The 55,668-nt window shown below is 66.6% G+C and carries 55 protein-coding genes and 2 tRNA genes (1 of these 57 only partly in view); 31 read left to right on the top strand and 26 right to left on the bottom strand.

Translation table 11 applies throughout. The features are described 5' to 3' along the window. Positions 1–539, bottom strand: partial view of a nucleoid occlusion factor SlmA gene (slmA, locus tag QPK29_RS26830; protein ID WP_056133876.1) — the 5' portion only. The gene continues 40 nt to the left of window position 1, outside the view; 539 of the gene's 579 nt are visible here — the first part of the coding sequence; it begins with the start codon at positions 537–539; its stop codon lies off the left edge, out of view. Positions 540–543: 4 nt separating this feature from the next. After that, positions 544–1,299 carry an HAD-IA family hydrolase gene (locus QPK29_RS26825; RefSeq protein ID WP_371770517.1) on the bottom strand — a complete coding sequence of 252 codons (756 nt, stop codon included), beginning with the start codon at positions 1,297–1,299 and terminating at the stop codon, positions 544–546. Positions 1,300–1,425: 126 nt separating this feature from the next. Between QPK29_RS26825 and QPK29_RS26820 the strand changes: the two genes are divergently transcribed. Continuing rightward, positions 1,426–2,310: a TraB/GumN family protein gene (locus QPK29_RS26820; RefSeq protein WP_371770487.1), complete on the top strand. Its 885-nt coding sequence runs from the start codon at positions 1,426–1,428 to the stop codon at positions 2,308–2,310. 305 nt (positions 2,311–2,615) lie between these two features. Here QPK29_RS26820 and QPK29_RS26815 read toward each other — a convergent pair. The 3 genes from QPK29_RS26815 to argB all read right to left on the bottom strand — a co-directional run bounded on the left by QPK29_RS26815 (position 2,616) and on the right by argB (position 3,889). Next, positions 2,616–2,692 (bottom strand) — tRNA-Asp (locus QPK29_RS26815). 155 nt (positions 2,693–2,847) lie between these two features. Further along, a tRNA-Thr gene (locus tag QPK29_RS26810) sits at positions 2,848–2,922 on the bottom strand. A 37-nt stretch (positions 2,923–2,959) separates the two neighbouring features. Continuing rightward, a complete protein-coding gene (gene argB / locus QPK29_RS26805; protein WP_156403982.1) occupies positions 2,960–3,889 on the bottom strand; it encodes an acetylglutamate kinase in 930 nt (309 codons plus the stop codon). A 136-nt stretch (positions 3,890–4,025) separates the two neighbouring features. Here argB and QPK29_RS26800 point away from each other — a divergent pair, with 136 nt between their 5' ends. Next, positions 4,026–4,220 (top strand): cysteine-rich CWC family protein, encoded by a 195-nt coding sequence (locus tag QPK29_RS26800; protein WP_082577624.1) that lies wholly within the window; start codon positions 4,026–4,028, stop codon positions 4,218–4,220. Positions 4,221–4,223: 3 nt separating this feature from the next. Here the strand turns inward: QPK29_RS26800 and QPK29_RS26795 are convergent, their stop codons facing one another. Continuing rightward, a complete protein-coding gene (locus QPK29_RS26795) occupies positions 4,224–5,342 on the bottom strand; it encodes an extracellular catalytic domain type 1 short-chain-length polyhydroxyalkanoate depolymerase (RefSeq protein WP_371770486.1) in 1,119 nt (372 codons plus the stop codon). Between the two features lie 269 nt (positions 5,343–5,611). Between QPK29_RS26795 and QPK29_RS26790 the strand changes: the two genes are divergently transcribed. Both QPK29_RS26790 and QPK29_RS26785 read left to right on the top strand, forming a co-directional pair. Next, positions 5,612–5,821 carry a DUF1289 domain-containing protein gene (locus QPK29_RS26790; protein WP_371770485.1) on the top strand — a complete coding sequence of 70 codons (210 nt, stop codon included), beginning with the start codon at positions 5,612–5,614 and terminating at the stop codon, positions 5,819–5,821. A gap of 93 nt (positions 5,822–5,914) precedes the next feature. Continuing rightward, the gene (locus QPK29_RS26785) at positions 5,915–6,877 is read left to right on the top strand and encodes an NAD(P)H-dependent flavin oxidoreductase (protein ID WP_371770484.1); all 963 of its coding nucleotides are present in this window, start codon (positions 5,915–5,917) and stop codon (positions 6,875–6,877) included. Between the two features lie 105 nt (positions 6,878–6,982). Here QPK29_RS26785 and QPK29_RS26780 read toward each other — a convergent pair whose 3' ends face one another. After that, positions 6,983–7,564, bottom strand: coding sequence for a hypoxanthine-guanine phosphoribosyltransferase (locus QPK29_RS26780; protein WP_056133895.1), 582 nt, complete (start codon positions 7,562–7,564; stop codon positions 6,983–6,985). Positions 7,565–7,722: 158 nt separating this feature from the next. On the opposite strand from QPK29_RS26780, the gene QPK29_RS26775 reads away from it, so the two are divergent. The 8 genes from QPK29_RS26775 to QPK29_RS26740 all read left to right on the top strand — a co-directional run bounded on the left by QPK29_RS26775 (position 7,723) and on the right by QPK29_RS26740 (position 13,740). Next, on the top strand, positions 7,723–9,540 hold the full coding sequence (locus tag QPK29_RS26775; RefSeq protein ID WP_371770483.1) for an aminopeptidase P family protein: 1,818 nt from the start codon (positions 7,723–7,725) through the stop codon (positions 9,538–9,540). Position 9,541: 1 nt separating this feature from the next. Continuing rightward, entirely contained in the window at positions 9,542–9,802 is a 261-nt protein-coding gene (locus QPK29_RS26770; protein WP_056133901.1) for a hypothetical protein, read from the top strand. Further along, on the top strand, positions 9,799–10,572 hold the full coding sequence (locus QPK29_RS26765) for an MgtC/SapB family protein (protein ID WP_371770482.1): 774 nt from the start codon (positions 9,799–9,801) through the stop codon (positions 10,570–10,572). Before QPK29_RS26770 ends, QPK29_RS26765 begins: the two co-directional genes overlap by 4 nt. A 15-nt stretch (positions 10,573–10,587) precedes the next feature. Further along, entirely contained in the window at positions 10,588–11,166 is a 579-nt protein-coding gene (locus QPK29_RS26760) for a DUF924 family protein (protein WP_056133904.1), read from the top strand. 23 nt (positions 11,167–11,189) lie between these two features. Further along, complete coding sequence (locus QPK29_RS26755; protein WP_371770481.1) at positions 11,190–12,020, top strand: Rossmann-like and DUF2520 domain-containing protein; 831 nt, start codon at positions 11,190–11,192, stop codon at positions 12,018–12,020. 149 nt (positions 12,021–12,169) lie between these two features. Beyond that, positions 12,170–12,787, top strand: a complete 618-nt coding sequence (locus QPK29_RS26750; RefSeq protein ID WP_371770480.1) for a PEP-CTERM sorting domain-containing protein — start codon at positions 12,170–12,172, stop codon at positions 12,785–12,787. 89 nt (positions 12,788–12,876) lie between these two features. Continuing rightward, entirely contained in the window at positions 12,877–13,254 is a 378-nt protein-coding gene (locus QPK29_RS26745; RefSeq protein ID WP_371770479.1) for an MAPEG family protein, read from the top strand. A 123-nt stretch (positions 13,255–13,377) separates the two neighbouring features. Next, positions 13,378–13,740 (top strand): hypothetical protein, encoded by a 363-nt coding sequence (locus tag QPK29_RS26740; protein ID WP_371770478.1) that lies wholly within the window; start codon positions 13,378–13,380, stop codon positions 13,738–13,740. On the opposite strand, the gene QPK29_RS26735 is transcribed toward QPK29_RS26740, so the two are convergent. Continuing rightward, complete coding sequence (locus QPK29_RS26735) at positions 13,741–14,319, bottom strand: molybdopterin-dependent oxidoreductase (RefSeq protein ID WP_371770477.1); 579 nt, start codon at positions 14,317–14,319, stop codon at positions 13,741–13,743. 71 nt (positions 14,320–14,390) lie between these two features. On the opposite strand from QPK29_RS26735, the gene QPK29_RS26730 reads away from it, so the two are divergent. Together QPK29_RS26730 and QPK29_RS26725 are read left to right on the top strand one after the other, a co-directional pair. After that, positions 14,391–14,966, top strand: a complete 576-nt coding sequence (locus QPK29_RS26730) for an alpha-ketoglutarate-dependent dioxygenase AlkB family protein (RefSeq protein ID WP_371770476.1) — start codon at positions 14,391–14,393, stop codon at positions 14,964–14,966. Positions 14,967–15,149: 183 nt separating this feature from the next. Further along, positions 15,150–15,725, top strand: a complete 576-nt coding sequence (locus QPK29_RS26725; protein WP_371770475.1) for a porin family protein — start codon at positions 15,150–15,152, stop codon at positions 15,723–15,725. A 59-nt stretch (positions 15,726–15,784) separates the two neighbouring features. On the opposite strand, the gene QPK29_RS26720 is transcribed toward QPK29_RS26725, so the two are convergent. Continuing rightward, positions 15,785–16,348 carry an REP-associated tyrosine transposase gene (locus tag QPK29_RS26720; protein ID WP_371770474.1) on the bottom strand — a complete coding sequence of 188 codons (564 nt, stop codon included), beginning with the start codon at positions 16,346–16,348 and terminating at the stop codon, positions 15,785–15,787. A 273-nt stretch (positions 16,349–16,621) separates the two neighbouring features. Between QPK29_RS26720 and mrtJ the strand changes: the two genes are divergently transcribed. Genes mrtJ through trxB form a run of 8 tightly spaced genes read left to right on the top strand, consistent with a single transcriptional unit; the run spans position 16,622 to position 24,602 of the window. Further along, a complete protein-coding gene (mrtJ, locus tag QPK29_RS26715; protein WP_056133929.1) occupies positions 16,622–16,972 on the top strand; it encodes a JDVT-CTERM system glutamic-type intramembrane protease MrtJ in 351 nt (116 codons plus the stop codon). A gap of 18 nt (positions 16,973–16,990) precedes the next feature. Beyond that, complete coding sequence (locus QPK29_RS26710) at positions 16,991–19,096, top strand: choice-of-anchor D domain-containing protein (RefSeq protein ID WP_371770473.1); 2,106 nt, start codon at positions 16,991–16,993, stop codon at positions 19,094–19,096. Then, positions 19,093–19,605 carry a TlpA family protein disulfide reductase gene (locus tag QPK29_RS26705; protein ID WP_056330291.1) on the top strand — a complete coding sequence of 171 codons (513 nt, stop codon included), beginning with the start codon at positions 19,093–19,095 and terminating at the stop codon, positions 19,603–19,605. The genes QPK29_RS26710 and QPK29_RS26705 overlap by 4 nt, the downstream gene beginning before the upstream one ends. Further along, a complete protein-coding gene (locus QPK29_RS26700) occupies positions 19,602–19,820 on the top strand; it encodes a DUF4266 domain-containing protein (protein ID WP_056133937.1) in 219 nt (72 codons plus the stop codon). Before QPK29_RS26705 ends, QPK29_RS26700 begins: the two co-directional genes overlap by 4 nt. 10 nt (positions 19,821–19,830) lie before the next feature. After that, complete coding sequence (locus QPK29_RS26695) at positions 19,831–20,976, top strand: DUF3570 domain-containing protein (protein WP_056330287.1); 1,146 nt, start codon at positions 19,831–19,833, stop codon at positions 20,974–20,976. Next, positions 20,970–21,884, top strand: coding sequence for an FAD:protein FMN transferase (locus QPK29_RS26690; protein ID WP_371770472.1), 915 nt, complete (start codon positions 20,970–20,972; stop codon positions 21,882–21,884). Before QPK29_RS26695 ends, QPK29_RS26690 begins: the two co-directional genes overlap by 7 nt. Next, on the top strand, positions 21,881–23,659 hold the full coding sequence (gene dsbD / locus QPK29_RS26685) for a protein-disulfide reductase DsbD (RefSeq protein ID WP_371770471.1): 1,779 nt from the start codon (positions 21,881–21,883) through the stop codon (positions 23,657–23,659). The genes QPK29_RS26690 and dsbD overlap by 4 nt, the downstream gene beginning before the upstream one ends. Positions 23,660–23,663: 4 nt before the next feature. Further along, positions 23,664–24,602, top strand: coding sequence for a thioredoxin-disulfide reductase (gene trxB, locus QPK29_RS26680; protein WP_056133948.1), 939 nt, complete (start codon positions 23,664–23,666; stop codon positions 24,600–24,602). 6 nt (positions 24,603–24,608) lie between these two features. On the opposite strand, the gene ettA is transcribed toward trxB, so the two are convergent. Together ettA and rarD are read right to left on the bottom strand one after the other, a co-directional pair. Beyond that, positions 24,609–26,276: an energy-dependent translational throttle protein EttA gene (gene ettA / locus QPK29_RS26675; RefSeq protein WP_056133951.1), complete on the bottom strand. Its 1,668-nt coding sequence runs from the start codon at positions 26,274–26,276 to the stop codon at positions 24,609–24,611. 117 nt (positions 26,277–26,393) lie between these two features. Beyond that, positions 26,394–27,278, bottom strand: coding sequence for an EamA family transporter RarD (rarD, locus tag QPK29_RS26670; RefSeq protein ID WP_160407035.1), 885 nt, complete (start codon positions 27,276–27,278; stop codon positions 26,394–26,396). Positions 27,279–27,495: 217 nt separating this feature from the next. On the opposite strand from rarD, the gene QPK29_RS26665 reads away from it, so the two are divergent. Next, positions 27,496–29,373: a potassium transporter Kup gene (locus QPK29_RS26665; protein ID WP_371770470.1), complete on the top strand. Its 1,878-nt coding sequence runs from the start codon at positions 27,496–27,498 to the stop codon at positions 29,371–29,373. A 100-nt stretch (positions 29,374–29,473) separates the two neighbouring features. After that, positions 29,474–29,953, top strand: a complete 480-nt coding sequence (locus QPK29_RS26660; RefSeq protein ID WP_056133960.1) for an FKBP-type peptidyl-prolyl cis-trans isomerase — start codon at positions 29,474–29,476, stop codon at positions 29,951–29,953. A 1-nt stretch (position 29,954) separates the two neighbouring features. On the opposite strand, the gene QPK29_RS26655 is transcribed toward QPK29_RS26660, so the two are convergent. Genes QPK29_RS26655 through QPK29_RS26645 form a run of 3 tightly spaced genes read right to left on the bottom strand, consistent with a single transcriptional unit; the run spans position 29,955 to position 34,375 of the window. After that, a complete protein-coding gene (locus QPK29_RS26655) occupies positions 29,955–32,360 on the bottom strand; it encodes an ABC transporter permease (protein ID WP_371770469.1) in 2,406 nt (801 codons plus the stop codon). A 10-nt stretch (positions 32,361–32,370) separates the two neighbouring features. Then, complete coding sequence (locus tag QPK29_RS26650) at positions 32,371–33,051, bottom strand: ABC transporter ATP-binding protein (protein ID WP_371764137.1); 681 nt, start codon at positions 33,049–33,051, stop codon at positions 32,371–32,373. 40 nt (positions 33,052–33,091) lie between these two features. Further along, the gene (locus QPK29_RS26645) at positions 33,092–34,375 is read right to left on the bottom strand and encodes an efflux RND transporter periplasmic adaptor subunit (protein ID WP_371770468.1); all 1,284 of its coding nucleotides are present in this window, start codon (positions 34,373–34,375) and stop codon (positions 33,092–33,094) included. Between the two features lie 160 nt (positions 34,376–34,535). On the opposite strand from QPK29_RS26645, the gene QPK29_RS26640 reads away from it, so the two are divergent. From QPK29_RS26640 to QPK29_RS26625, 4 genes are all read left to right on the top strand, one after another. After that, positions 34,536–35,870, top strand: coding sequence for a sigma-54-dependent transcriptional regulator (locus QPK29_RS26640; protein WP_371770467.1), 1,335 nt, complete (start codon positions 34,536–34,538; stop codon positions 35,868–35,870). Next, a complete protein-coding gene (locus QPK29_RS26635; protein ID WP_371770466.1) occupies positions 35,860–37,080 on the top strand; it encodes a sensor histidine kinase in 1,221 nt (406 codons plus the stop codon). Before QPK29_RS26640 ends, QPK29_RS26635 begins: the two co-directional genes overlap by 11 nt. 90 nt (positions 37,081–37,170) lie before the next feature. Further along, positions 37,171–39,318 (top strand): PEP-CTERM sorting domain-containing protein, encoded by a 2,148-nt coding sequence (locus QPK29_RS26630; protein ID WP_371770465.1) that lies wholly within the window; start codon positions 37,171–37,173, stop codon positions 39,316–39,318. Positions 39,319–39,354: 36 nt separating this feature from the next. Beyond that, positions 39,355–40,659 carry an MFS family transporter gene (locus QPK29_RS26625; protein WP_056133966.1) on the top strand — a complete coding sequence of 435 codons (1,305 nt, stop codon included), beginning with the start codon at positions 39,355–39,357 and terminating at the stop codon, positions 40,657–40,659. Here the strand turns inward: QPK29_RS26625 and QPK29_RS26620 are convergent. The 9 genes from QPK29_RS26620 to QPK29_RS26580 form a co-directional block, all read right to left on the bottom strand. Beyond that, a complete protein-coding gene (locus QPK29_RS26620) occupies positions 40,652–41,113 on the bottom strand; it encodes a GNAT family N-acetyltransferase (protein ID WP_371770464.1) in 462 nt (153 codons plus the stop codon). The two genes, QPK29_RS26625 and QPK29_RS26620, sit on opposite strands and share 8 nt — an antisense overlap. Before the next feature lie 13 nt (positions 41,114–41,126). Next, on the bottom strand, positions 41,127–42,137 hold the full coding sequence (locus QPK29_RS26615; RefSeq protein WP_371770463.1) for a histone deacetylase family protein: 1,011 nt from the start codon (positions 42,135–42,137) through the stop codon (positions 41,127–41,129). Between the two features lie 80 nt (positions 42,138–42,217). Next, positions 42,218–43,813 (bottom strand): glutamate--cysteine ligase, encoded by a 1,596-nt coding sequence (gene gshA / locus QPK29_RS26610; protein WP_371764145.1) that lies wholly within the window; start codon positions 43,811–43,813, stop codon positions 42,218–42,220. Between the two features lie 88 nt (positions 43,814–43,901). Beyond that, entirely contained in the window at positions 43,902–45,659 is a 1,758-nt protein-coding gene (locus tag QPK29_RS26605) for a DUF885 domain-containing protein (protein WP_371770462.1), read from the bottom strand. A 70-nt stretch (positions 45,660–45,729) separates the two neighbouring features. Beyond that, positions 45,730–46,557, bottom strand: a complete 828-nt coding sequence (prmC, locus tag QPK29_RS26600; RefSeq protein WP_371770461.1) for a peptide chain release factor N(5)-glutamine methyltransferase — start codon at positions 46,555–46,557, stop codon at positions 45,730–45,732. After that, positions 46,557–47,027 (bottom strand): disulfide bond formation protein B, encoded by a 471-nt coding sequence (locus QPK29_RS26595; protein WP_056133985.1) that lies wholly within the window; start codon positions 47,025–47,027, stop codon positions 46,557–46,559. The genes prmC and QPK29_RS26595 overlap by 1 nt, the downstream gene beginning before the upstream one ends. A 127-nt stretch (positions 47,028–47,154) precedes the next feature. After that, entirely contained in the window at positions 47,155–48,231 is a 1,077-nt protein-coding gene (gene prfA, locus QPK29_RS26590; RefSeq protein WP_056133989.1) for a peptide chain release factor 1, read from the bottom strand. A 75-nt stretch (positions 48,232–48,306) separates the two neighbouring features. Further along, positions 48,307–49,581, bottom strand: coding sequence for a glutamyl-tRNA reductase (hemA, locus tag QPK29_RS26585; RefSeq protein ID WP_371770460.1), 1,275 nt, complete (start codon positions 49,579–49,581; stop codon positions 48,307–48,309). Between the two features lie 53 nt (positions 49,582–49,634). Next, positions 49,635–50,324 carry a response regulator transcription factor gene (locus tag QPK29_RS26580; RefSeq protein ID WP_056133996.1) on the bottom strand — a complete coding sequence of 230 codons (690 nt, stop codon included), beginning with the start codon at positions 50,322–50,324 and terminating at the stop codon, positions 49,635–49,637. A gap of 210 nt (positions 50,325–50,534) precedes the next feature. On the opposite strand from QPK29_RS26580, the gene QPK29_RS26575 reads away from it, so the two are divergent. Next, positions 50,535–51,041, top strand: coding sequence for a DUF697 domain-containing protein (locus QPK29_RS26575; protein WP_056133999.1), 507 nt, complete (start codon positions 50,535–50,537; stop codon positions 51,039–51,041). A gap of 27 nt (positions 51,042–51,068) precedes the next feature. On the opposite strand, the gene minE is transcribed toward QPK29_RS26575, so the two are convergent. The 3 genes from minE to minC are packed head-to-tail and all read right to left on the bottom strand — an operon-like array spanning position 51,069 to position 52,973. Further along, positions 51,069–51,320: a cell division topological specificity factor MinE gene (minE, locus tag QPK29_RS26570; protein ID WP_036231293.1), complete on the bottom strand. Its 252-nt coding sequence runs from the start codon at positions 51,318–51,320 to the stop codon at positions 51,069–51,071. 1 nt (position 51,321) lies between these two features. Further along, positions 51,322–52,137 (bottom strand): septum site-determining protein MinD, encoded by an 816-nt coding sequence (gene minD, locus QPK29_RS26565; protein WP_056134002.1) that lies wholly within the window; start codon positions 52,135–52,137, stop codon positions 51,322–51,324. A 53-nt stretch (positions 52,138–52,190) separates the two neighbouring features. Next, positions 52,191–52,973, bottom strand: coding sequence for a septum site-determining protein MinC (minC, locus tag QPK29_RS26560; protein ID WP_056134005.1), 783 nt, complete (start codon positions 52,971–52,973; stop codon positions 52,191–52,193). A gap of 387 nt (positions 52,974–53,360) precedes the next feature. On the opposite strand from minC, the gene QPK29_RS26555 reads away from it, so the two are divergent. Beyond that, entirely contained in the window at positions 53,361–54,539 is a 1,179-nt protein-coding gene (locus QPK29_RS26555; protein ID WP_056134007.1) for an acetyl-CoA C-acetyltransferase, read from the top strand. Between the two features lie 78 nt (positions 54,540–54,617). Beyond that, positions 54,618–55,358, top strand: a complete 741-nt coding sequence (phbB, locus tag QPK29_RS26550) for an acetoacetyl-CoA reductase (RefSeq protein ID WP_056134010.1) — start codon at positions 54,618–54,620, stop codon at positions 55,356–55,358. Positions 55,359–55,668: the final 310 nt, after the last annotated feature.

Here is a 55,668-nt window from a genome sequence, read left to right as displayed (position 1 = left end):
TCGACAGGGTGCTGCTTGAAACCGCTCTTGGCGTAGCGGTGCCAGCGTCCCGTCACGTACGCGACGAGCATTCCGGCGCGCGCGGCCACGTCTTCCTCGCGGCCGTGGCCCTGCGTGCTGGCCACGCGCAGCGCCTGCTTGAACGCCAGCTCGACCTTGTCGTAGAACTGGTTCATGCGCAGGACCAGGCGGTCGTCCTCGCCGACGAGGGCATCGCCGATCAGCACGCGCGTCATGCCCGGATTGTTGGCGGAGAACGACAGCAGGATCTGCAGCATCGCATGCGCCTGCGCGACGCCGTTGTCCTCGCGTTCGGCGACCTGGTTGAACAGGGTGAACACGGTGCCCTCGATGAATTCGATCAGCCCCTCGAACATCTGCGCCTTGCTGGCGAAATGGCGATACAGGGCCGCTTCCGACACCGTCAGCCGGGCGGCCAGCGCCGCCGTCGTGATCTTCTCGCCCTTCGGGTGTTCGAGCATGGCCGCCAGGGCCTGGAGGATCTGCTGCTTGCGTTGGCCCGGCTTGGTGCTTGCCATGTTGTTAGAGGTTCTCCGTGATGTGTCGAGGTGCGAGCCGGCGCAGGTGCGCGGGCAGCCGAAGAACGGATTTTACTTTGACATCGACGTAACCGGGGCGTTTGACCATCTTCGGCAGGGGGGCTTTGCCGATCGGATCGCTGTAGCGCAGGTATTGCGTGACCCAGGCCGTGCGCAGGCCGAGCTGCTTGGCGCGCTTGAGGTTGATGAGCGTGTCCTCGACGAGGATGCAGCGCCGCGCCGACACGCCGTGGCGCCGCAGCAGGCGGCGCAGCATCAGCTTCGACGGCTTGGGATGCAGCTGGCCGTGCACGCGCATGTCCTCGATCGAGACGTGGTGGGCGAACTGGCGCTGCAGGCCGATGTGGCGCACGACACCCGTCGAATACGCGGTCGGCGCGTTCGTCAGCAGGATCTTGCGTCCCGGCAGGCGGCGCAGCAGGCGCTCCAGACCGCGCTCGTAGCGCACCAGCTCGTGCAGGGCGCCGATGTCGTGCGTCTGGCGCAGGAAGTCGGCCGCGTCGACGCGGTGGTGGCGGATCATGCCCAGCAGCGTCGCGCCGTAGCGTTTCCAGTAGCCGATGCGGGCCGCGTCGACGGCTTCCTGGCTCGCGGGCGTGACGCCATCGCCGAGCACGCGCGCGATGTATGTGTTCATGTTGGCGCTGATCGCCGGAAAGATCGCGTGCGATGCATCGTGCAGCGTGTTGTCGAGGTCGAACAGCCAGACAGGCGAGGGGAGCTTGGGCACAGTGGGAATGGAACGGACAAGGGAATCCAGATTATATCGGCATGACGCAGCGCGGTTCTTCCTCTGATCCAGATCGCATGCCCGGCTGTCGGGCCGATCCAGAATGGGTCGAGGATGACTTCCGCGAGGATGCGTATGCGCCGCTTCTTCCACCTGATTCTGGTATGCCTGCTGGCCACGCCGCTCGCCCATGCGACCGACCGCGGTGCGCTGTTCCGGCTCACGCTGGACGGTCACGTGATGCATCTGTTCGGCACCTTGCACGTCGGCCTGCCGGACTTCTATCCACTTGAAGACCGCCTCACGGGCGCGCTGGCCGAGGCGTCGACGCTGGCGCTCGAGATCGATCCCGACCAGCCGCGTGCCGACCTGCAGGACGCGCTGCGCACGTACGGCATGCTCGCGCCCGGCAATCCCGCCTACGACAGCCTGCCGCCCGAGCAGAAGCAGCGTCTCGACAGGCTGTTGCAGCAGGGGGGCCTCGACGCATCATCGATGTTGAGCTTCAAACCGGTGCTGCTGGCGACGATGCTGGCACTGGCCGAATACACTCGCCAGGGGTACCGGTCCGACCTGTCGAGCGATGCGTGGCTGGCCCGCCAGGCGCGCCGGCACCGTGTCCGGGTGCTGGCGCTGGAATCATTGGGCGGCCAATTGGCGCTGCTGGACCGCCTGCCGACGCCGGACCGCTGGCGATTTCTGGAAGAGATGATGGACACGATCGAATCCGGCGCCCAGCGCACGGAGGCCCGGGAAGTCGTGCGGGCGTGGCGTACGGCGGACCGGCAGGCGCTCGACCGGATGGCGGCGCGGTGCGAGATGGACCGGAGCGTGTCCGGCCGCTTCGTGACCCAGGTGCTGCTGAAGGAGAGAAACGTCGGCCTGGCCGAGCGCCTGCTGCAGTTGCTGCGTGACGAAGACCGGACCGTGGCCGCGATCGGCGTGCTGCATTTGCTGGGGACCGGGAGCGTGCCGGCGTTGCTTGAGCGGAGCGGGGTGACGATTGAACGGATCTACTGAGCCGTCATTTCCAGCATTGCCGGAAATGACTTTCCGCGCACGCGGGAATCCATATTGAAGCTGCTAAAGAGGCTCAGCATGGGTTCCCGCTTTCGCGGGAACGACGGATGCGAAACGAAAAAGGGTCCGACGAATCGGACCCTTTTTCTTAATTCTGGCGGAGCGGACGGGGCTCGCCCACGTTCCGCGGGCCGCGGTTTCGCTTGCAAGCGAAACCCTTCGAGCCCCAAACCGTGCCTCCCGCAGGGGAGGCACTATGATAGAACGAAAAAGGGTCCGACGAATCGGACCCTTTTTCTTAATTCTGGCGGAGCGGACGGGGCTCGAACCCGCGACCCCCGGCGTGACAGGCCGGTATTCTAACCAACTGAACTACCGCTCCAGCTTTTACTGCGCTCTCGCATCCTGACGCTTGTCATCGCGCCGCGAGTGTCCTGCATTCCTGCCGCGCAAACGCGCAGCGTGGACAAGATGCTTGTCTTATCCGTTACGTCAGGCATCGGGGATACCAAAACAGGCGGGAATCTGGACAAATCCTGGTGCCCTTGACGTGGATTGAACACGTGGCCTCTCCCTTACCAAGGGAGTGCTCTACCACTGAGCTACAAGGGCAGTGATTTTTGTGGCGCCATTAAGACGCCACAGAAATTCAGTGCGAGCGGATCATAGTGCCAAAAGCCTGTTCGGTCAAGACTTCCAGCAACAAAGAGTGCTCGATGCGGCCATCGATGATGTGCACGGTGTTCACGCCCGACTTCGCGGCGTCCAGCGCCGACGAGATTTTCGGCAGCATGCCGCCGGAAATCGTGCCGTCCGCGAACATCTCGTCGATCTCGCGTGCCGACAGGTCGGTCACCAGGTTGCCGCTCTTGTCCTGCACGCCCGCGATATTGGTCATCATGATCAGCTTTTCGGCTTTCAGGATTTCCGCGATCTTGCCGGCGACGACGTCGGCGTTGATGTTGTAGGCCTGGCCGTCCTGGCCGAAACCGATCGGCGAGATGATCGGGATGAAGGCGTCGTCCTGCAGCGCTTTCACGACGGCCGGATTGATCGCTTCGATTTCGCCGACAAAACCGATGTCGAGGAACTCGCCCGGCTTCTCCTTGTCCGGCATGGCCATCCGGCGTGCGCGGATCAGGCCGCCGTCCTTGCCGGTCAGGCCCACGGCCTGGCCGCCGTAGTGGTTGATCAGCATGACGATGTCCTGCTGGACTTCGCCGCCCAGCACCCACTCCACCACTTCCATGGTTTCTTCGTCGGTGATGCGCATGCCTTGCACGAAGGTGCCCTGCTTGCCGATTTTCTTCAGGGCGTTGTCGATCTGCGGACCGCCGCCGTGCACCACGACCGGGTTCATGCCGACCAGCTTCAGCAGGATGACGTCGCGCGCGAAGCCGTGTTTCAGGCGCTCGTCGGTCATCGCGTTGCCGCCGTATTTGATGACGATGGTCTTGCCGTGGAAATTACGGATGTAGGGGAGCGCTTCGGCCAGGATCTGCGCCTTGATCTGCGGCGAGACCGCAGTCAGGTCGTTGTTCTGGTCGGCGCCCGTCAGATTGGTCAGCGTTGCGTTCATTGGGGGTCCGGAAAAGAATTTGCGAGATTTTACAGGCAATAGCCTACCGCAGTGGCCATTATAGAAGTTCTATGTTGTATTTTCCGGCACCGGCCGTTAAGGTGCATTACATCTGGATACACGATGTCACCTTTGCATGAGCACTTGTTCACAATGCGGCGCCGAATTCGGTTGCGCGATGGCGGATGGTACCGATGGCGCACCGTGCTGGTGCACGAAGCTGCCGCCCGTGGTCCCGCTGCCGGTGCCCGGCACAGCGGCCGGATGCTGGTGTCCAGCCTGCCTCGAACAGCATATCGCGCAACAGACTGACAAGGCGCCGGGCACGTAAGCGTCAGCGCGCCGTCCGGAAGAACCGCATCATTTCGCGGCTCGCGTTCGGGCCTTTGCCATCCGTATAGCTGCCGCGCGTATCGCCGCCCGACCAGGCGTGGCCGGAACCGTGGATCTCCCAGTGTTCCGCGTGGATGCTGCCGTCGGGCCGGCGGTGCACGGTGCGCGTAAAGGCGTGGCCATCCGGCACGTTGCCGGGTTCGACGACGACGTCTTCCGACGGATGGCGCCGGCGCTGGTTGATCAGTTCGTGGCCGTTGGCCGGATGCACGGTCGTGTCGCGGTCGCCGTGGAACACGATGATCGGCAACGATTTACCCGGCTTGTGGCCGGTGCGGAAATCGCCTTTCATCGCGGCCATCGCCGATGGCAGGTCGTGCGCCGCCGCGAACGGCAGGCCGGAGTGGACACCGACGGCCGCGTACAGGTCCGGATACAGCGTGCCCATGATGGCGGCCATCGCGCCCCCCGCGGACAGGCCCGCGACGTAGACGTGTTTCGGATCGATCACGTAGCGCGCCATGATGTCCTGCGTGAGGCCGGCGATGATAGCCGGCTCGCCCTGGCCGCGCTGCTGGTCCGCGGCGCTGAACCAGTTCCAGCAGCGCGTCGCGTTGGCCTGCTGCGACTGGGCCGGATAGGCGACGAGGCAGCCGTATTCCTCGGCCAGCGCGTTCATGCCCGTGCCGAGCGCGAAGTCGTCGGGATGCTGCGAGCAGCCGTGCAGCATCACGAGCAGCGGCGCCGGCTGTCCGGCATACGTGCTCGGGATATACAGCTTGTAGTCGCGGGTGCCCGCGTCGTTCGTATAACTGGCGTCGATGAAATGGCCGGGCAGGCCGATCGCGGCCGCGCCCGTCGACAGCGGCGGCACATTGAACGGGTTGGCGCTCTGGCCCAGGCGCGACAGGTCGGCCAGCATGTCGGAAAAGGCGTCGTAGGTCGGATAATTCGAGGCCGGCGGCGTGACGGATTCCACGCTTTTGACCGCCGCGGTCTGCACGGCGGTGGCATTCTTGACGGATTCCCGGATGACGGTGCGGGCAACGGACGGGCCGCGGCGCATCAGAGATCGGGTCGCAGCGCGCATTTGCGCCAGGAACTTGTGATTCAGGGACATCGGCACTCCTTGTGGGGTGTGTCGGCAATGCGCCGGCGCGTGGCTGAGGCATCGATCGAGGGTTCAGTCTTGATGGCAAAGCTTGCGCGAACCTTACAGATGGGGTAAGCGCAACGCGCAACGGAAGAGTCCCAGTCTACGCGGGTGGGCTCGTCGGTCAAGCGCGATTCGTCCCGGTAGGTTAATCTGCGCACCATGTGTCCTATATCCCTGACCAGTCAGCGCTCCAAGTGGCGCGACACAATACCGAAATTTTCACAGGCCGCGGCATGAACGAGACACGTCTTCCGCCGGAACTACAGACGCCCGTGCCGTCCCCATGCATCAATGTGTGCAAGATGTCGCCGGTGACGGGCTTGTGCGAGGGCTGCCTGCGCACCATCGACGAGATCGTCGCGTGGAGCCGCGCCGACGACGACACCAAGCGCGCCGTGTGGGCGGAGATCCGCCGGCGCGAAGAACAGATTCCATTCGATTGATGCCGGCGCTGCAAATTTAGAGCCCGGGATCTAGCACGGTCGTGCTTTTCTAATCCATAATCGTCGGGTCCGATCAACTATCGCGAGAAACCCATGGCGCTGCCTCCCGTCCTGCAAAACCTGTCCCTCCCCGTCATCGCGTCGCCGATGTTCATCGCCAGCGGTCCCGCGCTGGTGGCCGCGCAGTGCAAGGCGGGCATCGTCGGATCCTTTCCGGCGCTGAACGCGCGTCCCGCCGAACTGCTCGACACGTGGCTGACGGACCTCCAGCGCGAGCTGGCGGATTACCAGGAACTGCACCCGGACAGGAAGGTGGGCCCGATCGCCGTCAACCAGATCGTGCACCAGTCGAACGACCGCCTGGAACACGACGTAGCCGTGTGCGTGAAGCACCAGGTGCCGATCATTATCTCGTCGCTGCGCGCGCCGCCGAAAGAGATGCTGGACGCCGTACACGCCTATGGCGGCATCGTCATGCACGACGTGGTCTCGATCCGCCACGCCGAAAAGGCGCTGGAGGCGGGCGTCGACGGCCTGATCCTCGTCGCGGCCGGCGCCGGCGGCCATGCGGGCGCGCTGTCGCCGTTCGCGCTGGTCGGCGAGGTGCGCAAATTCTTCGACGGCCCGATCGCGTTGTCGGGTTCCATCGCCACGGGCGACGCCATCCTCGCCGCGCAGGCGATGGGCGCCGACGTCGCCTACATCGGCTCGCGCTGGCTGGCCACGCGCGAAGCGAACGTCACCGACGCCTACCGCAGCGCGATCGTGGAATCGACGGCGGCCGACGTCGTCTACACGAATCTGTTCACGGGCGTGCACGGCAACTACCTGAAAAAATCGATCGTGGCGGCCGGGCTCGATCCGGACAACCTGCCGGTGTCGGACAAGAGCAAGATGAGTTTCGGTTCCGGCAGCGCCAAGGCGTGGCGCGATATCTGGGGCGCGGGGCAGGGCGTCGGGCTGATGGATGACGTGCCGACTGTCGCCGAGATGGTGGAGCGCCTGACGCAGCAGTATCAGGCGGCAAGGGAAAGGCTGGGCCTGAAGGCCTGGTGACATCGTCGTTCCCGCGAAAGCGGGAACCCATGCTGAGTCGATCCTGGACGCTCAATATGGATCCCCGCCTGCGCGGGGATGACGTTGGTGAGGATATGTTGGTGCTTAGCCCAGCACCTTGTCCGCGTCCCGGATCACCCACAACCCCGGCAAATTGCGCCAATACCCGTGCGCATCCATGCCGAAGCCGACGACGAACTGGTTCGGCACCGTCAGGCCGACGATGTCCGCCTGCACCGGTTTCACTTTACCGAGTTCCTTGTCCGCAAACACGGCCAGGATCACCTCGGCCGCGCCCATGTCCAGCAGGCGCTGCTTCACGTGGGCCAGCGTCTCGCCTTCGTCGAGGATGTCGTCGACGATGATGATCGTGCGGCCCGTGACGTCCTGGCGCGGGATGACTTTCCACACGACTTCGCCACCACGGTCCAGGTCGCCGTAACGGGTGACGTGGATGTAGTCGAATTCGAGCGGGAACGTGAGTTGCGGGAGCAGGTTGCCGGTGAACACCACCGCGCCGCCCATGACACCCAGCACCAGGGGAAATTCCCCCGTGTCGTCATTGTCGAAACGCTGGTTCAGCACCTCGGCGACGTTGCGTACGGCCGCCTGGACGGTGTCCGCGCTGACGATTTCCTCGGCATTGGCCAGCAGGGCGCGGGCGCGGGTGTAGTGAAAGTCTTGCATGATATTTCAGGGTCGGTTGCAGGATCGGATTGATCCCTGGGTGTGCGATTATCCGTCAGTTTGCGCTTGCGCGCGATTTCCGGCGGCGCGGCTCGGCGGTATGCTTCAGAGGGCGTATCATACCGGCTTGATAACCACATCGCGACAACCGAGCCACCATGCCAGCACCTGACTCCACCCGCGTGCGCGCCGAGCGCCTCGAGAAGCTGCGCGCCGCGATGGCGCGCCACCAGGTCGATGCTTTCATCGTACCGTCCGCCGATCCGCACCTGTCCGAATACCTGCCCGGCCGTTGGAAGGGCCGCGAATGGCTGTCCGGGTTCACCGGGTCCGTCGGCACGTTCATCGCCACGCAGGACTTCGCCGGCGTGTGGACGGACGGCCGCTACTACACGCAGGCCGAGAACGAACTGGCCGGCACGGACGTCCGGCTGATGAAGATCCCGTCCGGCGCGAGCCTGCTGCACATCGACTGGCTGGCCGACACCCTCGACGCAGGCCGGACGGTCGCCGTGGATGCGCGCGTGCTGGGCCTCGCCGTCGCGCGCCTGCTGGGCGATGCGCTGGCCGCCCGCGGCATTCAATTGCGCACGGACCTCGACCTGCTGGACGAGATCTGGGATGACCGCCCTGGCCTGCCGCCCGAGCCGGTCTACGAACATGTGGCGCCCTTCGCCGTGCTCGATCGCGCCGATAAGCTGCATGCGACGCGCAACGCGATGGCGAAGCTGGGCGCCGAACGTCACTTCATCTCCACGCTCGACGACATCGCCTACCTGTTCAACCTGCGCGGCGCCGACGTCAGCTTCAATCCCGTGTTCCTCGCGCACGCGCTCGTGGAAGCGATGGGTGCCACGTTGTTCGTCGCCGACGGCAAGATCGATGCGAGCCTGCGCGCGCGCCTGGAACAGGATGGCGTGCGCGTGGCGCCGTACGAGGGGGCGCAGCAGGCGCTGGCGGCGCTGCCGCCCGACAGCACGCTGCTGGTCGACTCGCGCCGCATCACGGCCGGCATGCGCGCCGCCGTGCCGGCGCACGTGCGCGTGGTGGAAGCCATCAACCCGACGACCCTGGCGAAATCGCGCAAGCTCGATACCGAGATGGACCACGTGCGCGACACGATGGAACAGGACGGCGCCGCCCTGTGCGAATTTTTCGCATGGCTCGAGCAGACGCTGGCCGATACGACCCGCACGCCGCTGAACGAAGTCCACATCGACGACCGGATCACGGCGGCCCGCGCGCGCCGTCCGCACTTCGTCAGCCCCAGCTTCGGCACCATCGCCGGCTTCAATGCGAACGGCGCGATCATGCACTACCGTGCGTCCGAAGAAAACTGCGCCGTGATCGAGGGCGACGGCCTGCTGCTGATCGACTCCGGCGGCCAGTACCTGGGCGGCACGACGGACATCACGCGCGTCGTCCCCGTCGGCACGCCCTCCAGCGCGCAAAAGCGCGACTTCACGCTCGTGCTGAAAGGGATGATCGCGCTGTCCGTCGCGCGCTTCCCGCGCGGGACGAAAGGGCCGATGCTGGATGCGCTGGCGCGCGCCCCGATCTGGGCCGCGGGCATCGATTACGGCCACGGCACCGGCCACGGCGTCGGCTACTTCCTCAACGTGCACGAGGGGCCGCAGGTGATCTCGCCGTCGGCGCCGCCGGAGCCGCATACGGCCATGGAACCGGGCATGATCACGTCGAACGAACCGGGCATCTACCGCCCCGGCCAGTGGGGCATCCGCATCGAGAACCTCGTGCTCACGCGCAGCGTCGCTGACGAGGGCTTCGGGGAATTCCTCGGCTTCGAAACGTTGACCCTGTGCCCCATCGACACGCGCTGCATCGACCTGTCGCTGATGCGCGGCGACGAGGTCGCGTGGCTCAACGACTACCACCGCAGCGTGCGCGCGCGCCTGCTGCCGCACGTGACCGGCGCCGCGCGCGACTGGCTCGAACTGCGTACCAAGGAGATCTGACATGGCAGGAGCACGTTCCACCCGCGCCAGTGCCGCCGTCGACCGGCTCAAGCGGCGCACCGGCGTGACGTCGTATTCGATGGCGCGCACCGGCGACGGCCTGTTCTTCCTGTCCGAAAAACCGGGCGCGCCGCCGCTGTGCGCGCCGCTCGAGCTCGACGAGTTCGTGGCGTTCGTCAACGGCCTCGGTCCGCAGGAGGTCAAGCGCGTCAGCAAGCACGACGTCGAATTCGAAAAACAGCTGGTCAGGAAAAAGCCTTGACGGCTCCCGCATCGAACGACCTGGCCCTGAGCCTGCCCGAGTTGGTCGGCGCGTACTGGTCGCAGGCCGAACTGGCCACGAACGCGCTGATCCTCCTGAACCTGGCGGGCGCGCTGCTGCTGGGCCTCATGGTCGGCTACGAGCGTTCGTACCACGGCCGCGCGGCCGGCATGCGCACGTATGGCCTCGTGTGCATGGCGTCGTGCGCGCTGACGATCGTCGCGGGGTATCCGAGCCACTGGTTCGGCGGGCACGGTTCGTCCGTGGCGCTGGTGGATCCGACGCGCGTGATCCAGGGCGTCGTGACGGGCATCGGCTTCCTCGGCGCCGGCGTCATCATGCGCTCGGGCTTCAACATCAGCGGGCTGACGACGGCGGCGTCGATCTGGTCGTCGTCCGTGATCGGCATCCTCGTGGGCCTCGGGTTCTACATGGCCGCGATGGGTCTCGCGTTCTTCTCCGCGATGATCATGATCTACCTGAACAAGGCCGTGGGCCTGCTGCCGTCGCGCCATGCGGTGGCCGTCACGCTGCACTTCAAGCCCGGCGTCTATCCGCAGGAAGAGACATTGCGCCGCGCGGCGCTGGAGCGCGGCTACGAGATCGCCGGCGGCTCGCTCACGATCTCTAGCGAGAAGGGCTGCCAGGAGTGGCATTTCGTCGCGCTGGAATTGGCCGGCAAGCCGGGCGCGCCGCTGTCGCTGCTGGCCAGCGAGCTGTGCACGTTCGAAGGCGTGGATGGCTTCCAGCTCTCGCACGCACGCAATTGATATGAAGGGACATGAATGACACCCCAGGACGTTCTCGATTTCTGGTTCGGCGCACCGGGCAGCCCTGAGGCTGGCAAACCGCGCCGCGAATGGTTCGTCAAGAAGGACGAATTCGATGCCGTCATCCGCGACCGCTTCGGCGCCGCCATCGAACAGGCGCTGGCCGGCGGGCTGCGCGAATGGGATGCGCAGGGACCGCAGGGCACCCTCGCGCGCATCCTCGTGCTCGACCAGTTCACCCGCAACGCCCACCGCAACACGCCCCTGTCCTTCGCCGGCGACGCGCTGGCGCTGGCGGCCGCGAAATCGCTCGTCGACAGCGGCGCCGACCGCGAGCTGCCCCCGCTGCAGCGCGCCTTCGCCTACATGCCGTTCGAGCACGCCGAGGACGCGTACATGCAGGAGCGCGCCGTCGAACTGTTCGGCGTGCTGGCGGCCGAACATCCGGGCTTCGACGAGATGCTCGATTACGCGCACCGCCACCGCGGCGTGATCGCGCGCTTCGGCCGCTTCCCGCACCGTAACGAGATCCTCGGGCGCGCGTCGACGCCGGAAGAAGTCGAATTCCTGCGCCAGCCGGGCTCCCGTTTCTGAGTCCCCGTTTCCGAGTCCCGTTCATGATGACGACCCTGAACATCGTCGGCGCCGGCCACGTGGGCCGCGCCCTCGGCCGCCTGTTTGTTACGCGCGGCGTGTTCACCGTGCAGGACGTCAAAACGCGCGGCCATGACAGCGCGCGCGACGCCGTCGCATTCATCGGCGCCGGTACGCCGGCCGATGCCGACGGCACCTTGCGGCCGGCCGACGTGTGGATGCTGGCCGTGGCGGACGATGCCATCGCCGGTGCCGCCGCCGCGCTGGCGCAATCCGCGCCGATGGCGGGCGCCGTCGTGTTTCATTGCAGCGGCGCCAAGGCGTCCACGGCGCTGGAGGCGTTGCGCCAGGCGGGGGCGCTCGTCGCCAGCGTGCATCCGGTGCGCAGCTTCGCCGATCCGGCCGCGGTCGCGGCGGCGTTCGACGGCACGTTCTGCGGCGTGGAAGGCGATGCCGCCGCGCTGGCGGTCCTGCTGCCCGCCTTCGAGGCGATCGGTGCGCGGCCCGTGCGGATCGACCCCGCCGCCAAGACCGTGTATCACGCGGCCGCCGTGTTCGCGTCGAACTACCTGGTGACCGTGATGGATGCCGCGCTGCGCGCCTACGAGGCCGCCGGCATCCCGGCCGACGTGGCGCGCGAGCTGGCGCGGCCGCTCGCGACCGAAACGCTGTCGAACGTGCTGCGGCTGGGGCCGGAAGCGGCGCTGTCCGGACCCATCGCACGCGGCGATGCGGCCACGGTGGCGCGCCAGCACGCGGCCGTCGCGGCCTGGGACGGTCCGACGGGAGCGCTGTACGACGCCCTCGCCACCGCGACGTGGAGCCTGGCGCGGCGCAAGCCTCGTAGTATGTGACGCCATGTCACGTATTTTGTCGATAAAATTTACAATTCGCGCTCGGGATGTTTCCCTGATCGCGTAATGCCTTGTATTTTCAAACGAAAAAATTTGGGCATTAATTTTGCGTCTCTTCTCGCGCTAAAACACGAGGGGAGGGTAAATCCATGTTTAACAAATTCTGGAAAGCCGGTGTAGCGAGCACGATGTTTGTGGTGAGCAGTCTGGCGGCGGCTGCGCCGATCACTTTTATCCCGCCAAACGACCCGACGGGGTACATCGGTTCGACGCATTCGAATGACGGGTGGTCCATGGGGCGCGGTATCGGCTTCAGGGTGACGACCCAGGAAACGATATCGAGCGTCGGCGTCTACGTGGACCTGGCCAATACGGAATTGCGTTGGGGTGTGTACACGATCGATTCGTTGGGCAACGATATCTCGAAGCTGGACACGCTCGCATCCGGCAGTTCGGTGGTCACCACCAACGGGCTCGCGTGGATCGACTTCAACGTTCCCGACGTCGTGATCAACGAATACTGGAATTACCTGATCGAGTTCTCGTTCGACGGTGACTCCAACCAGAATTTTTATTATTACAACCGTGACGAATCCTGGGATCAGGGGATCTACCGTTCACTGGACGGCGAAGCACTGGGACGTTTCGAAAGTTACTACAATGTGCCGGCGATCCGGGTCAATGGCGCCTACGTACCAGAGCCCGCATCGCTTGCATTGGTCGGTGCCGGTATGCTGGCGCTGGGTGTGCGCCGCCGCCGAAGCTGAAAACCTGGACCGGCGTGATTGCGCCGTTGTGCGTCATGCTGTAAAAAGCCTGTCTGCCCAAGCAGATGGGCTTTTTTGTTGGAGTAAACATGGTTTTGACCGCATGGGCCACGCTGGCCGCGCTGGGCGTGTATTTCTGGACCGGCGTCATGGCCGGCTGGGCCAGGAACAAGTACAACGTGCCGGCCCCGATGATGGACGGTCCGCTGCCGTTCCAGAGCGCGCAACGGGTGCAGGCGAACACGCTGGAACAACTGCCGCTGGTGCTAGCGCCGCTATGGCTGTGCGGCCACTATCTGGGCGACCGCTGGGCGGCCGCCGGCGGGCTGCTGTGGTGCGTCGGACGGATTCTGTATGCGCTGGGCTATTACCGCGATCCGGCCAAGCGCGAGATCGGCTTCATCGTCGGCATGCTGGCATGTGGTGCCCTCGTTGCGGGCAGCGTCATCGGCCTATTGGCCGCCTGAGCTGTTGCAGTAGAGCAAAATCTCGAAAACCATTCGTCGACAAAGTTCCCATACTGCAATAAGCTGTGTCTGATTTCAATTTATAGGATGACGGCGCCGCCGTCATGCGTGGAGGACGACAGCATGCTGTTCCTGAAAAGTACGAGTGTCACCAAGGCACCGGGCATTTATGAAGTCGACGTGGCAGCGAAGCCGCCGGGTAAGACGTTCGGCGTGTTCATGGCCACCGATCCGGACAATCCGCCGCGGGCCGTGCTGACGGCCCTGGCCGAACTCGGCTTCGAGAACATTTACCAACAGCCCTATGTCCACAAGGACAAGGGCAAAGTCCTCGACATGCATTTCCAGAAGAACGGCACCGACCTGTTCAACGGTTGGAAGACCGAAGAATGCGCGGTCAACCTGGCCGCGATCGACACCCTGTTCGGCAACGTCGGCATCAAGATCACGCCGCGCGTGATGAGCCTGGCCGAAGCCTACGCCTGATCAGGCTTTCACTTCGACGTGGTACAGCGCCCACGGGCAGGCGGCAAAGCGCTGCGGCAGCGGCAGTGCCGCCATCTCGGCCACCCGGTCGGCGTCGTACACGGCCCATAGCGGCCCAAGTCCTCCCAGCGGTATCGGATTGCCGTCGATATGCGTGGCGACGATGAAGCGCCGCGCACGCGCTTGCGCGACCGGCAGTTCCACGTTGTAGCCATCCACCGCGCGCAAGACCAGGACCGTCCTGTCGCCCACCGTTGCGCCGGCGCGCGCCAGCACGTCCGTCAGCAGCGGGCCGCGTAGCGTGTGCGGCTTGCCATCGTACTCCAGGGTCGGGTGGATCGTCACGGGCGGCAGGGCCAGCAGGCTGGCGTAATCGAACGCCCAGGCTTTCGCGAACGTGACCTGGTGCTTGTGCATCATCTGGTCCAGCGCCGGGTCGAGCGGCCCGCGGTTGCTGTGCGCAATGTCTCCGGTGACTGTCAGCAGGGTAGGACCGCGGCCGGACGGTTGCGCCGCGTGGCCGGCGATCGGAAGGGCGCCCGCGACCGCAGCGGCGCCGAGGAATTGGCGTTTGTTCATGAGAAGATATCAAGGTGAGTACGATCTTCTCATCATAGCAATATTGTCGAATGGATTTGTTTTCCACAAACATGGATTTAATCCCCATCCCGATCGAGGATGGCGAGTTGTCCATGCTGGCCCAACTTCCTATGCCGATCGGCAATGCCGAGATCCTGGCGCGCTTGCTTGCCGAGACACCATGGCGTGCCGACACTGTCGTCGTGTACGGCAAGCGCTATCTGCAACCCCGCCTGACGGCCTGGTATGGCGAAGCCAGCTATACCTATTCCGGCCTGACCCTGCACCCGCTGCCGCTGACGCCGCTGCTGGAAACACTGCGCGCCGCGGTCGAGCAGGCGACGGGACGGCGCTACAACAGCGTCCTGCTGAATCACTACCGCGACGGCGCGGACAGCATGGGCATGCACAGCGACGACGAGCCGGAACTGGGACCGCAGCCGGTCATCGCTTCGCTCAGCTACGGTGCCTCCCGCACGTTCACCCTGCGCCACAAGCGCACCAAACGTACCGTCAAGCTGGACCTGAGGGATGGCAGCCTGCTGTTGATGGCCGGGAACCTGCAGGCCAACTGGCAGCACGGCATCAACAAGACGGCCCAACTGGTTGGACCACGCATCAATCTAACTTTTCGTTACGTGAGCTAAATCGTTGTTATCTCTGCTCAATTTTCGTTAAAGCACTACTGAATTTAGGGTCATTAAGTTACATTCGATTACAAGTCTTACGAGTTCAGCACGGACTTCACCAAATCGCGGTGCTATCTTGACCACATCACGATTCACGATCGAATCGCGAACCAGTCAAACAACGCAAAGGGAATCCGTAACATGAAAAAGCTCATCGTTGCACTGATCGCCACCACTGCCGCCGTCGGCGCGGCCCAAGCCCAGACCACCCAGACCCAACCGCGCGCCTACGTCGGCGTCGGCATCGCCACGGCGGACCACGTGAATTCGTCGGTCGGCGGCCTGACGAATTTCGACAGCGACGGCTACAAGGCCTCGGGCAAGATCTTCGGCGGCTATGAATTCGACCAGAACTGGGGCGTCGAAGCCGGCTACACCGACTTCCGCAACTCCGATTTCAACTACACCGCCAACGGCGTCAACGGCGGTGGCCACACCAAGGGCAACAGCTACTATGTCGCCGGTAAGTACAACTATCCGGTCAACGAGCAGTTCTCCGTGTACGGCAAGCTGGGTGTGCAGCACAGCGAGCGCAAACTGGAAACCGCCGCGCTGAACCTGAAAAACACCGACACCGGTGCCTACGGCGCGGTCGGCGTGCAGTACAACCTGAACCAGCAGGTCGCTCTGACCGCCGAGTACGAGCGCTACGGCAAGAGCAAGGATTTCGGCGCCAAGGCCGACGTCTGGACCGTGGGCGCACGCTACAGCTTCTAAGCGTCCAGCTTCACCCCCAGGGTAGAAAGGCCTGCACATGCAGGCCTTTTTTTCGCCCGCTACGGACGCGCGATGTGCCCGGGCTGGCCTGCCGGCCGCATCCACGGCGGCAGCGCCAGCGGCAACGCGGGCGGCGTGAATCCGGCCGAAATAAAACGGTGCAGCGATGACCACGGCCATTCCGCCGGATGCTGGCAAAAGCCGTGGCGCATCGGGTTGCCGTGCACGTAGTCGACGAGGCTTGCGTATTCCTCGTCGTCGCCCACGCGGTAGTCGCGATAGTGACGTTCCCAGATGGCGCCGTCGCCCGTGCCGCTATCGCCCTTGCCCTTGGCGCCGCCCGGCAGGCAGGCTTTATGCAAGGCCTTGGAAAAGGCGATCTTGACGGCGCGCCAGCGCGACGCGCAGTCGTGGTCGCCCGGCGGCAGGGTCCAGATGGCGTGCGCGTGGTTCGGCAGCACGACCCAGGCATCGACGTGGAACGGTTTGCGGATGCGCGCCTGGCGCATCGCTTCGCCGAAAGCCGAGAAATGGTCCGTAAGTAAGGTGCTGTCCCGATCCAACAAGCGCACCGTAAAGAAAAAGGTCCCGCCCGGGACCCGGTTGTCGCGGTAATGTGTCATGAACGTAGTCTGCCAAGCGGCGCAGCCATGCCGTGTCGATCTGGCGCAAACGCGCACGAGTTGAAGAGTCTCAACCACAACGATTCTACCCACGATGTCTCTTTGATGACGATCCATTTCCGCGCATTAAACCGTGTGGCGGATGTGGCAAACATGGTGTTTTGACACCGCAGCAGTCGTCATTTGTTCATCCGATGAATTTTTTTTCAAACGGACTGAACCTTTTCACAACGACCGGTATTAACCGGACGATTTCCGCAGTAGCAACCTGATATGCCACCCATTGCCCTGCTGTCCCAGCACCTGGTCTGCACCGGTCAGCTCGTTGCGCCCGACGCCGCCGCGCTCGCGCGCCTGTTGTTGCTGGCGCCCGTGCTGGAGGAGTGGGTGGTGCGCGCCGGCTTGCAGGAGTGGCTGATCCGCCGGTCTGCGCCGGTCCCGGTGATCTTGTCGGCGGCCGCGTTCGCGCTGCTGCACGTGGGCGCCGGCTGGCACGCGGCGGCGCTCGTGCTGGCACCGGGACTGGCGCTGGCGCTGCTCTACCAGCGCAGCCGCGACTGGCGCTGGTGCGCGCTGGCGCACTGCGGGATGAATGCACTGGCCCTTGGTGGCTGTGCCCTTTGAACGAATCTGGGAGTCACTATGACCGGGCTGCAAAGAAGTGTTTATACCGTTCTCGCCGTGCTCGCGTTCGTCCCGGCCGCGCATGCGGCCGATGCACTGAACGGCAAGAACCTGTACCTGAACGGGCCGACCAGCGGCGGCACGTCCTGCGCGTCGTGCCACGGGCCGTCGCCCGCCGCCAACGTCAACGGCATCCTCGCCGCGGCGAACAACCCGAGCGTGATCAGCAGTGCCTTCAGCGCCAACAAGGGCGGTATGGGCACGCTGTTCAACGGCAAATTCACGACGGCGGAAATCGCGGACCTAGCCGCCTTCATCGGCAACCCGACCGTGACCGCCGCACCGGCGGCTGCCGTCAATCCGGCCTCGCTGAGCTTTGCGGCCAGCACCATCGGCCAGTCGGCATCGCCGCTCGCCACCACCTTGTCCAACACCGGCAACGCAGTGCTGAACGTGGGCACGTTGACCCTGTCCGGCGCGGCCGCGGGCGACTACGCCATCAGCGGCGGCACGTGCGCCAACGGCACGTCGCTGGCGGCAGGCGCCAACTGCACCGTGCAGGTCACCTTCAAACCCACCGCCTCCGGCGCACGCGGCGCATCGCTCGTCATCGCGCACAATGCGACGGGCGGCTCCAGCACCGTGGCCCTCTCCGGCACCGGCAACGCCGTCGCGCAGGCGACCGTCGCGTTGTCGGCCAATGCGATCGACTTCGGCGCCCTCGTCGCCGGCGTCGCGTCGCCCGCGAAGAGCATCACTGTCAACAATACGGGCCAGGCCGCGCTGACCTTCTCCAGTATCGCCGTCGGCGGCGCCAACGCGGGCGTGTTCACGCTGGGCGGCACGTGCGCGACCGGGACGGCCGTCCCGGCCGGCGGCAGCTGCACCGTGACCGTGACCGCGAATTCGTCGGCGAACGGCGCGTTCAGCGGCAACCTGTCGCTGGGTTCGAACGCGTCGAACGGCGTCGTGACCGTAGCATTGTCCGGCTCCGTCGCCGCGCCCGCACCGGCCGTCAAGGCCAGTCCGTCGGCCGTGGCGTTCGGCACGCAGACGATCGGGGCGGCGGCCGCGACGCAGACCGTCACCCTCGCCAACACGGGCAACGTGGCGCTCACCTTGAACGGCATCGCGGTCTCGGGCGCATCCACCGTCACCATCGCGAGCAAAACGTGCGGCACGACCCTGGATGTCGGCGCCAACTGCACCGTGACCCTGGCCTTCGCGCCGACGGCATCCGGCGCGGCCGCGGCCACCCTGGCCGTCACGTCGAACGCGGCGCCGCTGCAGGTGTCGATCAGCGGTACCGGTACCACGGCTCCGGCGGCGAAACCGGCGCTGTCGGAAGCGGGCCCCGTCGCCTTCGCGGATACGCAGGTCGGCAAGAGCGCCGCGACCCACACGATCACCCTGTCGAACGGCGGCACGGCCGCGCTGAAGGTCGCATCGCTCGTGCTGGATGGCGCGCAGGCGTCCGATTTCGAGTTGAAAGGTACCTGCGCGACGAACGTGTCCGTCGCCGCGTCGAGCAGCTGCACCATCGACGTCGGCTTCAAACCGACGGCCGCCGGCCAGCGCGCCGCAACCCTCGTCCTGATGACGGACGCGGGCAACCAGTTCACGGTCGAGATCAAAGGCACTGGCGTCGCCGTGCCCGTGCCGATGCTGACCGTGAACCCGCAATCCTTTGACTTCGGCGCGGCCGACGTCAACGGCACCTCGCCCACGCACCGCATCACGCTGACCAATACCGGCGCCAACGCGGCCACCGTGACGGCCGCCACGTTCACCGGCCCGTACGCGCTGCAGGCGGATACGGGCGCCTGCGCGGCCGTGCCGTTCACCCTGCAGCCGGGCGCGAGTTGCGACCTCGTCGTGCGCTTCACGCCGGTCGGTGCGGGCGATGCCGCCGGCAGCCTCGCATTGACGGCCGACGGCGGCGGCGCGTGGAACGTCGCGCTGACCGGCAAGGGCAACGTGCAGACCGTGCAGGCGCCGCAGAACGCCGGTGGCGGCGGCTGCTCCTCGATCAAGGACGGCAACGATCCGGTGCTGGCGCTGCTGGTCGTGCTGTCGTTCGGCGTGCTGGGATGGCGTCGTTTCGGCAAGAAGGAGGTGAAATGATGGGCGCCCGGACGACGCGCGTACTGCGCATGGCGGTCGTGCTGGCCGCCGCACTGGAGGCGTCGACCGCCTCCGCACTCGACAAGGGCGCCGCGGCGCCAACGTTCGATTTGCCGGGCAAGGATGGCACGGTGCAGCTGGCCAAGTACCAGGGCAAGCTCGTGTACGTGGATTTCTGGGCCTCGTGGTGCGGCCCGTGCCGCCAGTCCTTCCCGTGGATGAACGAGATGCAGGCGAAATATGGCGCGCGCGGGCTGCAGGTCGTCGGCGTGAACCTCGACGCGAAGACGGACGACGCGCACCGCTTCCTCGCCGAGACGCCGGCCCGATTCGCGATCGCGTTCGACCCGGCCGGCGCCACGCCGCGCGCCTACGGCATCAAGGGCATGCCGAGCAGTGTCCTGATCGGACCGGACGGCAAGGTCTTGTACGAGCACGCGGGTTTCAAGGAGGCCGACCGCGCGGAGCTCGAACAGGTGATCAAGAAGGCCCTGGGAGGTGCGCAATGAAGGCGCGCATTTTCTTCCTCTTGATCGTGCCGGCGCTGCTGGCGCAAGCCGGATGCGCCACCGTGCAGCCGTGGGAAAAAGGCAAGCTGGCCAAGCCGGAGATGACGTTCGGCGGCGACAAGCTCGAGACCCGTTACGCAGACCACATCACCACGAGCCGCGAAGCCGCATCCGGCGGCGCGGGCGTGGGTGGCGGCGGCTGCGGGTGCAACTGAGGAGACTCCATTGACGACATCCCGACAACCTCCCCAGGACCTGGCGGCGTCGCTGCTCGCGGCCGCGCTGTTGCTGCCCGGCGTGCAGGCGCTGGCCGACGAGCCGCCGCAGGGCGGCAGCATCAGCCTGCGCTATCTCGACTACGCCGACCGCCAGAGCGGCCTCGATCGCATCCGTGCGCACTCGCCGTCGATCGCGGTGACGGCGCCGGTTGCGAGCGACTGGTCCATCGAAGGCACGCTGACGGCCGACGACGTCTCCGGCGCCTCGCCGCGCTACCACACGGCCGTTTCCGGCGCGTCGCACATGCAGGACGAGCGCAAGGCCGGCGATATCGCCGTCACGCGCTACTTCCGGCGCGGTACGCTGACGGCCGGCGCCGCGTATTCGACGGAGCACGACTACGTGTCGCGCGCGCTGTCGCTGAACGGCACCGTGTCCAGCGAGGACAACAACACGACGTGGGCGTTCGGCATCGCGGGCAGTCGCGACCGCATCGATCCGGTGAACCACGTCGTCGTCGATGAACACAAGCGCACGCTCAGCATCCTCGCGGGCGTGACGCGCGTGCTGACGCCGAACGACATCGGCCAGCTGACGCTCACGCGCACGAACGGCGACGGCTATTTCAACGATCCATATAAACTGTTTGATAACCGGCCCCGTTCGCGCCGCCAGAACACCGTGCTGCTGCGCTGGAACCACTTCGTGGACAGCACGGGTGGCACGTCGCGCCTGTCCTACCGCTACTACAGCGACTCGTTCCGCATCCGGGCGCACACGCTGTCCGGAGAATACGTGCAGCCGCTCGGCGGCGGCTGGAGCATCGTGCCGGAACTGCGTTTGTACACGCAAAGCGCCGCCTACTTTTATTACGACCCCGTGTACGACGGCACCCTCGGCCCGCCGTTCCCGCCCGGCTTCGCGAGTGCGGAGCCGAACCGCCTGTCGTCGCCGGACCAGCGCCTGTCCGGCTTCGGCGCCGTCACGGCGGGGCTGAAGGTCCAGCGCGAGATCGGCAAGCTGTGGACGGTCGACGTCAAGGTCGAAGGCTACGAGCAGCGTGGCAACTGGCGTTTGTTCCACGACGGCAGTCCGGGCCTCGCGCCGCTGCACGCCCGCATTTTCCAGGTCGGATTGACGCGGCGATGGTAGACGCGGTGGTCCGCTTTCCGTTCGATGCGATGGCCAGCCGTTGTGAAGTGAGGCTGGCCGCCCCGGATGGGCATGCGGCGGAAGAACTGGCCCTCGCGGCTATCGCCGAAGTGCGGCGCATCGAGCGCACGTATTCGCGCTACCGCGCCGACAGCATCGTCAGCCGCATCAACGCCGCGGCGGGCCGCTACAGCATGGAATGTGATGCAGAGACGGCGCAGCTGCTCGACTACGCCGATCACCTGCACCGCGCCAGCGGCGGCCTGTTCGACATCACGTCCGGCGTGCTGCGCCGCGCCTGGGATTTTCGTCAGGCGCGCGTGCCGCACGCCCGCGAACTGGCGCCGCTGCTGGCGCTGGTGGACTGGCCGGCCGTGCAGCGCGAGGATGGCGCCGTCTTCCTGCCGCGCACCGGCATGGAGATCGACTTCGGCGGCTTCGGCAAGGAATACGCGGCCGACCGCGCCTGCGCGCTGCTGCAGGAACGGGGCGTGCGGCACGGCTACGTGAACCTCGGCGGCGACATGCGCTTCATCGGCCCGCAACCCGATGGGCGCCTGTGGAGCATCGGCATCCAGGATCCGCGCAAGGCCGATGGCACCGTCGCCAGTATCGCCGTGAGCCAGGGTGCGCTGACGACGAGCGGCGACTACGAACGGTTTTTCGACGTCGACGGCAAGCGCTATTGCCACGTATTGAACCCGCGCACCGGGATGCCCGTGTCGCATTGGCGCTCGGTGAGCGTGCTGGCGCCGCTGGCCGTCCTGGGCGGCAGCGTGTCGACCATCGCCATGCTGAAAGAGGACGGCGGCCTGTCCTTCCTCGCCGCCAGCGGGCTCGCGTACTTCGCCATCGACGGCACGGGACAAGCGCATCACCACAGCATTTCAGGAGATTACGCATCATGAAGCAGATTTTTCGATGGATGGCCGCGCTGGTCCTGCTGGCCAGTACGCTGGGCCGGTCGGCGCTTGCCGCCGACGACTTCCTGCCGCCCGAACAGGCGTTCAAGCCGAGCGCGGAACTGCGCGCGGGCGACATCGTTCATGTCACCTGGGCCATCGCGCCCGGCTACCACCTGTATCGCGACCGGCTCGTGTTCACGGCGCCGCAGGTCGGCCAGCCCGCGTTGCCGGACGGCGTGCGCAAGTTCGACAGCAATTTCAACAAGGAGATGGAGACGTATGCGGGGCAGCTCGCGGCCGACCTGCCGGTGAAAGCCGACGCGAAGTCACCGTTCGTGCTGCGCGTGGGCTACCAGGGCTGCGCGGATGCGGGCCTGTGCTATCCCCCCGCCGAAGTCGCGTTCGCGGTGGACCCGGCGGCGCCGGGTGCATTGAAGCCTGCCGCAGCCGACGCCGTGAGCGCTCCGCCGCCCGCGCAAGAAGACGACAGCTCGCTGGCCCAGCGCACGCTGCAATCGGGCAGCGCCTGGCGCATCGGCCTCGCGTTCCTCGCGTTCGGCCTGCTGCTGTCGTTCACGCCGTGCGTGCTGCCGATGGTGCCGATCCTGTCGTCGATCATCGTCGGCGAGGGCAACGTCTCGCGCAGTAAAGGTTTTATCCTCGCGCTGGCCTACAGCCTGGGCATGGCGCTCGTCTACACGGCGCTCGGCGTCGCGGCGGGCCTGGCCGGCGAGGGCCTCGCCGGCGCGCTGCAGAAGCCGTGGGTGCTGCTGACGTTCGGCGCGCTGCTCGTGCTGCTGGCGCTGTCGATGTTCGACGTCTACCAGCTGCAGCTTCCCAGCAGCCTGCAAAGCCGCTTGAGCACGACGAGCGGCAGCATGAGCGGCGGGCGCTTCGCCGGCGTGTTCGTGATGGGCGCCTTGTCCGCATTGATCGTGGGGCCGTGCGTGGCCGGTCCGCTGGCGGGTGCGCTGCTGTACATCAGCCAGACGAAAAACGTGTGGACGGGCGGCTGGGCGCTATTCTCGATGGCGGCCGGGATGAGCGTGCCGCTGCTGCTGACGGGCGTCTCGGCGGGCAGCCTGCTGCCGCGCGCCGGCGCATGGATGAACCACGTCAAGCGCGTGTTCGGCCTGCTGCTGCTCGCGGTCGCGATCTGGATGGTGACGCCGGTGTTCCCGGTCACCGTCGCGATGCTGCTGTGGGGTGCGTTCGCCGTGCTGTGCGCCGTGTTCCTGCGCGTGTTCGAACCCATCGCCGCCGGTGCGGGACTGGGCCGCTATGCCGGCAAGACGCTGGGCCTCGTGCTGCTGACGGGCGGCCTGTTCGAACTGGTGGGCGCCGCCAGCGCCGGCCAGGACGTGCTGCAGCCGCTGGCGCATTTGCGCGGCGCGCAGGTCGCCGCCGCGGCGGAGGGCAAGGAACAGAAGTTCGAGCGCATCCGCACGCTGGCCGAACTGGATCAGGTGCTCGCGTCGTCCCCCACGCCCGTGATGCTGGATTTTTATGCCGACTGGTGCGTGTCGTGCAAGGAGATGGAGCGTTTTACGTTCTCCGAACCGAAGGTGGAAGCGCGGATGAAGCAGGTGCGCCTGCTCCAGGTCGACGTCACCGCCAACAACGACGAAGACCGCGCGCTGATGAAGAAATTCGGCCTGTTCGGGCCACCCGGCATCATCCTGTTCAAGCAGGGCAAGGAAGTGCCGGAGGGTCGCGTCATCGGGTTCATGCCGCCCGAACGGTTCGCCGAGCACCTGTCCCGCCACTTCGCGTCCTGACATCATGAAAAAACATGCCAAGGTCCTGATCCTGGGTTCCGGCCCGGCAGGCTATTCCGCCGCCGTGTACGCGGCGCGCGCCAACCTGAACCCGCTGCTCGTCACCGGCGTCGCGCAGGGCGGACAACTGATGACGACGACCGACGTCGAAAACTGGCCCGCCGACCCGGACGGCGTGCAGGGCCCCGACCTGATGCGCCGCTTCGAATTGCACGCACGGCGCTTCGAGACGCAGATCGTTTTCGACCACATCCACACGGCGCACTTGCACGAGCGGCCGCTGCGCCTGTCCGGCGACCAGGGCGACTACACGTGCGATGCGCTGATCATCGCGACGGGCGCATCCGCGCGCTACCTGGGCCTGCCGTCGGAGCAGGCCTTCATGGGCCGCGGCGTCTCGGCCTGCGCCACGTGCGACGGCTTCTTTTATCGTGGGAAGGAAGTTGCCGTGATCGGCGGCGGCAACACGGCCGTGGAGGAGGCGCTGTATTTGTCGAACATCGCGTCCAGGGTGACGGTGGTACACCGCCGCGACCACCTGCGCGCGGAAGCGATTCTTGTCGAGCGCCTGCTGGCGCGCGTGGAAGAGGGCAAGGTGGACGTCCTGTGGAACCACACGCTGGACGAGGTGCTGGGCGACGCGGCCGGCGTGCACACGCTGCGCCTGCGCGGTGAGCGCGGCGGCATCCGCGTGCTGCCCGTGCATGGCGTGTTCGTGGCCATCGGCCACCAGCCGAATACGGGCCTCTTCGCGGGTCAGCTGGAGATGGAGAACGGGTACATCGTGACGCGCGCGGGACGCAACGGCCTGGCGACCGCCACGAGCGTGCCCGGCGTGTTCGCGGCCGGCGACGTGCAGGACCACATCTACCGGCAGGCGATCACCAGCGCCGCCAGCGGGTGCATGGCGGCGCTGGATGCCCAGCGCTATCTGGAGGAGTGACGCAGCTTAGCTGGTGAGCGGCTTGTAGCGGATCCGCTTCGGCTTGGCGCCTTCTTCGCCGAGGCGCTTCTTCTTGTCGGCTTCGTACTCCTGGTAGTTACCGTTGAAGAAGGTGACCTGCGACTCGCCTTCGAACGCGAGGATGTGGGTGGCGATGCGGTCGAGGAACCAGCGGTCGTGCGAGATGACCATCACGCTGCCCGCGAATTCCAGCAGCGCGTCTTCCAGCGCGCGCAGGGTTTCGACGTCCAGGTCGTTCGACGGTTCGTCCAGCAGCAGCACGTTGCCGCCCTTGAGCAGCGTCTTGGCCAGGTGCAGGCGGCCGCGTTCACCGCCCGACAGGTTGCCGACCAGTTTCTGCTGGTCCGCGCCCTTGAAGTTGAAGCGACCCAGGTAGGCGCGCGACGGCATCTCGAAGCGGCCGACGGACAGCATGTCGGCACCGCCGGAGACGTCTTCGAACACGGTCTTGTTCGCGGCGAGGCTGTCGCGCGACTGGTCGACGAGCGAGACCTTCGCGGTCTTGCCGATGACGACTTCGCCGCTGTCCGGCTGCTCGATGCCCGCGATCATGCGGAACAGCGTCGACTTACCGGCGCCGTTCGGGCCGATGATGCCGACGATCGCGCCCGGCGGCACGGTGAACGACAGGTTGTCGATCAGCAGGCGGTCGCCGAACGCTTTCGAGACGTTCTTGAACTCGATGACTTCGTTGCCCAGGCGTTCCGCGACGGGGATGAAGATCTCCTGCGTCTCGTTGCGCTTCTGGTATTCGTATTCGGACAGTTCGTTGAAGCGGGCGAGACGCGCCTTCGACTTGGCCTGGCGTGCCTTCGGATTCTGGCGCGCCCATTCCAGTTCTTTTGCCAGCGCCTTCTGGCGCGCGGATTCCGTTGCTTCTTCCTGCTTCAGGCGGGCTTCCTTCTGCTCCAGCCAGGACGAGTAATTGCCCTTCCAGGGGATGCCGTGGCCGCGGTCCAGTTCCAGGATCCATTCGGCGGCGTTGTCGAGGAAGTAGCGGTCGTGGGTGATGCCGACGACGGTGCCCGGGAAACGCAGCAGGAACTGCTCCAGCCACTCGACGGATTCGGCGTCCAGGTGGTTGGTCGGTTCGTCGAGCAGCAGCATGTCGGGCTTGGACAGCAGCAGCTTGCACAGCGCCACGCGGCGCTTCTCGCCGCCGGACAGCACGCCGATCTTCGCATCCCACGGCGGCAGGCGCAGCGCGTCGGCGGCCATTTCCAGTTGCAGGTTCAGGTTGCCGCCGTCGGACGCGGCGATGATCGATTCCAGGCGCTCCTGCTCCTTGGCCAGCGCGTCGAAATCGGCGTCTTCCTCGGCGTAGGCCGCGTACACGGCTTCCAGCTTGGCCTGCGCCTCGAAGGCTTCACCCAGGCCGCTCTCCACTTCCTGGCGCACGGTTTTTTCCGGATCGAGCTGCGGTTCCTGCGGCAGGTAGCCGATGTTCAGGCCCGGCATCGGGCGCGCTTCGCCCTGGATGTCGGTGTCGATACCGGCCATGATCTTCAGCAGGGTCGATTTGCCCGAGCCGTTCAGGCCCAGCACGCCGATCTTCGCGCCCGGGAAGAACGACAGCGAAATGTCCTTCAGGATCTGGCGTTTCGGTGGGACGATCTTGCCCACGCGGTTCATGGTGTAGACGTAATTGGCCATTAGTAATGTACTTCTATCTCGTAAAATAAGGACGACAGGATACTGTAAAACACCGGGGTCAGAGCCCGATTTTGGGAAATTGCCAAAATTCGGGCTCTGACCCCGGTTTGATGTTGATCAAGCCTCTTTGGCCACCGGCTGCGGGCGATTCAGCAAGCCTTCGGCGGCGAACAGGGCCAGCGCGAGCCAGATCAGCACGAAGCCGACGAGGCGGTCCGCCGTGAACGCTTCGTGGAACAGCCATACGCCCAGCAGGAATTGCAGGGTGGGCGACATGTATTGCAGCAGGCCGACGATCGACAGCGGGATTTTTCTCGCGCCCGCCGCGAACAGCAGCAGCGGGATCGCCGTGATCGGCCCGGCCGCGACGAGCAGCAGGCGCGTCGTGTTCGAGTCCGTGTTGATGAAGGTGTTCTGGCCGTGCACGCTGAGCCAGACGACGTAGGCGGCCGCGAGCGGGAACAGCACCATCGTCTCGAACGACAGGCCCTCCAGCGCGCCGAGCGCGGCCGTCTTGCGCAGCAGGCCATAGCCGCCGAACGACACGGCCAGCGCCAGCGCGACCCAGGGCACGGTGCCGGCCTGCCACGTCAGCCAGGCGACACCCAGCGCCGCCACGCCGATCGCCATCCATTGCGTGCGCCGCAGGCGTTCGTTCAGCAGCATCGAGCCGAACATGATGTTGACGAGCGGATTGATGAAATAGCCGAGGCTGGCCTCGATGACGTGGCTGTTGTTCACGGCCCAGATGTAGATGAGCCAGTTGACGCTGAGCAGCAGGGCCGACGCGACGAAGCTGCCGAACACGCGCGGCTGGCGCACGAGGTTCAGCCAGGCCCACTGGCGGCGCACGGCGAGCACGATCACGAGGAAGAGCAGCGACCACAGCATGCGGTGCGCGAGGATCTGCAGCGGCGGCACTTCGTCGATGGCGTGGAAATACAACGGAAACAGGCCCCAGCACAGGAAGGCGAGGGCGGCGGACAGGATGCCGGTGTTCATGGGGAGGCGTGATACGGGTGAGCGGTCTGACATTATCCTTGAACGGACGCAGCCTTGCTGGCGGGCCCGCCGTTTGCGGCAACCGAGGCGTGCGCTCGGCCTGCTTCCATTGATGCAGACTTTGAGAAAATAGCGGCCGAGCAAAAGGTCGCGCTCTTGTTTTTCCTTGTCAATTATTCTATTGTGCAACGCACCAGAACAACAAAACGGTGAAACCTTGACGGCAGAACATAAGAAAAGCAGCCTGGCAGGGCTGACGCTGGCGGCGGTCGGTATCGTCTACGGCGACATCGGTACCAGCCCGCTGTACACGCTCAAGACCATCTTCGATCCCGTCCACGGCCTGGTCCTGACCACGCCGAACCTGCTGGGCATCGTGTCCCTGATCTTCTGGGGCCTGACGATGATCGTCTCCCTCAAATACGTCACGCTGGTGCTGCGTGCGGACAACCGCGGCGAGGGCGGCATCATGGCCCTGATGGCGCTCGCGCTGAATTCCGTCACGCGCACGTCGCGCTGGCATTACGTGCTGATGGTGCTGGGCGTGTTCGGCGCCACCATGTTCTACGGCGACAGCGTGATCACGCCGGCGATCTCCGTGCTGGGCGCGATCGAAGGTCTCGAAGTGGCCACGCCCGGCCTGGAAAAATACGTCGTGCCGCTGACGATCGTCGTGCTGGTGGGGCTGTACAGCGTGCAGCGCCACGGCACGGCCGGCATCGGCCGCTGGTTCGGCCCAGTCATGGTCGTGTGGTTCGCCGCGCTGGCCGTCATGGGCGTCATCAACATCGTGCAGGCGCCCGTGATCCTGCACGCGTTGAACCCGCTGCACGCGTTCGAGTTCATGCTGCGCGAGAAGATGATCGCGTTCGTCGCGCTGGGCGCCGTCGTGCTGGCATTCACCGGCGCCGAGGCGCTGTACGCGGACATGGGCCACTTCGGCAAGAAGCCGATCCGCTTCGCGTGGTTCATGGTCGTGTTCCCCGCGCTCGCGCTGAACTACCTGGGCCAGGGCGGCCTGTTGATCACGCATCCGGAAGCGCTCGAGAACCCGTTCTTCCACCAGCTGGGCAGCTGGAGCGTGCTGCCGCTGGTGCTGCTGTCGACGATGGCGACCGTGATCGCGTCGCAGGCCACGATCTCCGGCACGTTCTCGATGACGCGCCAGGCGATCGCGCTGGGCCTGCTGCCGCGCATGCGCGTGATGCACACGTCGGAAAGCGAGATCGGCCAGATCTACATCCCGGCCGTGAACTGGCTGCAGCTGATCGTCGTGCTGCTGGCGGTCGTCGGCTTCGGTTCGTCGGACAAGCTGGCCGGCGCCTACGGCATCGCGGTGACGGCGACCATGTTCGCGACGACGATCCTGACGTTCTTCGTGATCCGCTACCGCTGGCACCTGCCGCTGTGGCTGTGCTTCGGCGCCACCGGCTTCTTCATGGCGATGGACATCATGCTGTTCTCGGCCAGCACGCTGAAGCTGCTGCACGGCGGCTGGTTCCCGCTGCTGCTCGGCGCGATCCTGCTGACGACGATGCTGACGTGGAAGCGCGGCCGCGAACTCGTGTTCGAGAACCTGGAAAAGCACGCGATCCCGCTCGACGACTTCCTGCAGTCGCTGTTCGTGGCGCCGCCCGACCGCGTGTCCGGCACCGCCATCTTCCTGCGCGGCGAAACCGACGGCGTGCCGCACGCGCTGCTGCACAACCTCCTGCACAACAAGGTGCTGCACGAGCGCGTCGTGTTCCTCACGGTGCGCATCCGCGAAGAGCCGTACGTGCCCGAGAGCGAGCAGGTCGAGGTCGTCCCGCTGGGCCACAACTGCTACCAGCTGAACGTGACCTACGGCTTCAAGGACGAAGCGGACATCCCGGACATCCTGCGCCTGTGCGCCGCCTGCGGCCTCGAGTTCGAGATGATGGAGACGTCGTTCTTCATCGCGCGCCAGACCGTGATCTCGGTGCCGGGGCAGGGCATGATGCCGTGGAGGGAGCACCTGTACGTGGCGATGCAGCGCAACGCCCGCACGGCCGCGGATTATTATCAGATTCCGAGCAACCGCGTCATCGAACTCGGCACCCAGGTCGAAATCTGAGCGGATTACAAAGGCATACAAATCCCCCACAGACGCTTGCAGGGCAGGTTGGTAAGGTTCGGGTTTCCATCCGATAACCAACCTGTCCTGTAGGAGTCCCATGAAACTGTCCTTCCCACTGGCCGCCGCCTTCGCCGCCATCCTGAGCCTGTCCGCATGCGGCGGCGGTGGCGATTCGGGCAGCACCACCCCTCCCGTCGTCAACAATCCCGCCGCGCTGACCAAGACCGACATCGCGATCGGCACCGGTGCCGAAGCCGTCAACGGCGCGCGCGTGCAGGTCAACTACACGGGCTGGCTGTACAGCGCCGCCGCGGCCGACTTCAAGGGCACCAAGTTCGACGCGTCGTTGCCGGGCAAGCCGTTCACTTTCGTCATCGGCGCCGTGAACACCAACGAATCCGTGATCCCCGGCTTCGGCCAGGGCGTGCAGGGCATGAAGGTCGGCGGCAAGCGCACGATCCTGATCCCGAGCAGCCTGGGTTACGGCGTGGGCGGCGTGCCGGGCGCAATCCCGGGCAACACCGGCCTCGTGTTCGAAGTCGAACTGGTCAAAGTCTGCGGCAGCGCGGCCTGCTGATTCATTCGCGCAGCGCGCTAGCGGGGCGGATCCGCACCGCCGCCAGCGCGTGGCGCAGGGTCGACACCAGCGCCACCACGCCCGCCACCAGCAGCGCGGCGGCGAGCGTCCAGCCGCCGATCGGCGCACGCTCGGTGAACCCGCCCAGCCAGCGCTGGATCGCCACCCACGCGAACGGTAATCCCAGCACCGCGCCGGCGCCGACCAGCACGGCGAACTCGCGCGCCACCAGTTTTGCGATCGCAGCAATGCCGGCCCCATACAGCTTGCGCAGCACGATCTCCCGTTCGCGCCGGCGCACGCTGTACGCGGCCAGCACGTAGATGCCGAAGGCGGCGATCGCCGTCGCGATCGCGCTCGATGCCGCCAGAAGCTTGGCGAGACGCAGGTCGTCGGCATAGAACATGTCTGACATGAGCGTCGCCACGCGCACGACGTCCAGCCCTTCGTTGGGGAAGTAACGCGGCCACAGGGCCAGGATCGCGCGCCTGACCGCGTCAACGTCGCCGCTGCAGCGCACCGTGAACCCGCCGATGCGGTCGCGCAGGAGGAACACACTCGGCTGCTGGCCGTCGCGCGCCGAACGCTGGCGCAGATCCGGCGCAACGCCCACGACCTGCATCGGCCGGCTGCCCCCGCTAAACGTCACGACCTGCCCGACCGCGGCGCGCGGAGACGCGAAGCCGAGCTGGCGTGCCGCCGCCACGTTGAGCACCACGCGGTCGTCGTCGTTCACCTTATCGAACCTGGGCGAGTACAGGCGCCCGGCGATGGGCTTGACGCCGTAGACGTCGAAGAACGCCGGGTCGACGCTGTAGACGTTGAGGTCGGAGGCTGTGCCGCCGGCGTGGCGCATCGACGTGATGTTGTGACCGACGCTGAATGGCAGGTTCGAGACCGCCACGCCCGCGACGCCCGGCAGGCGCGCGACGGCGTCGCGCAAGGCTTGCGTGCGCGGGTCGCGCAGGTCGTTATCGGCCGGGAACATCAGCAGCGGGGCCGTATCGAAGCCGGGATCGAGCGTGCTGACGTAGCGTGTCTGCCAGGCGACGGCAAGTGTCGTGGCCGTCAGGCCGATGGCAACGCCGAACTGCAGCGTGGTCAGCGCGCGCCGGATCCACAGGCCGCGCGCGGTTTCTCCGGCGCCGCGTCCGGCCAGCGCGGCGGTGGCTCGTACGCGCAGTGCCGACCAGGTGGGGTAGGCGCCGGCGGCCAGGCCGAGCAGCATGCCCAGCGCCAGCGTCGCCGCTAGCGGGGCGGGGCCGAACATGCCGTCCAGCCTGCGCTGCACCAGGTCCTCGAACACAGGCAACAGCAGCCATGCCAGCAGCAGGCCGAGGACTGTCGCGAGCAGGCAGACCAGCACCGACTCGGCCAGGAACTGGCGCGCCACGGCTTGCGCGGAAGCCCCGAGCACCTTGCGCACGGCGATCTCGCGCTGGCGCGCCAGCGTGCGCACGGTGGCCAGGTTGACGTAGTTGGCCGTGGCCAGCAGCAGCACCAGCACGGCGACGGCGCCCAGGCCGATCACGCCCTGGCGGTTGCCGTGCGGCGCGAACAGGTCGTTCAGGTCGGGCGCCAGGTATACGTCGGCGATCGGCTGCAGGCGGTAATCGATCAGGTCGCGCCCGCCCAGCGCCGCCACCTGCTGGACGTAATCGTGCTGCACGAGCGGCGACGCGCGCAGGCTGCGCCGCACGGCGTCGAGAACCGCATCGGCGTCGGCACCGGGCAGCAGCTTGAGGTAGATCCGGCCGGCCGAGCGGCCCCACGTGCCGGAGACGGACGCGCGCATGTCGGTCGGCATGATCGCGCTGCCCCTGCCGGCCAGGCCTCCGAACGACATCGTGGTGGCTGCGGGCGGGTCGGCCACGATGGCCACCACCACGTAGGTGCGGCCATCGCCCTGCAGCGTTCGCCCGACCGCATCGGCGCGCCCGAACACCTTCAGTGCGGTGTCCGCGGTCAGCGCCAGCGCCTCCGGTCGCGTGAGGGCCTCGTGCAGGTCGCCCGCCAGCACGCGCGGCGCGAAGATCTTCTCGAAGTCGGGATCGACCAGCGTGACGCCGATGCTCCGGACCCGGCCATCCACGCGCACATTGAGGCCGAAGTTGAGGAAGGCGGTGCCGAGCACTGGCTGGCCGCTCGCCTTCGCCGCCTCGAGCGCGGGCAGGCCGGTGGCGGTATCCCACTCGTTGCCGAGCAGGGCCAGGTTCCATCTCTGCTGCAACTGGACGACGCGTTCGCGTTCCGGCACGTGCTCGTCGTACGAAAACGAGTGGCGCACGAAGCCGAGCAGCAAAAAGCACACGGCGATGCCGACCGCCAGGCCGAGCACCACCACCGCGGAATAGGCCGGCTCCTTGACGAGCAGGCGCCAGCCGATGCGGAAATCGCGCAAATTCATCGTGGCCTCCTTATGCCGCCAGCAGCGCGTCGACGACGATGCGGCCGTCTAGCAGGCGCAACGTGCGCGACGCCTGCGCCGCGTGCGCGGGCGAGTGCGTGACCATCACGACCGTCGTGCCCTCGGCGTTGATGTTCCGCAGGAGGCGCATGACGTCGTCGCCGTGCGCCGTGTCGAGGTTGCCGGTCGGTTCGTCGGCGAGCAGCATCGCCGGCCCGGCCACGAGGGCGCGCGCGATCGCCACGCGCTGCTGCTGGCCGCCCGACAGCTGCGACGGCCGGTGCCCGGCGCGGTGCGCCACGCCCAGGCGATCGAGCATGTCGCGCACGCGCCGCCGGCGCTCGGCCGCGGGCATGCCCGTGTATTCGAGCGCGAGTTCGACGTTCTCGAACACCGTCAATTCCTCGATCAGGTTGAAGCTCTGGAAAATGAAACCGATCTTCCCGCGCCGCAGCGCGTTCAGCTTCGCCTCGCTCCAGCCGGCGACGTTACGGCCCTCGAACCAGTACTCGCCGGACGTCGGCACATCGAGCAGCCCGAGGACGGACAGCAGCGTGGACTTGCCGCAGCCGGACGGCCCCGTGATGGCCACGTATTCGCCGGCCGCGATCTCGAGGTCGATGCGGTCGAGGGCCGTGGTGCGGACTTCGCCCGCCGTGTGGATCTTGCTGACGCCTGATAGTCGGAGCATGTCGTTCTTTCGTGGTTGATGTGATGTTGGAGGGTGCGGGTCACTTCGTCAATTCCAGCCGTCCGGCCTTGCCGAACGATGTGTAGCCGGACACGATGACGTCCTCGCCGGCGGCCAGTCCGGACAGGACTTCCACCTGCGTGTCGTTGCGGCGCCCCAGGCGCACGGTGCGCCGTTCGGCGTGGCGGCCGTCCGGCGCCGCCACGAACACCCAGGCGCCGCCGCCGTCGCCGGCATAGGCGCCCTGGGGCAGCAGCAGGGCCCGTGCCGGCTCGCCCAGGGTCAGGCGCGCGTCCAGGCCCTGGCCGGGGCTGATCACGGGCGGCTGCGGGCCCGTGAACACCATCTCGACGGTGAAGCGGCCGTCCTTGACCTGCGGGTAGATCGTGGCGACGCGCAGCGGATACCTGGCGCCGTCCTGGACCGCCAGGCCCGGGCGTCCGGTCGTGACGCGGCTGAGATAGAACTCGTCGACCTGCGCGACCAGCTTGAAGCGCTGCGGATCGTCGATGCGGCCGATGCGCTGGTCGGGGCGCACCGTCTCGCCGACGAGCAGCCGGAAATCGGTCAGCACGCCGGCCGCCGGCGCGCGCACGGCCAGCGCGTCGACGGTCGCGTTCACGAGCTTCAGGCCCGCCTGCAGGCCCGCGATCACGCCTTCGATCTGCTGCAGCACGCGACCGCGCACCTGTTCCTCGGCGGCGCTGCTGGCCCGTTCGTCGTCCAGCAGGCGGCGCTGCTGCGCGAGCTTGTCGGCGGCATCCTCCAGCGCGGCCGTGGACAGGAAGCCGCGCGCGGCCAGGCTGGCGTTGCGCGCATGCTGCTTGCGCGCCTGCTCCAGCGCGAATTCCAGGTCCGCCAGGCGGCGCTGGTGGTCGGTGCGGCTGGCTTCCTGCGCCACGCGCAGGGTCGCGAGGTTCGAGATCTGCTGCGCGTACTCGGTCTGGCGCGCCAGCAGTTCCAGGTTGCGCTGCGGGTTCGACAGGCGGAACAGCAAATCGCCTTTCGCCACGTGCTGGCCGTCGTGCGCGATCACTGCCTCGACGCGGCCGGATTCGACGGAGTCGAGCACGATGGCGCTGAATGGTTCGGCACTGGCGCGCACGACGATCTCGTCGCGGAAGACACCCGGCGCGACGCGGGCGATGCGCACGTCGCGCGCTGCCACCTGCAGCCCGTGCGGCAAGGCCTGCCACGCGGCGAAGGCGGCCAGGGAGAGGGCGGCCAGCAGCGCGCCGGCGCGCAGAACGAAACGGCCGCGCCGGACCGGAACGCGCACGTCCATGGCGGCGCCGGTGACGAGGTGGGGAGATGGATTGGTCATGCCGGCATTGTTTGCAAGCCCCGTGCCACGACCGTTTTGCCCGTGCCGGCAGGGGTTTTGTCGCGCGACTGTCCGGATCCGGACAGGTACCCCTGTGCGCTTCCGGACAGGTGACCGCCGGGCAGTACAACGCCCCGATGCGCGCTGCTAGAATGGCCCGATGGTTGAATCCCGCACCCGCCTCCTGATCCTCGACGACGACCGCGATGTCGCCTGCGCCGCGCAGATGCTGCTGCGCCGCCGCCATGGCGCGGTGGCCACGCTCGACGATCCGGCGCGCCTCGAGGCGCTGCTGGCGGACGGCGTGCCGGACGTCGTCCTGCTCGACCTGAACTTCACGCCGGGCCGCATCGACGGCGCCGAGGGACTTGCGGTGCTCGACCGCCTGCGCACGCTGGCGCGGCCGCCCGCGGTGATCGCGCTGACCGCGTATGCCGACGTGCCGCTCGCGGTCGAAGCGCTGAAGCGCGGTGCGGTCGACTTCATCACCAAGCCCTGGGACAACGCGCGCCTCGCCGCCGCCGTCGATGCCGCGCTGGCGCGCCGCACGGCCGCGAACGTGCCCGGCGCGTCGGCCCTGATGGGAGACTCCGCGCCGATACGCGAGGTGAAGGCGATGATCGCCGGTGTCGCGCCCACCGAGGCCAACGTGATGGTGCTGGGCGAGAACGGCGTCGGCAAGGAGCTCGTCGCGCGCGCCGTCCACCAGGCGTCGCGCCGCGCCGCCGGCACCTTTCTCGCCGTGGACATGGGCGCGCTGCCCGAGGCGACCTTCGAGAGCGAGTTGTTCGGCCACCGCAAGGGCGCGTTCACCGACGCGAAGAGCGACCGCGCCGGCCGCTTCCAGGCCGCGCGCGGCGGCACGCTGTTCCTCGACGAGATCGGCAACATGCCGCTGCCGGCGCAGGCCAGGCTGCTGACGGCGCTCGAGCGCAGGGAAGTCACGCCGATCGGCGCCGACCGTCCCGAGCCGGTCGACGTGCGCATCGTCAGCGCGACCAACCTGGCGGAAGACCGCCTGTTCGATCCGGCCGTGTTCCGCGCCGACCTGCTGTTCCGCCTGAATACGATCGTGATCCGCGTGCCGCCGCTGCGCGCCCGGCGCGACGACATCCCCGCGCTGCTGCACCACTACCTGTCGCTGTACGAGGGCCAGTACCAGCGGCCCGTGCGCGAGCTGGCGCCGGCCGCGCTGGACCGCCTGTGCGCGTGGGACTGGCCGGGCAACGTGCGCGCGCTGCGCCACGCGTGCGAGCGCGCCGTGATCCTGGGCGCCGACGCCGACTACCGCTACGAGGATTTCGGCCTCGCGCCTGCCGCGCCGCCTGCGCCCGTCCAGGTGGAGAAGGATCAGGACTTCAGGCTGGGCGCACTGGAACGCGACACCATCGCCGCCGCGCTGGACAAGGCGAGGGGCAACATCAGCCTCGCCGCGCGCATGCTGGGCGTCAGCCGCGCCGCGTTGTACCGCAAGCTGGGCAAGCATGGCATCTGAAGCGCGCGCGAAGGCGGTCGCGCTGCTGGCGGCGGCCGGCCTGGCGGCGCTGGCGTTCGGCGCCGGCCGCGCGGGCGATGTGCCGCGTGTCCTCGTGCTGTGCGCCCTGGCGGCCGTGGTCGCGGTGCTGGTCCTGTGGCGCAGCCTGGCCGCGCTGGCCGCGCTGCGCCGGCTGCCCGCGCCTGAACCCCGCGCCGTGCTGAACGTCGAGCAGCAAAGCCTGGTCGACAATGCGCTGGCCCTGGAAGCGCGCCTGGAACACGCGCCGGTCGCGCTGTTCGGCATCGACGGGGACGAGCACGTGCAGCCGCTGAACGCGAACGCGCGCAAGCTGGTCGCGCCGGGCCGCGCCACCGATGCCGCGGCCCTGTACCGCCAGCTGGCGCGTCAACCGCACGGCGACCGCACCTTGCTGCAGTTCGAGACCGAGCGGGGCACCGAACGCGCGCTGGCGACGGTGTCGATGCTGACCCTGCACGGCCGCCCGCAGCGTCTCGCCGCGCTGATGCCGGTCGAGAGCGAACTGGAAGCCGAAGCCTTGAACGCCTGGCGCCGGCTGGTGCACGTGCTCACGCACGAGATCATGAATTCGCTGACGCCGGTGGCGTCGCTGTCGCGCACGGCGCGCGACCTGGTCGAGGAAGCGCGGCCCGCGCTGCCGGCCGACGTGGCGGCGGACCTCGGCACGGCGCTCGACGCCATCGGCCGCCGCGCCGACAGCCTGGCAGGTTTCGTCGCCAGCTACCGCAGCCTGTCCAACGTGCCGGACGCGCGGCCCGAGCGGGTGCAGCTGGCCGCCCTGTTCGCGCGGCTCGATGCGCTGGTGGGGCCGGCCTGGCGGGAGCGCGGCGGCGACGTCGCGTTCTCGGTGGAGCCGGCGTCGCTGGAACTGATGGCCGACCCGGGCCAGCTCGAGCAGGCGCTGATCAACCTGCTCAAGAACGCGTTCGAGGCGACGGACGCGGGCGGCCGCGCGCGCGTTATCGCCCGCCTGGTGCGCGGCGCGCGCCTGCGCATCGAGGTCGACGACGACGGTCCCGGCGTGCCGGACGCGCTGGCCGCGCACATCTTCACGCCCTTCTTCACGACACGCAAGCAGGGCGGCGGCATCGGCCTCGCAATGGTGCGTCAATTGGTACATGGCAATGGCGGCACGGTACGTTACGCGCGCCCGGTGAGCCGGGGCGCGCGCTTCGTCATCACGTTCTGAACGCGTTCCGCGCACGCCTGATCTGGCTCAGTCCCGCGCGCCGCATCGGGCCGTATCGTTGGCACGCCTGAATGTCATCCGGAGCCTGCCATGTCGATACGCCGTTGCCTGTTCGCCCTGTTGTTGCCGTTCTTCGCCAGCGCGCACGCGTGGGCCGATCCGCTTTATACATTCGATTTCCTGCCTGCCGGTTTCGCGCCGTCCGCGCTCAACAACGCAGGCCAGATCGTCGGTACGTACGGCGGTGCGGCCGCCATCCTGTCCGGCGGCACCATCACGAGCCTGGGCAGCGTGCTGCCTGACAGCTACGGTCTTGCGATCAATAACCACGGCGACATCGCCGGTTCACGCAATAGCCCGTACAACGGCAGCGCGTTCGCGTATGTGGGCGGCAGCGTGGTGCCGGTGGCCGCGAGCCTGCCCGACATATACGCGTATTCGAACGCGAGAGGCATCAACGACGCCGGCATGGTCGCGGGCAATGCCCAGCCCGACATCGGCGAGGCACAGCGCGGCTTCCTGTATGACAGCGGGGGCATCCACCTGATCGGCACGTTCGGTGGCGACTGGAGCTATGCCGCGGCCATCAACGCGTCCGGCACGGTGGCCGGCACGGCCACGCTTCCCTCCAGCACGTTCGACCCGGACCGCCACGCCTATCTCTACCAGGGCGGCACGATGCTCGACCTCGGCACGCTGGGCGGCCTGCGCAGCGAAGCCTACGACGTCAATGACGCCGGACTCGCGGTGGGCTGGTCGGAAACGGACGTCGTCCTGGACAACGGCGCGCTGACGCGGCCCTTCGCGTACCGCGACGGTCACATGGTCGACCTCGGTTCGCTGGGCGGCAACTGGGGCTATGCGCGGGCGCTGAACAATGCGGGCCTCATCGTCGGCGCGTCGGACCTCATCACGGATGTCGGCTGGGGCTACCACGCCTTCATCTATCTCGACGGGCACATGGTCGACCTGAACACGCTCGTGACGGGGGCGAACGGCTGGGAGATCATCGACGCCACCGACATCAACGACGCGGGCCGGATCCTGGGCCGTGCCTGCCGCCTCGGCACGTGCGCGGACGTGCGCCTCGACCTCGTGTCGGCCGTGCCCGAGCCGGCCACCTGGGTAATGCTGGCCGCCGGGCTCGCCCTGCTGGCCTGGCGCGCGCGCCGGCGCCGCGTGAAGCCGGCGCTGATGCTCGGCGTATCCCTGGCAGTGGCGGCACCGGCCGTGCTGGCCGACCCGCTGTACACCGCGACCTTCCTGCCCGAAAACTTCACGGCCTACGGCATCGGCAACGACGGCAGCGTCGTCGGCAGCGGCATCAATCCCGACAACCAGCAACGCGCCTTCGTGTGGCTGGACGGCACGACGACGTTCCTGCCGACGCTGGGCGGCCCATCCGCCTGGGCGACCGCCACCAACGGCGGCGCCGTGGTCGGCGCCTCGCTGTCCGGCGACTTTACGCGCGGCTTCATCTACCGCAACGGCGACATCCGGAGCACCGGCACGCTGTACGGCGGCGAGAGCATCGCGTACGGCATCAACGCCGCGGGCCAGGTCGTGGGCGATTCCACGGATGCGTCCGGCAACAGCCGTGCGTTCCTGTACAGCGGCGGCACGCTGACCGACATCGGCACGCTGGGCGGGACGGATGCGCGGGCGCGGGGCATCAACGGCGCGGGCATGATCGTCGGGGGTTCCCAGCCGGGCCCGGGCTTCCCGGACGACGGCGCCCACGCATTCCTGTACCACGACGGCACCATGCAGGACCTCGGCACGCTGGGCGGCGGCTTCAGCTGGGCCGAGGCCGTGAACGATGCCGGCCAGGTGGCGGGCTACAGCCTCATCGGCGCCGCGGCCGTCTGGCATCCGTTCCTGTACAGCGGCGGCGTGATGCACGACCTCGGCTCCTTCGGCGGCGACTTCGGCGAAGCCCACGCCATCAACGCGGCCGGCATGGTGGTCGGTTATTCCAGCTTCGTCGGGGACGGTTTCTCGCACGCGTTCGTGTATGCGGACGGCAGCCTGGTCGACCTGAACAACGTGACGGACGGCCTCGGCTTCCAGGTGCTGATGGACGCCGTCGGCATCAACGATGCCGGCCAGATCGTGGCCAACAGCTGCAGCGACTTCGGGTATTGCGCGCCGGTCCTGCTCACGCCCGTGCCGGAGCCGGCGGCGGCGTTTTTGCTGCTAGCAGGCATCCCCGTACTGTTGTGGCGCCGTAAAAATTGAGGAACTGCTATGCTGGGTCCGAACCCGGAGGTAGCAATGACCACGACGGATACAGCAGACCCGCATGCCATCGAACATCTCACATCGCGCCAGCGCGTGTTCGCCATCGTCGGCGCGTCGTCCGGCAACCTGGTGGAGTGGTTCGACTTCTACATCTATTCGTTCTGCGCCCTGTATTTCTCGTCTGCCTTCTTCCCGAAAGGCAATCCGACGACCCAGCTCCTGAACACGGCCGGCATCTTCGCGGCGGGCTTCCTGATGCGCCCGATCGGCGGCTGGCTGTTCGGCCGCATCGCCGACCGCTACGGCCGACGCAACGCGATGATGATTTCCGTGCTCATGATGTGCGGCGGCTCGCTGATGATCGCCGCGCTGCCGACCTATGCCAGCATCGGCACGGCGGCGCCCATGCTGCTGCTGGTGGCGCGCCTGTTCCAGGGCCTGTCCGTTGGCGGAGAGTATGGCACCAGCGCCACCTACATGAGCGAGGTGGCCGAGCCGGGGCGCAAGGGGTTCTTCGCGTCGTTCCAGTACGTGACCCTGATCGGTGGCCAGCTCGCGGCGCTGCTCGTGCTGGGCATCCTGCAATTGCTGCTCACGCATGACGAACTGAAGGCCTGGGGCTGGCGCATCCCGTTCGTCGTCGGCGCCTGCGCCGCCCTCGTGTCGCTGTACCTGCGCCGTTCGCTGCACGAGACGACCACCGCCAGCGAGCGCAAGAGCGAGGCCGCGGGCAGCGTCGCGTCGCTGCTGAAGCACCACCGGCGCGCGTTCGTCACGGTGCTGGGCTTCACGGCCGGCGGCTCGCTGATCTTCTACGCGTTCACGACGTACATGCAGAAATACCTCGTCAACACGGCCGGCATGAGCACGGAGACGGCGAGCCGCATCATGACCGTCTGCCTGCTGGTCTACATGTTGCTGCAGCCGGCGTTCGGCGCGCTGTCCGACCGCATCGGCCGGCGCACGTCGATGATCGCCTTCGGTGCGCTGGCCGCCGTGTTCACGACGCCGATCATGATGGCATTGCGTAACGTATCGAGCCCGCTGACTGCCGGCGCGCTGATCGTGTGCGCGCTGGCGATCATCAGCCTGTACACGTCGATCGGTGGCCTGATCAAGGCCGAGATGTTCCCGGTCGAAGTGCGCGCGCTGGGCGTGGGCCTGTCGTATGCGGTCGCCAACGCGATCTTCGGCGGCTCGGCGGAATACGTGGCGCTGTGGTTCAAGCAGGCCGGCCACGAGCCGTATTTCTACTGGTACGTGAGCGTCATGTGCGCGCTGGCCTGCCTCGTCGCGATCCGCATGCCGGATCCGACCAAGGCCGGCCTTCTTAAGTAGCGGTGCGCACCATGTCGATGTGCATGATGCCGTCCTCGTCGTACGGCGCGGACACCGTGACGAAGCCGAAGCTCCCATAGAACGCCTCCAGGTGCGCCTGGGCGCCGATGCGGATCGCGTGGCCGGGATGCAGCCGTTGCGCGCACGCGATGCCTTGCGCGACCAGTTCGCGGCCCAGGCCCGTGCCGCGCGTGGACGGGCTGATGACGACGCGGCCCAGCGACATCTCCTCGTATTTCGCGCCCGGCGCCAGGCAGCGCAGGGTGGCCGCCAGTTCGCGCTTGCCGTCGACGGTGCGCCAGCCGAGCAGGTGATGCGCGCCCGGATCGAGGCCGTCGATGTCCGGGTACAGGCACGCCTGCTCGAGCACGAACACCTGCTGGCGCAGCGCCAGCATCTCGTACAGTTCTGCCGCCGTCAGGTCGGCAAAACCGCTCCACTGCCATTCGATCATTGTCGTTTCCTTGTCAGGCTGCCGTCTCGAAACCTTCGAGCACGTTGACCACGTTGATGCCGAGTTCGGGCACGACCGAGCCGCCTTCGAACACGAAGACGGTCGGCAGGCCGAGAAAGCCGATGCGCTCGCCGATGCGCAGAAAATCGCCGCTGGCGAGGCCGAAGTGCGAGCGCGGGTCGCCGCTGAAACCGTCGACGCCCAGCGAGACGACGAGCGCCTGCGGAGAAAAGCCCGCCATCTTCACGCAGGCCGTTTCCAGCGCGAGGAACCACTGCGCCGCCGCCGTTCCGCGCGGCAGCGGCACGTTCAGGTTGACGCCGAGGCCCGCGCCGGCGCCCGTCTCGTCGGCGTGGCCCGCATAGTACGGGTAATCCGTGCGCGGGTCGGCGTGGATCGACGCGACCAGCACGTCCTTGCGGCGATAAAAGATGTCTTGCGTGCCGTTGCCGTGGTGGTAGTCGATGTCGAGGATGGCCACGCGCTGCAGGCCGTCGTCGAGCAGGTGCTGGGCCGCCAGCGCGGCATTGTTCAGGAAGCAGAAGCCGCCGCAGTAGTCGGCGCCGGCGTGATGGCCGGGCGGACGCGTGAGCGCGAACGTGCCGCGCTCGCCCAGGCGCAGCGCGTGCGCCGCATTGATCGCGCAGTCGGCGCCGTTCTTCGCGGCGGTCCACGTGCCGGCCGTCAGCGGCGTCGTACTGTCGAACGCGTACAGGCCGAGGCGGCCCGTGAACGTATCCGGTTCGACGTCGCGGCGCATGCCCTGGCCGGGCCACACGGAGGGGACGAGATCGCGCTCGGCGTTGCGCGGGTCGAGCGACAGCCACTCGTTCCACGCGCTGCGCAGGAAGTGCAGGTAGCGGGGCGTATGGATGCGTTCCAGCGACGTCAGGGGCACGCCGTGCGGGGTGACGATGCGGCCCAGGCCACGTCGCGTGAACTCGTTCGCCACGACGTCGATGCGCTCGGGCGGTTCCGATGCGGGGGCGTGCTGGGCGTGGTGTTCGTTGAAAAAGGTGAGCAAGAAGAGCCCCGATTCAGCGTGAGACGTCGTTCCCGCGCAGGCGGGAACGACGTGCATGCGTAAATGTCCAAGCTCGCGTGTTAGCTGTTACGGCACAGTGTACTACTGTTATACGCCGCCACGAAGTCGTCGAAGGAGCCGGTATCCGTCGCCTCGACCTGCGCCTGCTCGGCCAGCGACACGCGCGCCATCTCGTCGAACAGCGCGGTCTCGGCCGGCATCAGCGGTTCGGTGCGGAAGGCCTCGGCGTGCAGTTCGCTCTGGCGCAGGCCGAACTGCGCGAACGAGCCGAGCGTGCGCACTTCCTGCAGCACGCGCGCGGACGGGGTCTTGTCCGGATCCGCGACCTTGGCCTTCTGCGCGTTCAGCGCGTCCATGTGCGCGCCCTTGTAATTGTGCTCGTGGTCCAGCAGTTCCGCGACGGGGCGGATGCGCTCCAGCAGCTCTTCCGCCCAATCCTTCAGCAGCACTTCGTGGTCGTTGCGCGTGAGGGTCAGGCCCGGACGGCGGCCTTCCTTCACGGTGCGCGCGAAGTTGCGCGCGTGGACCTGGCCTTCCATCGCATTGATCAGCGGGCTTTCCTCGAGGGCGCAGAACAGCAGGAAGGCGTCCAGGAAGCGGCCCGTCTCCAGCGCGATGCCGACCGGTTCGAACGGATCGACGTCCAGGCAGCGCACCTCGATGTATTGCACGCCGCGGGCGCACAGCGCCTGCACCGGGCGCTCGCCGGTGCGGATCACGCGCTTTGGGCGGATCGTCGAATAGTATTCGTTCTCGATCTGCAGGATGTTGGTCGACAGCTGGACCCACTCGCCATCCTTCTTCGTGCCGATCTCCGCGTACGGCGGATACGGGCGCTTGACGGCGTCCATCAGCGAGGTCACATAGCTTTCCAGGCTGTTCTCGTGCGGGCGCAGGCCGGACTGGGCGTCGTTCTGGTAACCCAGGTCGCTCATGCGCAGGCTCGTCGCGTACGGCAGGAACAACGTGTCGTCCGACAGCGTCTCGAGATTGTGCTCGCGGCCGCGCAGGAAGCCCGTCGACAGGGTCGGCGATGCGCCGAACAAATACATCAGCAGCCAGCTGTAGCGGCGGAAATTGCGGATGGTCGCGATATAGCTTTCGGACTGGAAGTCGCGCAGCGCGTTGCGGCGCTCTTCCGTGATGCCCTCGTGTTCCGCCAGCAGCTGCCACAGTTCTTCCGGCAGCGAATAGTTGTAGTGGATGCCCGCGATGCATTGCATGGCCTTGCCGTAGCGCAGGGCCAGGCCGCGGCGGTACACGTGCTTGAGCATGCCGAGGTTCGACTTGCCGTACCAGGCGATCTCGATGTCTTCTTCGGCCGGCAGCTCGCACGGCATCGACTGGCTCCACAGCAGTTCGCCGTCCAGCTTGGAATAGGCGTAGCGGTGGATCGCATCCAGGCGGTGCAGGGCCAGGCCGATGTCGTGTTCGGCCGGCGTGATGAATTCGAGCAGCGCTTCCGCGTAATCCGTCGTGATCTGCGGATGGGTCAGGGCCGAGCCGAGTTTTACCGGATGCGCAGTCCTTGCCAGGTGGCCCTGGCCATCGACGCGCAGCGTCTCGCGCTCGATGCCGCGCAGGCCTTGCAGGAGCAGGCCGCGGTGGGCATCGTCGTCCAGCAGGGCCAGGCGGCGGGTCAGTTGGTTCGACACGAGGTTTCCTTTCTTATACTGCCATGAGACGCAGAGAGTAACCGAAATCGGCCAACCGCGCCGGTCAGCCCTCAATATGACTTTTTAGTTAATTAACCGGGTCAGGTTCCGGGACATTCTGCGCCGCGATCCAGCGGTCGATGCGCTTTTCCAGCACGTCCAGCGGCACGGCGCCGTTTTCCAGCACGGCGTCGTGGAAGGCGCGGACGTCGAAGCGCGGGCCCAGCGCCGCCTGCGCCCGCGCGCGCAGCGCGGCGATGCGCAGCTGGCCGATTTTATACGCCAGCGCCTGGCCCGGCTGGGCGATCATGCGGTCGACTTCGACCTCGTTGTCGGACGGCGGATTGGCCGTGTTCGCGTTCAGCCAGTCGACGGCCTGCTGGCGCGGCCAGCCCAGCGCGTGGATGCCCGTGTCGACGACGAGCCGCGCGGCGCGCAGCTGCTCGTCGGCCAGGCGGCCGAATTGCGAGAACGGATCGCGCATCAGGCCGAGCATCGGCCCCAGGCTCTCCGCATACAGCGCCCAGCCTTCGCCGAACGCCGGATACCAGGCGTGGCGGCGGAATGCCGGCAGGCCGTCGATGGCGTGGGCGCGCGCGACCTGCAGATGGTGGCCGGGGATGCCCTCGTGCAGGGCGAGCGTCTCGACTTCCCACAGCGGCCGCGTGTCCAGGCGGCTCGTGTTGACGGCGAGGGCCGCGACCCGCTCCGGCGTGCCCGCTTCGTAATAGGCGCCGCCCTGAGTATCGGCGCCCGCCTGCTGCACGGGTTTGACGGCCAGTTCTTCCTGCGGGATCGTGCCGAACTGCGTGGGCAACTGGGCCTGGACGCGCGCGATGGTGCGGCGGTAGCGGTCCAGCAGCGCGTCCGCGTTCGTCGGGAACAGGCGCGGATCGCTGCGCACGAACGCGACGAATTGCGGATAACTCCCTTTGAAACCCGTGCGCGCTGCCGTCGCTTCCATCTCGGCGCGCAGGCGTGCCACTTCCTTGATACCCAGCGCGTGGATCTCGGCCGGCGCCAGCGTGGTGGTCGTCGCAGCCTTGACGAGATATGCGTACCAAGCCGCGCCGCCGGGCAGGCCGGATGCGCCGATGGTCGTGCGCGCGGCCGGCAGGTAGTCGGTGCGCACGAAGTCTTCCAGCTTTTGCAGCGCACCTGCCGCCGTGCGCAGGGCGGCCGCGCCATCGGTCGCGAGCCGCGCGCGCGTGTCCTCGTCGATGGTTGCGGGCAGGCGCTGGAACGGCGCGCCGAGGGCGCCATCCTGCACGTGCTCGCGCATCGTCCGCAACTGCGCGGGCAGGCCGGCCATGATGGACTTCGGCGCCGTCCAGCCGGTGCGCATCCCCTCGCGCATCTGCTCGATGATGCCGTCGACGTGGCGCGGCAGGGCATTCAGGCGCGCGATGTAGTTGCGGTAGTCGTCTTCCGTGAAGAAGGGCATCTGCGCGACCAGTTGCGGGAAGCGGATCTGCAGGCCGTCCTGCGCGCTGACCGGCTGCGGGTCGAACGCGACGAACGCGGCGCGCGCGAGGATGCGTTCCTGGTCGCCCGTGAACAGGTCCCAGGAGAGACGGTCCTGGCCGGCCAGCTGCGCGCGGTCGATCTGGCGCGCGAGGTCGAGCATGCGCCGCGCGTGCTCGACGATGGCCGTCTGCTCCGCGAGCGAGGTGTCGGCCAGCAGCGCGTCGTAGCGGTGGTCGCCGACGCTCGTGGCGAATTCGGGCCGGTGCTTGAGGCGCCATTGCCAGTCGCGCTCGAACAGGGCTTGCGCCGGGTCGGCGCTGTCCGCCGCGAATGCAACGAGCGGGCCGAGCAGGATGAGAGTCGCGAACAGTCGACGCATCGTGTTGGCTTCCGGGTGGTGGACCCGAAATTGTAACAAACGGGGCGTCCGGAGCGCGCCGGGGAGACGATCAGCCGAACCGACCGCCGCTCACGCGCTCGATCCCGGCCAGGTCCCGCCAGCTTTGCACGTCGGTGAAGCCGGCGTCCGCCAGCAGCGCGCGCACGGCCGCCGCCTGGTCGTAGCCGTGCTCGAGCAGCAGCCAGCCGCCCGGCGCGAGGTGGCGCGCGCTGCCCTGGATGATGATGCGCAGCGCGGACAGGCCGTCCGCATGGTCCGTCAGCGCGCCGACCGGTTCGAAGCGCAAATCGCCCTGGACGAGGTGCTCGTCGCCGGCCGCGATATAGGGCGGATTGGAGGCGATGACGTCGAAGGTTTCCGCGGCGGCGAGCGCGTCGAACCAGCTGCTCTCCAAGAAGCGCACGCGCGCGTCGTTGGCGGCCGCATTCGCCTGGGCGACGGCCAGCGCGTCCGGGCTGACGTCCAGCGCGGTGACATCGGCGTCCGGCCGCGTGTGCGCGACGGCGACGGCGATGGCGCCGCTTCCGGTCCCCATGTCGAGCAGGCGCGGTGCGTTGTCCGGCAGGCGCTCGAGTGACAGTTCGACGATCAATTCCGTGTCCGGGCGGGGAATCAGCACGGCGGGGCCGACCCGGAACGCCAGGCCGAAGAATTCGCGCCGGCCGACGATGTAGGCGATCGGTTCGCCGCGCAGCCGGCGCGCCACGAGATCGTCCAGGCGCGACGCTTCGTCCGGCGTGAGGGCGCGGTCGCCCTGCGTGATCAACTGGACGCGGGTGAGACCCGTCGCCTCGCACAGGAGGATGCGGTTTTCCAGCGGGTCGAGCGGCAGGCTTGCCTGCACGGCCGCGATGGTGGCGCCGGGCTGGATGGTCATCAGCGCGCGCGCCGCACCAGCACCCAGACGAGGGCCAGCGTGAGGATCGTGAACCAGACGGCCGACCACTGCGGCACGTTCAGGCCGAACACGGTTTCCTGCGCCGCTTCGCACAGGCCGTCGGCGCGGAACAGGCCGGGCAACAGGGTCGCGGTCGGGATCTTGTTGAGCGTCGTCTGCATCGGATCGATGCCGCACGAAAAGCCCGGGTGCGCCAGCACGTACAAATGCTTGCCGACATAGCCGAGGCCGCCCAGCGCGCACAGCAGCGCGAGCCCGGCGCCGGCCTTGATCTTGTTGGCGAAGGCGCCGATCAGGCTGAAGATCGCGATGCCGAGGTACAGGTAGCGCTGGATCACGCACAGCGGGCAGGGCAGCAGGCCCTTCACGTGCTGGAGATACAGGGCCGCGCCGATCAGGGCGATGCTGACGGCGGCGATGGCGAGCAGGAGATTGCGGGACGAGGACATGGGCTTCCTGGTTGAGGTCGAAAAGGATATTTTCAGTCTAGCAACTTATAACTGTCTTAACACCGGGGTCAGAGCCCGATTTTTGGAAATTTCCCAAAAACGGGCTCTGACCCCGGTTTGTTGTTGATCAATCCCCCAGCGCCGCCAGTTGTTCGGCCTGGTGCTCGGCCGACAGGGCGTTCGTCAGTTCGGCCAGGTCGCCGTCCATGATCATGTCCAGTTTATAGAGCGTCAGGTTGATGCGGTGGTCGGTCAGGCGGCCCTGAGGGAAGTTGTAGGTGCGGATACGCTCGCTGCGGTCGCCCGAGCCGATCAGGCTTTTACGGGTTGCCGCTTCCTTGCTCTGCTGCTCGCGCAATTGCACGTCCTTGATGCGCGCGGCGAGGACTTTCATGGCCTGCGCCTTGTTCTTGTGCTGGCTGCGGTCGTCCTGGCATTCGACGACGATGCCGGTCGGCAGGTGCGTCAGGCGGACGGCGGAATCCGTCTTGTTGATGTGCTGGCCGCCGGCGCCCGAAGCGCGGTAGGTGTCGATGCGCAGGTCGGCCGGATTGATCTGCACGTCCTCCACTTCGTCCGCCTCCGGCATCACGGCGACGGTGCAGGCGGAGGTGTGGATGCGGCCCTGCGTCTCCGTCGCCGGCACGCGCTGCACGCGGTGGCCGCCCGACTCGAATTTCAGTTTCGAGTAGGCGCCCTGGCCGACGATGCGCACGATGACTTCGCGGTAGCCGCCCAGGTCGGACGGCGATTCCGACACCATCTCCACCTGCCAGCGGTTGCGCTCCGCATAGCGCGTGTACATGCGCAGCAGGTCGCCCGCGAACAGCGCGGATTCGTCGCCGCCCGTGCCGGCGCGGATCTCGAGGAAGATGTTGCGCTCGTCGTTCTCGTCCTTCGGCAGCAGCATCTTCTGCAGCTCGAGATCCAGTTCCGCCATGCGCGCCTTCGCCGCGTCGATCTCGTCCTGCGCGAATTCCTTCATGTCCGGGTCGGCGAGCATCTCCTGCGCGGCGTCGATGTCGGCCTGCGCGGTCTGGTACTGGCGGTAGACGGCCACCAGCGGGCTCAGTTCGGCGTGTTCGCGATTCAGCTTGCGGAAGCTGTCCATGTTCGCGGTGGCGCCCTCGGACATCAGGAGTTCGTCCAGTTCGACGAGGCGGTTGGCCAGTTGGTCCAGCTTGGCCAGCATGGATGGTTTCATAGGGTGTTCTTATCGGAATGACAGCGGACAAGCCGCGGGAAGCGGCACGCGGGTACGGCGAAGGAGTGCAGGCCGCTAACGGCGGCCGCGGAACAGCTGGGGCAGCAAACTCGCGAGGCGGGCGCGTTCATCGCCCTGGGCGCGGTGCAGGGCCTGTTGCGGGCCGTGCAGGAATTTCGCGGTGAGGCCCTTCGACAGGGCGTCGAGCACCGTCTCGATGTCTTCGCCCCTGGCGAGCAGCTTGCGCGCCCGTTCCAGTTCGGCCAGGCGCATCGCTTCGCTCGATTCGTGCATGTCGCGGATGATGGGCACCACGGCGCGGTCGCCGATCCAGTGCATGAACGACTGCACGCGCGTCTCGATGATGGCCTCGGCCTGGGCGACGGCGGCCTGGCGGCTTTCGACGCCGGTGCGCACCACCTCGGCCAGGTCGTCGACCGTGTACAGGAACACGTCGTTCAGGCGGCCCACTTCCGGCTCGATGTCGCGCGGGACGGCCAGGTCGACCATGAACATCGGCCGGTGCCGGCGCGCTTTGATGGCGCGTTCGACGAGGCCCTTGCCGATCAGCGGCAAGGTGGAGCCGGTGGAGGCGATGACGACGTCGAACTGCGCCAGGCGTTCGGAAAGGTCGGCGAGACCGATCGCGCTGCCGTTGAAGCGCGCGGCCAGCGCTTCGCCGCGCGCCAGCGTGCGGTTGGCGATCGTGATCGACTTCGGATTGTGGGCGGCGAAGTGCGTGGCGCACAGCTCGATCATCTCGCCGGCGCCGATGAAGAGGACGTTCTGCTCGCTGACGCGATCGAAGATGCGTTCCGACAGGCGCACGGCGGCGGCGGCCATCGACACGCTGTGCGCGCCGATCTCGGTCGTCGAGCGCACTTCCTTCGCCACGGCGAAGCTGCGCTGGAACAGCTGGTGCAGATAGGTGCCGAGGCCACCCGCCTCGTCGGCGACGCGCACGGCATCCTTCATCTGGCCGAGGATCTGGGCCTCGCCCAGCACCATCGAATCGAGGCCGGAGGCGACGCGGAACGCGTGGCGCACGGCGTCGTGCTGCGGCAGCATGTACAAATGCGGGCGCAGTTCGGCGAAATTCAGGTCGTGGTAGTCCGCGAGGAAGCGCGCGGATGCATCGAGCGGGTCGGGTGCGCAGCTGGCGGCGTACATCTCGGTGCGGTTGCACGTCGAGAGCAGCGCCGCTTCGTCTTCGCCGCGGGTATTAAATTTTGAAAACCACCCGCGCGCCGCCTGCACCGCGTCGCCCAGCTGCTCAGGCGCCAGCGCCAGTTGCTCGCGCAGCGAGACCGGTGCTGTGGTGTGATTGAGGCCGACGGCGAGCAGTTGCATGGGTGATCAAAAATTGGGCAGCGCGCCCATTATACCCCTACGGCGTCAGGGTTTCACGCGCCCAGCTTTTCCAGCCTATAGCCGTAGCTATATACCGGCACGAGGCGGAAACCGTTCTCCGGACGCAGGCGCAGTTTGTTGCGGACGCGCGAAACGTGCGTGTCCATCGTACGCGACGGGACGGCCGTTTCGCGCACCCAGATCGATTCATGGATGTACGCACGCGACAGCGGACGGCCCAGGTTGCGGAAAAACAGCAGCGCCAGGTTGAATTCCTTGTGCGTGACGTCGATCTGCTCGCCGTCCATCATCAGGCGGCCCGGGCGGGTCTCGAACACGTACGGACCGAACTGTAACTGTTCGGCACCATTCTGCGACGGATACGCCCGGCGCAGCAGGGCCTGCGTGCGTGCGACCAGCTCGCCGCGGCGCAGCGGCTTGACGAGGTAGTCGTCGGCACCGGCCGTGACGCCGGCCACGATGTCGTCTTCGGCCGAGCTGCCGGCCAGGAACATCGTCGGGGTATTCGGCGCCAGTTTTTCCTTGGCGCGGCGCAGGAGTTCCGCCGCCGGGACGTCGGTCACTTGCCAGTCGACGATCAGCAGGTCGGTGCTGTCCTTGCGGAGTTGCCCCAGCAATTCTTTACCACTGTCAAATGCTTGACAACTGTGCCCAGCTCCGTTCAGAACTTGGCAGATGAGTTCTGCCTGGGTCGTGTCGTTGTCCAGTACGGATATTCTCATGATGTTCAGGCTGTCTCGGCTGTGGGACTGTAGGACGTCACTGTAGGAACATTCCTACAATGTCACTAAATATATCAGACTTTTAAAACGCAAAGCTACCGATGCCTCAGATAAATTCACATTTTCGTTGGGAAATTGCGTCATAGTTGTGTCAGGCCGGAGACAAACTCCCGGTTACACTGACTTCAACATTGTGGTTGAGGAGCTAACATGTTCAAGAAGAAGAGTCAGGACGGCGAATTGGCCCTGTTGCCGGTCTCCAGCGAGGACATCGAACGCGTGCGCGAACGCTGCCGCGGCCTCGTGCGCAAGCGCGCGGCCATTTCGGCGGGCGTATCCGTGATCCCGGTGCCGGGCGTGGACATCGTCGCGGACCTGTCCAGCTTTGCCGTCATGGTGGAAGAGATCAACCGGGCGTTCGGCCTGTCGCCGGAGCAGATCGACCGGCTGCAGCCGCGCATGCGCATCGCCACTTACCAGGCCGTGGCGGCCATCGGCAGTACGCTCGTGGGCAAGATCGTGACGAAGGAACTGGTGCTGAAGCTGTTGCAGAAGTCGGGTGCCAAGCTGGCGGCCAAGTCGGCGGCGAAGATCGTGCCGCTGGCGGGGCAGGTCGCGTCGGCCGCGATCGGCTTTGCGTTATTCAGGCAGATGGGCTACCAGCACATCGACGCCTGCACGCGCGTCGCGCGCGAGGTGGCAGCCGCGCCGGCGTGAACACCCCGGCGCGGCGGAAAGACGGAATCAGGCGTCCGGCAGGACGACGTTGACGTCGAGCACTTCCAGGTTGCCCTGGCGGTCGAGGGAAATCTTGATGTCCTCGGCGTTGACCTTGGTGTACTTGGAGATCACTTCGATCAGCTCGCGGTGCAGGGCGGGCAGGAAGTCCGGTCCGCCGCGGCCGCTGCGTTCGCGGGCGATGATGATCTGCAGCCTTTCCTTGGCCGCCGTCGCGCTTTTCTGATTCTTGGGAAACAGGAATGAGAGCAGAGGCATGTCACTTCGCTCCGAACAGGCGCTGCAGGAAGCCCGGCTTTTCGTAACTGGTGAAGCGCAGCGGGATCTCTTCGCCCAGGAAGCGGGACACGACGTCCTGGTAGGCCTGGGCCACGTCGGTATCCTTGAAGTGGATGGCCGGGTTGCCCTGGTTCGACGCGTGCAGCACGGCTTCCGATTCCGGAATGATGCCGAGCAGGGGGATGCGCAGGATTTCCTGCACGTCCTGGTACGACAGCATTTCGTCGTTTTCCACGCGGCGCGGCGAGTAGCGGGTGATCAGCAGGTGTTCCTTGACCGGTTCGCCGCCGCTCTGGGCGCGGCGCGACTTGGCTTGCAGGATGCCGAGGATGCGGTCGGAATCGCGCACGGACGAGACTTCCGGGTTGGTGACGATCAGCGCTTCGTCGGCGAACGTCAGCGCCATCAGGGCGCCGTGCTCGATGCCGGCCGGCGAGTCGCAGATGATGAACTCGAAGTCCATCTTGACCAGCTCGTTCAGCACGTTTTCCACGCCTTCTTCCGACAGCGCGTCCTTGTCGCGCGTCTGCGAAGCCGGCAGGATGAACAGGTTGTCGCAGTGCTTGTCCTTGATCAGGGCCTGGGTCAGGCTCGCTTCGCCGTTGATGACGTTGATCAGGTCGTACACGACGCGGCGTTCGCAACCCATGATCAGGTCGAGGTTGCGCAGGCCGACGTCGAAATCGATGACGACGGTCTTGTGGCCGCGCAGTGCGAGGCCGGTCGAGAAGCTTGCGCTCGAGGTGGTCTTGCCCACACCACCTTTACCGGACGTTACAACGATAATTCTTGCCATGAAAAAATTGTGTCCTTTTCAGTATCTGGTCAGTGCTGGTACAGGGGCGCGCCTTAATTGCGGGTCGCCGAACCCAGCGATGATATATCGATTCGGTCGCCGACCAAACGGATTTGTGCCGGCTGGCGTGCGACCTCTGCCGGGAAACCTTCGTCGAACGTCCGGTAAACGCCCGCGATTGACACCAATTCTGGTTGTAACTGCAGCGCGAAGATGCGCGCGCCCGCATTGCCCGACGCCCCCGCCAGCGCGCGGCCGTGCAGCGGCGCGTACACGTGAATGCTGCCGTCGGCGATGAGCTCGGCGCCATTGTTCACGACGGCGGTCACGATCAGGTCGGTGCCGCGCGCGTAGATGCGCTGGCCGGCACGGACCGGCGTGTCGACGATCATCGCGTGCACCGGTGCCGCAGGGGCCGGCGCGGGCGATGGTGCAGGTTCGGCGGTGGGCTCTGCCGTTTCGACCGGTGCCGCGGGCATCTCCCGTTCGCGGCCGGCGCTCGTTTGCAAGCCGCTGGTGCCGTCGTCCAGGAACAGGTCATGGGCGCGGATCACGTCGTGCAGCGCGGCCGGCGCGCCGCGCACGGCGACGGCGTTCAGGCGGTACTTCCTGAGCAGCGCGACCAGCGCCTCCCAATCGATGTGCGCGGCGTCGTCGGCGATGCCGGCGACGTCGATGACGGCAAATTCATCCTCGAAAAAATCCGACACACCCCCGGTCATCTGCTTCAGCGCGGCATCGATCGCGATCGGATCGGCCGAATGCAGGATGGTCGAAATGGCCACGACCGTGGAGATCTTGATTTCGATGGGCAGGGAGCTCGAGCTTTTGGGCATAAATCAATGTGGTTGGCTTAGCCCGTGCATTCTACTGTGAAATTTCACTCAACGGAAAAGGGTTTTGGCTCGGGTTTGGATGACTGGAAACTCCTGTTTCCTGAACAAAAATAATGCCTGATAAAGATGCTCAGCCTTAAGCAAAATCAATAAAAAGGCTGTTTTTTCCGATGAATAAGCTGATAAGATTGATTTTGCTTAAACAAGATTTAAGCGAGGTCACTAATATTGTTGGCTTTCTGTCCAAGCTTGAGCGGAGATTGCGCTTCCTCAAGCGCGCGTTGTGCTGGTGTTCGAATTCTTCCAGGCCTGGGCAGAAAAAGGCCGACAGCAGGGCTGTCCACTCATTGAACCCCGGCCGCTGGGGCCGGGATACCGGAGATTGATATGGAAGATGTCGTAATCGTGGCCGCAGGCCGTACTGCAATCGGCAAGTTCGGTGGCACGCTCTCAAAAATTCCGGCTGCCGAGCTAGGCGCCCAGGTCATCAAGCACCTGCTGACGAAGACCGGCATCGACCCGGCCGCGGTCAGCGAAGTCATCATGGGCCAGGTCCTGACGGCCGGCGTCGGCCAGAACCCGGCGCGCCAGGCGGTCATCAAGAGCGGCCTGCCGGACAAGGTGCCGGCGTTCACCCTGAACATGGTGTGCGGTTCCGGCCTGCGCGCCACCCATCTGGCGGCCCAGGCCATCAAGTGCGGCGACGCCTCGATCGTGATCGCCGGCGGCCAGGAAAACATGAGCGCCTCGCCGCACGTGCTGAACGGTTCGCGCGACGGCTTCCGCATGGGCGATGCCAAGCTGACCGACACGATGATCGTCGACGGCCTGTGGGATGTCTACAACCAGTACCACATGGGCGTGACGGCCGAGAACGTCGCGCGCAAGTACGACATCTCGCGCCAGGAACAGGACGAATTCGCGCTGCAGTCGCAGCTGAAGGCGGAAGCCGCGCAAAAGGCCGGCAAGTTCAAGGACGAGATCATCCCGATCGAGATCGCCTCCAAGAAGGGCACCACCGTGTTCGATACCGACGAGTATCCGAAGCACGGCGCCACGCTGGAAGGCCTGGCTAGCCTGCGTCCGGCCTTCAACAAGGAGGGCAGCGTCACCGCCGGCAACGCCTCCGGCCTGAACGACGGCGCCGCCGCCGTGATCATGATGTCGGCCTCGAAAGCGAAGGAACTGGGCCTGACCCCGATCGCCCGCATCAAGGCGTATTCGTCGGCCGGCCTGGACCCGGCCATCATGGGCATGGGCCCCGTCGACGCCGCCCGCCAGGCGCTGGAAAAGGCCGGCTGGAAGCACGAAGAAGTCGACCTGATGGAAATCAACGAAGCGTTCGCCGCCCAGGCCGTCGCCGTCAACAAGCAGATGGGCTGGGACACGTCGAAGATCAACGTCAACGGCGGCGCGATCGCGCTGGGCCACCCGATCGGCGCCTCGGGCGCGCGCGTGCTGGTGAGCCTGCTGCACGAAATGGTCCGCCGCGACGCCAAGAAGGGCCTCGCTGCCCTGTGCATCGGCGGCGGCATGGGCGTTGCCCTGGCAGTCGAGCGCGATTAAACACCGCACGGCGCCATCGTTGGGGCGCCGTGCCGGTAACCGTAGTTAACAAGTGTGTGCAAAAACTAGGAGAAGACAATGGCTAGAGTGGCATTAGTGACCGGCGGCATGGGCGGCCTGGGTGAAGCGATCTGCATCAAGCTGGCGGCGCTCGGCTACAAGGTCGTGACGACGTACTCGCCGGGCAGCAAGAAAGCGGAAGGCTGGCTTGCTGCGATGCGCGAACAGGGCCATGACTTCAAGGCGTACGAATGCGACGTGTCCGATTACGACTCCGCCCAGGCCTGCGTGGCCAAGGTCGTGCAGGAAGTCGGCGCCGTCGACGTGCTGGTCAACAACGCCGGTATCACGCGCGACATGACTTTCAAGAAGATGGACAAGGTCAACTGGGATGCGGTCATGAAGACCAACCTGGATTCCGTGTTCAACATGACCAAGCCCGTCGCCGACGGCATGGTCGAGCGCGGTTGGGGCCGCATCATCAACATCTCGTCCGTCAACGGCCAGAAGGGCGCGTTCGGCCAGACCAACTACTCCGCGGCCAAGGCCGGCATCCACGGCTTCACGAAGGCCCTGGCGCTGGAAGTGGCGCGCAAGGGCGTCACCGTGAACACCATCTCGCCGGGCTACATCGGCACCAAGATGGTCACCGACATCCCGGCCGAAGTGCTGGAATCGAAGATCCTGCCGCAGATCCCGATGGGCCGCCTGGGCAAGCCGGAAGAAGTGGCCGGCCTGGTCGCGTACCTGTCGTCGGACGAAGCCGCCTTCGTCACCGGCGCCAACATCGCCATCAACGGCGGCCAGCACATGCAGTAAGCGGCCGCGCTTGCGACGCATCGACACCGCCTCCGGGCGGTGTTTTATTTTGTGCGCCCAGCATGGGCGCACTCCTGCGGGTGCAAGTCCCGCCGCAAGCTGACCACGGCGAGCGAAGTGAAGCGCAACTGCGGAAGGGCGACCGACCGTGGAGAGGAAGCGTGGAGCGAAATTGCGAGCCGATGAACAAGAATCGGATAGAAGGCGCCGCTGAGCAGGGCGAGCGGGCAAACGACCGCGAAGCTCTTGTGGTCAAGGCGAGGTGGCGTAGATCCGGCGGTTGTGCAGTGAAGGAGTGCGTTCTTACCTG

It is taken from the genome of Massilia orientalis (genome assembly GCF_030411975.2).
Classification (GTDB): domain Bacteria; phylum Pseudomonadota; class Gammaproteobacteria; order Burkholderiales; family Burkholderiaceae_D; genus Telluria; species Telluria orientalis.
Note: the sequence above shows the minus strand (reverse complement) of the source record. Positions and strands in the feature narration are given on the sequence as shown.

Bases quoted from the DNA above. Each gene is read 5' to 3' on its own strand.
- QPK29_RS26800 (WP_082577624.1), top strand. From the start codon at position 4,026: ATGAGCACTTGTTCACAATGCGGCGCCGAATTCGGTTGCGCGATGGCG.
- mrtJ (WP_056133929.1), top strand. From the start codon at position 16,622: ATGCCACCCATTGCCCTGCTGTCCCAGCACCTGGTCTGCACCGGTCAG.
- QPK29_RS26595 (WP_056133985.1), bottom strand. From the start codon at position 47,027: ATGTCCTCGTCCCGCAATCTCCTGCTCGCCATCGCCGCCGTCAGCATC.
- argB (WP_156403982.1), bottom strand. From the start codon at position 3,889: ATGAACGCAACGCTGACCAATCTGACGGGCGCCGACCAGAACAACGAC.
- QPK29_RS26720 (WP_371770474.1), bottom strand. From the start codon at position 16,348: ATGACACATTACCGCGACAACCGGGTCCCGGGCGGGACCTTTTTCTTT.
- QPK29_RS26555 (WP_056134007.1), top strand. From the start codon at position 53,361: ATGGAAGATGTCGTAATCGTGGCCGCAGGCCGTACTGCAATCGGCAAG.
- QPK29_RS26745 (WP_371770479.1), top strand. From the start codon at position 12,877: ATGGTTTTGACCGCATGGGCCACGCTGGCCGCGCTGGGCGTGTATTTC.
- QPK29_RS26660 (WP_056133960.1), top strand. From the start codon at position 29,474: ATGAAACTGTCCTTCCCACTGGCCGCCGCCTTCGCCGCCATCCTGAGC.
- QPK29_RS26820 (WP_371770487.1), top strand. From the start codon at position 1,426: ATGCGCCGCTTCTTCCACCTGATTCTGGTATGCCTGCTGGCCACGCCG.
- QPK29_RS26795 (WP_371770486.1), bottom strand. From the start codon at position 5,342: ATGTCCCTGAATCACAAGTTCCTGGCGCAAATGCGCGCTGCGACCCGA.
- QPK29_RS26730 (WP_371770476.1), top strand. From the start codon at position 14,391: ATGGATTTAATCCCCATCCCGATCGAGGATGGCGAGTTGTCCATGCTG.
- QPK29_RS26750 (WP_371770480.1), top strand. From the start codon at position 12,170: ATGTTTAACAAATTCTGGAAAGCCGGTGTAGCGAGCACGATGTTTGTG.
- QPK29_RS26700 (WP_056133937.1), top strand. From the start codon at position 19,602: ATGAAGGCGCGCATTTTCTTCCTCTTGATCGTGCCGGCGCTGCTGGCG.
- QPK29_RS26735 (WP_371770477.1), bottom strand. From the start codon at position 14,319: ATGAACAAACGCCAATTCCTCGGCGCCGCTGCGGTCGCGGGCGCCCTT.
- minD (WP_056134002.1), bottom strand. From the start codon at position 52,137: ATGGCAAGAATTATCGTTGTAACGTCCGGTAAAGGTGGTGTGGGCAAG.
- minE (WP_036231293.1), bottom strand. From the start codon at position 51,320: ATGCCTCTGCTCTCATTCCTGTTTCCCAAGAATCAGAAAAGCGCGACG.
- dsbD (WP_371770471.1), top strand. From the start codon at position 21,881: ATGAAGCAGATTTTTCGATGGATGGCCGCGCTGGTCCTGCTGGCCAGT.
- QPK29_RS26630 (WP_371770465.1), top strand. From the start codon at position 37,171: ATGTCGATACGCCGTTGCCTGTTCGCCCTGTTGTTGCCGTTCTTCGCC.
- prfA (WP_056133989.1), bottom strand. From the start codon at position 48,231: ATGAAACCATCCATGCTGGCCAAGCTGGACCAACTGGCCAACCGCCTC.
- QPK29_RS26605 (WP_371770462.1), bottom strand. From the start codon at position 45,659: ATGCGTCGACTGTTCGCGACTCTCATCCTGCTCGGCCCGCTCGTTGCA.
- QPK29_RS26640 (WP_371770467.1), top strand. From the start codon at position 34,536: ATGGTTGAATCCCGCACCCGCCTCCTGATCCTCGACGACGACCGCGAT.
- QPK29_RS26770 (WP_056133901.1), top strand. From the start codon at position 9,542: ATGGCAGGAGCACGTTCCACCCGCGCCAGTGCCGCCGTCGACCGGCTC.
- ettA (WP_056133951.1), bottom strand. From the start codon at position 26,276: ATGGCCAATTACGTCTACACCATGAACCGCGTGGGCAAGATCGTCCCA.
- QPK29_RS26740 (WP_371770478.1), top strand. From the start codon at position 13,378: ATGCTGTTCCTGAAAAGTACGAGTGTCACCAAGGCACCGGGCATTTAT.
- QPK29_RS26755 (WP_371770481.1), top strand. From the start codon at position 11,190: ATGATGACGACCCTGAACATCGTCGGCGCCGGCCACGTGGGCCGCGCC.
- QPK29_RS26650 (WP_371764137.1), bottom strand. From the start codon at position 33,051: ATGCTCCGACTATCAGGCGTCAGCAAGATCCACACGGCGGGCGAAGTC.
- QPK29_RS26620 (WP_371770464.1), bottom strand. From the start codon at position 41,113: ATGATCGAATGGCAGTGGAGCGGTTTTGCCGACCTGACGGCGGCAGAA.
- prmC (WP_371770461.1), bottom strand. From the start codon at position 46,557: ATGACCATCCAGCCCGGCGCCACCATCGCGGCCGTGCAGGCAAGCCTG.
- phbB (WP_056134010.1), top strand. From the start codon at position 54,618: ATGGCTAGAGTGGCATTAGTGACCGGCGGCATGGGCGGCCTGGGTGAA.
- QPK29_RS26645 (WP_371770468.1), bottom strand. From the start codon at position 34,375: ATGACCAATCCATCTCCCCACCTCGTCACCGGCGCCGCCATGGACGTG.
- rarD (WP_160407035.1), bottom strand. From the start codon at position 27,278: ATGAACACCGGCATCCTGTCCGCCGCCCTCGCCTTCCTGTGCTGGGGC.
- QPK29_RS26790 (WP_371770485.1), top strand. From the start codon at position 5,612: ATGAACGAGACACGTCTTCCGCCGGAACTACAGACGCCCGTGCCGTCC.
- QPK29_RS26690 (WP_371770472.1), top strand. From the start codon at position 20,970: ATGGTAGACGCGGTGGTCCGCTTTCCGTTCGATGCGATGGCCAGCCGT.
- QPK29_RS26655 (WP_371770469.1), bottom strand. From the start codon at position 32,360: ATGAATTTGCGCGATTTCCGCATCGGCTGGCGCCTGCTCGTCAAGGAG.
- QPK29_RS26775 (WP_371770483.1), top strand. From the start codon at position 7,723: ATGCCAGCACCTGACTCCACCCGCGTGCGCGCCGAGCGCCTCGAGAAG.
- QPK29_RS26710 (WP_371770473.1), top strand. From the start codon at position 16,991: ATGACCGGGCTGCAAAGAAGTGTTTATACCGTTCTCGCCGTGCTCGCG.
- QPK29_RS26705 (WP_056330291.1), top strand. From the start codon at position 19,093: ATGATGGGCGCCCGGACGACGCGCGTACTGCGCATGGCGGTCGTGCTG.
- QPK29_RS26635 (WP_371770466.1), top strand. From the start codon at position 35,860: ATGGCATCTGAAGCGCGCGCGAAGGCGGTCGCGCTGCTGGCGGCGGCC.
- QPK29_RS26725 (WP_371770475.1), top strand. From the start codon at position 15,150: ATGAAAAAGCTCATCGTTGCACTGATCGCCACCACTGCCGCCGTCGGC.
- QPK29_RS26760 (WP_056133904.1), top strand. From the start codon at position 10,588: ATGACACCCCAGGACGTTCTCGATTTCTGGTTCGGCGCACCGGGCAGC.
- QPK29_RS26625 (WP_056133966.1), top strand. From the start codon at position 39,355: ATGACCACGACGGATACAGCAGACCCGCATGCCATCGAACATCTCACA.
- minC (WP_056134005.1), bottom strand. From the start codon at position 52,973: ATGCCCAAAAGCTCGAGCTCCCTGCCCATCGAAATCAAGATCTCCACG.
- QPK29_RS26580 (WP_056133996.1), bottom strand. From the start codon at position 50,324: ATGAGAATATCCGTACTGGACAACGACACGACCCAGGCAGAACTCATC.
- trxB (WP_056133948.1), top strand. From the start codon at position 23,664: ATGAAAAAACATGCCAAGGTCCTGATCCTGGGTTCCGGCCCGGCAGGC.
- QPK29_RS26785 (WP_371770484.1), top strand. From the start codon at position 5,915: ATGGCGCTGCCTCCCGTCCTGCAAAACCTGTCCCTCCCCGTCATCGCG.
- hemA (WP_371770460.1), bottom strand. From the start codon at position 49,581: ATGCAACTGCTCGCCGTCGGCCTCAATCACACCACAGCACCGGTCTCG.
- QPK29_RS26780 (WP_056133895.1), bottom strand. From the start codon at position 7,564: ATGCAAGACTTTCACTACACCCGCGCCCGCGCCCTGCTGGCCAATGCC.
- QPK29_RS26575 (WP_056133999.1), top strand. From the start codon at position 50,535: ATGTTCAAGAAGAAGAGTCAGGACGGCGAATTGGCCCTGTTGCCGGTC.